The 56,819-nt window shown below is 72.9% G+C and carries 53 protein-coding genes and 1 pseudogene (2 of these 54 cut by a window edge); 23 read left to right on the forward strand and 31 right to left on the reverse strand.

Going from position 1 to position 56,819, the window contains the following annotated elements:
• The 11 genes from BIV28_RS02150 to BIV28_RS02200 form a co-directional block, all read right to left on the reverse strand.
• A protein-coding gene (locus tag BIV28_RS02150) for an AAA family ATPase (RefSeq protein ID WP_076258911.1) crosses the window boundary here: on the reverse strand, window positions 1-833 show its start. Its footprint begins 1,981 nt before the window's first position; 833 of the gene's 2,814 nt are visible here — the first part of the coding sequence; its start codon is at window positions 831-833; its stop codon lies off the left edge, out of view.
• Window positions 834-1,012: 179 nt separating this feature from the next.
• The gene (locus BIV28_RS02155; RefSeq protein WP_076258913.1) at window positions 1,013-1,270 is read right to left on the reverse strand and encodes a hypothetical protein; all 258 of its coding nucleotides are present in this window, start codon (window positions 1,268-1,270) and stop codon (window positions 1,013-1,015) included.
• Window positions 1,267-1,539, reverse strand: a complete 273-nt coding sequence (locus BIV28_RS02160; protein WP_207555710.1) for a hypothetical protein — start codon at window positions 1,537-1,539, stop codon at window positions 1,267-1,269. Before BIV28_RS02160 ends, BIV28_RS02155 begins: the two co-directional genes overlap by 4 nt.
• A 76-nt stretch (window positions 1,540-1,615) precedes the next feature.
• Window positions 1,616-2,032, reverse strand: a complete 417-nt coding sequence (locus tag BIV28_RS02165) for a hypothetical protein (RefSeq protein ID WP_207555711.1) — start codon at window positions 2,030-2,032, stop codon at window positions 1,616-1,618.
• A gap of 65 nt (window positions 2,033-2,097) precedes the next feature.
• The gene (locus BIV28_RS02170) at window positions 2,098-2,898 is read right to left on the reverse strand and encodes an SDR family NAD(P)-dependent oxidoreductase (protein ID WP_076258919.1); all 801 of its coding nucleotides are present in this window, start codon (window positions 2,896-2,898) and stop codon (window positions 2,098-2,100) included.
• Window positions 2,895-4,394 carry an aldehyde dehydrogenase family protein gene (locus BIV28_RS02175; protein ID WP_076258920.1) on the reverse strand — a complete coding sequence of 500 codons (1,500 nt, stop codon included), beginning with the start codon at window positions 4,392-4,394 and terminating at the stop codon, window positions 2,895-2,897. Before BIV28_RS02175 ends, BIV28_RS02170 begins: the two co-directional genes overlap by 4 nt.
• Window positions 4,391-5,218, reverse strand: a complete 828-nt coding sequence (locus tag BIV28_RS20480; RefSeq protein WP_076258922.1) for an ATP-binding cassette domain-containing protein — start codon at window positions 5,216-5,218, stop codon at window positions 4,391-4,393. Before BIV28_RS20480 ends, BIV28_RS02175 begins: the two co-directional genes overlap by 4 nt.
• Complete coding sequence (locus tag BIV28_RS20485; RefSeq protein WP_076258924.1) at window positions 5,215-6,210, reverse strand: oligopeptide/dipeptide ABC transporter ATP-binding protein; 996 nt, start codon at window positions 6,208-6,210, stop codon at window positions 5,215-5,217. Before BIV28_RS20485 ends, BIV28_RS20480 begins: the two co-directional genes overlap by 4 nt.
• Window positions 6,207-7,112 carry an ABC transporter permease gene (locus BIV28_RS02190; protein ID WP_083706960.1) on the reverse strand — a complete coding sequence of 302 codons (906 nt, stop codon included), beginning with the start codon at window positions 7,110-7,112 and terminating at the stop codon, window positions 6,207-6,209. The genes BIV28_RS20485 and BIV28_RS02190 overlap by 4 nt, the downstream gene beginning before the upstream one ends.
• On the reverse strand, window positions 7,109-8,059 hold the full coding sequence (locus BIV28_RS02195) for an ABC transporter permease (protein WP_076258926.1): 951 nt from the start codon (window positions 8,057-8,059) through the stop codon (window positions 7,109-7,111). Before BIV28_RS02195 ends, BIV28_RS02190 begins: the two co-directional genes overlap by 4 nt.
• Window positions 8,060-8,084: 25 nt before the next feature.
• A complete protein-coding gene (locus BIV28_RS02200) occupies window positions 8,085-9,617 on the reverse strand; it encodes an ABC transporter substrate-binding protein (protein ID WP_076258927.1) in 1,533 nt (510 codons plus the stop codon).
• 274 nt (window positions 9,618-9,891) lie between these two features.
• Here BIV28_RS02200 and BIV28_RS02205 point away from each other — a divergent pair, with 274 nt between their 5' ends.
• The 4 genes from BIV28_RS02205 to BIV28_RS02220 all read left to right on the forward strand — a co-directional run bounded on the left by BIV28_RS02205 (window position 9,892) and on the right by BIV28_RS02220 (window position 15,193).
• Entirely contained in the window at window positions 9,892-11,313 is a 1,422-nt protein-coding gene (locus BIV28_RS02205) for an amidase (RefSeq protein ID WP_083706961.1), read from the forward strand.
• Entirely contained in the window at window positions 11,306-12,076 is a 771-nt protein-coding gene (locus tag BIV28_RS02210; protein ID WP_076258931.1) for a FadR/GntR family transcriptional regulator, read from the forward strand. Before BIV28_RS02205 ends, BIV28_RS02210 begins: the two co-directional genes overlap by 8 nt.
• A gap of 100 nt (window positions 12,077-12,176) precedes the next feature.
• Window positions 12,177-14,582: a Tex family protein gene (locus tag BIV28_RS02215; RefSeq protein WP_076258932.1), complete on the forward strand. Its 2,406-nt coding sequence runs from the start codon at window positions 12,177-12,179 to the stop codon at window positions 14,580-14,582.
• Window positions 14,583-14,758: 176 nt separating this feature from the next.
• On the forward strand, window positions 14,759-15,193 hold the full coding sequence (locus tag BIV28_RS02220) for an SRPBCC domain-containing protein (protein WP_076258934.1): 435 nt from the start codon (window positions 14,759-14,761) through the stop codon (window positions 15,191-15,193).
• Between the two features lie 6 nt (window positions 15,194-15,199).
• Here BIV28_RS02220 and BIV28_RS02225 read toward each other — a convergent pair whose 3' ends face one another.
• Together BIV28_RS02225 and BIV28_RS02230 are read right to left on the reverse strand one after the other, a co-directional pair.
• Window positions 15,200-16,126 carry a universal stress protein gene (locus BIV28_RS02225; RefSeq protein ID WP_076258935.1) on the reverse strand — a complete coding sequence of 309 codons (927 nt, stop codon included), beginning with the start codon at window positions 16,124-16,126 and terminating at the stop codon, window positions 15,200-15,202.
• 140 nt (window positions 16,127-16,266) lie between these two features.
• Window positions 16,267-16,695, reverse strand: coding sequence for a ChaB family protein (locus tag BIV28_RS02230; RefSeq protein ID WP_076258937.1), 429 nt, complete (start codon window positions 16,693-16,695; stop codon window positions 16,267-16,269).
• Window positions 16,696-16,750: 55 nt separating this feature from the next.
• Between BIV28_RS02230 and BIV28_RS02235 the strand changes: the two genes are divergently transcribed.
• The gene (locus tag BIV28_RS02235) at window positions 16,751-16,963 is read left to right on the forward strand and encodes a hypothetical protein (RefSeq protein ID WP_076258939.1); all 213 of its coding nucleotides are present in this window, start codon (window positions 16,751-16,753) and stop codon (window positions 16,961-16,963) included.
• A 49-nt stretch (window positions 16,964-17,012) separates the two neighbouring features.
• On the opposite strand, the gene BIV28_RS02240 is transcribed toward BIV28_RS02235, so the two are convergent.
• Window positions 17,013-18,551, reverse strand: a complete 1,539-nt coding sequence (locus tag BIV28_RS02240; RefSeq protein ID WP_076258941.1) for a S8 family serine peptidase — start codon at window positions 18,549-18,551, stop codon at window positions 17,013-17,015.
• Window positions 18,552-18,808: 257 nt separating this feature from the next.
• On the opposite strand from BIV28_RS02240, the gene BIV28_RS02245 reads away from it, so the two are divergent.
• Together BIV28_RS02245 and BIV28_RS02250 are read left to right on the forward strand one after the other, a co-directional pair.
• Window positions 18,809-20,269, forward strand: coding sequence for an MFS transporter (locus BIV28_RS02245; protein WP_076258942.1), 1,461 nt, complete (start codon window positions 18,809-18,811; stop codon window positions 20,267-20,269).
• On the forward strand, window positions 20,266-20,841 hold the full coding sequence (locus BIV28_RS02250; protein WP_076258944.1) for a universal stress protein: 576 nt from the start codon (window positions 20,266-20,268) through the stop codon (window positions 20,839-20,841). Before BIV28_RS02245 ends, BIV28_RS02250 begins: the two co-directional genes overlap by 4 nt.
• Window positions 20,842-20,864: 23 nt before the next feature.
• On the opposite strand, the gene BIV28_RS02255 is transcribed toward BIV28_RS02250, so the two are convergent.
• Entirely contained in the window at window positions 20,865-21,809 is a 945-nt protein-coding gene (locus BIV28_RS02255) for a universal stress protein (protein ID WP_076258946.1), read from the reverse strand.
• 139 nt (window positions 21,810-21,948) lie between these two features.
• Between BIV28_RS02255 and BIV28_RS02260 the strand changes: the two genes are divergently transcribed.
• The 4 genes from BIV28_RS02260 to BIV28_RS02275 all read left to right on the forward strand — a co-directional run bounded on the left by BIV28_RS02260 (window position 21,949) and on the right by BIV28_RS02275 (window position 27,819).
• Window positions 21,949-24,618: an ATP-binding protein gene (locus BIV28_RS02260; protein WP_076258948.1), complete on the forward strand. Its 2,670-nt coding sequence runs from the start codon at window positions 21,949-21,951 to the stop codon at window positions 24,616-24,618.
• 98 nt (window positions 24,619-24,716) lie between these two features.
• Window positions 24,717-24,968 (forward strand): DUF4242 domain-containing protein, encoded by a 252-nt coding sequence (locus BIV28_RS02265; RefSeq protein ID WP_076258950.1) that lies wholly within the window; start codon window positions 24,717-24,719, stop codon window positions 24,966-24,968.
• 400 nt (window positions 24,969-25,368) lie between these two features.
• Window positions 25,369-26,139, forward strand: a complete 771-nt coding sequence (locus BIV28_RS02270) for a zinc metalloprotease (RefSeq protein WP_076258952.1) — start codon at window positions 25,369-25,371, stop codon at window positions 26,137-26,139.
• Window positions 26,140-26,292: 153 nt separating this feature from the next.
• Window positions 26,293-27,819 (forward strand): HNH endonuclease signature motif containing protein, encoded by a 1,527-nt coding sequence (locus BIV28_RS02275; protein ID WP_076258953.1) that lies wholly within the window; start codon window positions 26,293-26,295, stop codon window positions 27,817-27,819.
• Between the two features lie 12 nt (window positions 27,820-27,831).
• On the opposite strand, the gene BIV28_RS02280 is transcribed toward BIV28_RS02275, so the two are convergent.
• The 3 genes from BIV28_RS02280 to BIV28_RS02290 form a co-directional block, all read right to left on the reverse strand.
• Entirely contained in the window at window positions 27,832-28,260 is a 429-nt protein-coding gene (locus BIV28_RS02280; protein ID WP_076258955.1) for a hypothetical protein, read from the reverse strand.
• A gap of 99 nt (window positions 28,261-28,359) precedes the next feature.
• Window positions 28,360-30,060 (reverse strand): nuclease-related domain-containing DEAD/DEAH box helicase, encoded by a 1,701-nt coding sequence (locus tag BIV28_RS02285; RefSeq protein ID WP_242652726.1) that lies wholly within the window; start codon window positions 30,058-30,060, stop codon window positions 28,360-28,362.
• Window positions 30,061-30,093: 33 nt separating this feature from the next.
• Entirely contained in the window at window positions 30,094-31,104 is a 1,011-nt protein-coding gene (locus BIV28_RS02290; protein ID WP_076259401.1) for an aldo/keto reductase family protein, read from the reverse strand.
• Window positions 31,105-31,158: 54 nt separating this feature from the next.
• On the opposite strand from BIV28_RS02290, the pseudogene BIV28_RS20490 reads away from it, so the two are divergent.
• From BIV28_RS20490 to BIV28_RS02300, 3 genes and pseudogenes are all read left to right on the forward strand, one after another.
• Window positions 31,159-31,680, forward strand: a pseudogene (locus tag BIV28_RS20490) (DUF2231 domain-containing protein); the annotation flags it as partial.
• Window positions 31,681-31,775: 95 nt separating this feature from the next.
• On the forward strand, window positions 31,776-32,267 hold the full coding sequence (locus BIV28_RS02295; protein WP_076258957.1) for a hemerythrin domain-containing protein: 492 nt from the start codon (window positions 31,776-31,778) through the stop codon (window positions 32,265-32,267).
• Window positions 32,268-32,378: 111 nt separating this feature from the next.
• The gene (locus BIV28_RS02300; protein WP_242652727.1) at window positions 32,379-32,786 is read left to right on the forward strand and encodes an LbetaH domain-containing protein; all 408 of its coding nucleotides are present in this window, start codon (window positions 32,379-32,381) and stop codon (window positions 32,784-32,786) included.
• Window positions 32,787-32,819: 33 nt separating this feature from the next.
• Here BIV28_RS02300 and BIV28_RS02305 read toward each other — a convergent pair whose 3' ends face one another.
• Window positions 32,820-34,205, reverse strand: coding sequence for an NAD-dependent malic enzyme (locus BIV28_RS02305; RefSeq protein WP_076258959.1), 1,386 nt, complete (start codon window positions 34,203-34,205; stop codon window positions 32,820-32,822).
• A 174-nt stretch (window positions 34,206-34,379) separates the two neighbouring features.
• Here BIV28_RS02305 and BIV28_RS02310 point away from each other — a divergent pair, with 174 nt between their 5' ends.
• Window positions 34,380-35,342, forward strand: a complete 963-nt coding sequence (locus tag BIV28_RS02310; RefSeq protein ID WP_076258961.1) for a DUF1254 domain-containing protein — start codon at window positions 34,380-34,382, stop codon at window positions 35,340-35,342.
• 56 nt (window positions 35,343-35,398) lie between these two features.
• Here the strand turns inward: BIV28_RS02310 and BIV28_RS02315 are convergent, their stop codons facing one another.
• The 4 genes from BIV28_RS02315 to BIV28_RS19850 all read right to left on the reverse strand — a co-directional run bounded on the left by BIV28_RS02315 (window position 35,399) and on the right by BIV28_RS19850 (window position 41,259).
• Window positions 35,399-38,323: a vitamin B12-dependent ribonucleotide reductase gene (locus tag BIV28_RS02315; RefSeq protein ID WP_076258962.1), complete on the reverse strand. Its 2,925-nt coding sequence runs from the start codon at window positions 38,321-38,323 to the stop codon at window positions 35,399-35,401.
• 129 nt (window positions 38,324-38,452) lie between these two features.
• Window positions 38,453-38,950, reverse strand: coding sequence for a transcriptional regulator NrdR (nrdR, locus tag BIV28_RS02320; protein ID WP_076258963.1), 498 nt, complete (start codon window positions 38,948-38,950; stop codon window positions 38,453-38,455).
• Window positions 38,951-39,379: 429 nt separating this feature from the next.
• A complete protein-coding gene (locus tag BIV28_RS02325) occupies window positions 39,380-40,612 on the reverse strand; it encodes an MFS transporter (RefSeq protein WP_076258965.1) in 1,233 nt (410 codons plus the stop codon).
• Entirely contained in the window at window positions 40,609-41,259 is a 651-nt protein-coding gene (locus tag BIV28_RS19850; protein WP_207555712.1) for a winged helix-turn-helix domain-containing protein, read from the reverse strand. The genes BIV28_RS02325 and BIV28_RS19850 overlap by 4 nt, the downstream gene beginning before the upstream one ends.
• Window positions 41,260-41,278: 19 nt before the next feature.
• Here BIV28_RS19850 and BIV28_RS02335 point away from each other — a divergent pair, with 19 nt between their 5' ends.
• Window positions 41,279-42,667: a sensor histidine kinase gene (locus BIV28_RS02335; RefSeq protein WP_207555713.1), complete on the forward strand. Its 1,389-nt coding sequence runs from the start codon at window positions 41,279-41,281 to the stop codon at window positions 42,665-42,667.
• A gap of 20 nt (window positions 42,668-42,687) precedes the next feature.
• Here BIV28_RS02335 and BIV28_RS02340 read toward each other — a convergent pair whose 3' ends face one another.
• From BIV28_RS02340 to BIV28_RS02350, 3 genes are all read right to left on the reverse strand, one after another.
• A complete protein-coding gene (locus tag BIV28_RS02340; protein WP_076258969.1) occupies window positions 42,688-44,454 on the reverse strand; it encodes an alpha/beta hydrolase in 1,767 nt (588 codons plus the stop codon).
• Window positions 44,451-44,756 (reverse strand): hypothetical protein, encoded by a 306-nt coding sequence (locus tag BIV28_RS02345; RefSeq protein WP_076258970.1) that lies wholly within the window; start codon window positions 44,754-44,756, stop codon window positions 44,451-44,453. Before BIV28_RS02345 ends, BIV28_RS02340 begins: the two co-directional genes overlap by 4 nt.
• Window positions 44,757-45,032: 276 nt before the next feature.
• Entirely contained in the window at window positions 45,033-45,446 is a 414-nt protein-coding gene (locus BIV28_RS02350) for a LysM peptidoglycan-binding domain-containing protein (RefSeq protein ID WP_076258972.1), read from the reverse strand.
• A gap of 227 nt (window positions 45,447-45,673) precedes the next feature.
• On the opposite strand from BIV28_RS02350, the gene lexA reads away from it, so the two are divergent.
• Together lexA and BIV28_RS02360 are read left to right on the forward strand one after the other, a co-directional pair.
• Complete coding sequence (lexA, locus tag BIV28_RS02355; protein ID WP_076258974.1) at window positions 45,674-46,351, forward strand: transcriptional repressor LexA; 678 nt, start codon at window positions 45,674-45,676, stop codon at window positions 46,349-46,351.
• A 116-nt stretch (window positions 46,352-46,467) separates the two neighbouring features.
• Complete coding sequence (locus tag BIV28_RS02360; protein WP_076258975.1) at window positions 46,468-47,373, forward strand: hypothetical protein; 906 nt, start codon at window positions 46,468-46,470, stop codon at window positions 47,371-47,373.
• Here BIV28_RS02360 and BIV28_RS02365 read toward each other — a convergent pair whose 3' ends face one another.
• The 4 genes from BIV28_RS02365 to BIV28_RS02380 all read right to left on the reverse strand — a co-directional run bounded on the left by BIV28_RS02365 (window position 47,374) and on the right by BIV28_RS02380 (window position 51,074).
• Window positions 47,374-47,832, reverse strand: a complete 459-nt coding sequence (locus BIV28_RS02365; RefSeq protein WP_076258976.1) for a PKD domain-containing protein — start codon at window positions 47,830-47,832, stop codon at window positions 47,374-47,376.
• A gap of 485 nt (window positions 47,833-48,317) precedes the next feature.
• On the reverse strand, window positions 48,318-48,908 hold the full coding sequence (locus BIV28_RS19855) for a DUF6318 family protein (RefSeq protein WP_207555714.1): 591 nt from the start codon (window positions 48,906-48,908) through the stop codon (window positions 48,318-48,320).
• Window positions 48,909-49,057: 149 nt separating this feature from the next.
• Complete coding sequence (locus BIV28_RS02375) at window positions 49,058-50,122, reverse strand: phosphotransferase (RefSeq protein WP_076258978.1); 1,065 nt, start codon at window positions 50,120-50,122, stop codon at window positions 49,058-49,060.
• Between the two features lies 1 nt (window position 50,123).
• Window positions 50,124-51,074, reverse strand: coding sequence for a Sir2 family NAD-dependent protein deacetylase (locus BIV28_RS02380; RefSeq protein WP_242652728.1), 951 nt, complete (start codon window positions 51,072-51,074; stop codon window positions 50,124-50,126).
• A gap of 88 nt (window positions 51,075-51,162) precedes the next feature.
• On the opposite strand from BIV28_RS02380, the gene BIV28_RS02385 reads away from it, so the two are divergent.
• From BIV28_RS02385 to BIV28_RS02405, 5 genes are all read left to right on the forward strand, one after another.
• Window positions 51,163-52,113, forward strand: coding sequence for a LysR family transcriptional regulator (locus tag BIV28_RS02385; RefSeq protein ID WP_076258980.1), 951 nt, complete (start codon window positions 51,163-51,165; stop codon window positions 52,111-52,113).
• A 61-nt stretch (window positions 52,114-52,174) separates the two neighbouring features.
• Entirely contained in the window at window positions 52,175-53,698 is a 1,524-nt protein-coding gene (locus BIV28_RS02390) for a gamma-glutamyltransferase (protein WP_076258982.1), read from the forward strand.
• Between the two features lie 115 nt (window positions 53,699-53,813).
• Window positions 53,814-55,154: an SAM-dependent methyltransferase gene (locus BIV28_RS02395; RefSeq protein WP_083707002.1), complete on the forward strand. Its 1,341-nt coding sequence runs from the start codon at window positions 53,814-53,816 to the stop codon at window positions 55,152-55,154.
• A gap of 11 nt (window positions 55,155-55,165) precedes the next feature.
• Window positions 55,166-55,951, forward strand: a complete 786-nt coding sequence (locus BIV28_RS02400) for a DUF1295 domain-containing protein (RefSeq protein WP_242652729.1) — start codon at window positions 55,166-55,168, stop codon at window positions 55,949-55,951.
• Between the two features lie 3 nt (window positions 55,952-55,954).
• Window positions 55,955-56,389 (forward strand): cupin domain-containing protein, encoded by a 435-nt coding sequence (locus tag BIV28_RS02405; RefSeq protein ID WP_076258984.1) that lies wholly within the window; start codon window positions 55,955-55,957, stop codon window positions 56,387-56,389.
• A 5-nt stretch (window positions 56,390-56,394) separates the two neighbouring features.
• Here the strand turns inward: BIV28_RS02405 and BIV28_RS02410 are convergent, their stop codons facing one another.
• Window positions 56,395-56,819, reverse strand: partial view of a ComEC/Rec2 family competence protein gene (locus BIV28_RS02410; protein WP_083706965.1) — the 3' portion only. The gene runs 2,002 nt beyond the window's last position; the window shows 425 of its 2,427 coding nt (coding positions 2,003-2,427); its start codon lies beyond the right edge, outside the window; it ends in the stop codon at window positions 56,395-56,397.

Here is a 56,819-nt window from a genome sequence, read left to right on the forward strand (position 1 = left end):
AGGCGCTCGATGAGGCTGTCGGACACGTGGTCGGCCTCGCCGCGCAGCTGGCGGGCGAGGTCGGCGGCACGCTCCTCGTGCCGGCCGCTCGCGTAGCCCGTGGCGGGGCGGAACTCGGCGGCGAGCTCGGCCGCCTCGACGCAGACGTCGAGGATCTTCGGGGCGATGCCGACGAAGGCCTCGGTCTCCTTGAAGTACCAGAGGATGCGGGCCGCGTAGCGGGGGTCCTCCGGCCGCAGGGCGGCGCAGAGGTCGGCGTAGGCGACGTACCGCTCTGCGTGGCTCAGGCCGCGCTCGAGCCAGCCGAGGCGCTGCAGCATGTGGGGGGCGTTCTCCCACATGAGCGGCCAGGCACCGCCGTCGTCGGTGGACCAGAACAGCGACAGGACGTAGGCGGTCTGGGCCGGGCTCGGGGCGCGGTGCCCGCGGGATCCGCCGCGGGCCAGGAACGCCTCGATCGCCTGGAGCTTGTCGGCGGCGTCCTGCGGCGAGGCGGGGGTCTGCAGGGTCAGCTTGAGCAGCCCGACGACCTCGGCGTACTCCTCGTCGGCGCGCCGCGCGAGGGTGGCGAGCCAGGGGCCGCCAACCGGGCCGAAGCCGACGTACGGGCCGTCCTTGCGGGCCCACTGGTTCATCGCCTCCTTGAAGGCGACGAGGTCGCTGCTCGCGACGAGGTCGGCGAGGATCTCGCGGAGCTCGCCGTTGCGGGCCGCGCGCTCGGAGTCGAGCTCGGTGAAGAGGGCCTGGGCGTCCTTGTCGGCCTCTGCGGCACGCTCGATGAGCGTGTACTTGGCGCGCCATCGCTTGACGTCGACGGTGTCGGTGCGTGTCATCGGGCTCCCTTGCACGCCCACTTCTCGGGCGTCGTAGTGACTGCGCGTGTGGAGGTGCGCACAGGACCGCACGAAAGGTTACCTGTCGGTCGTCGCTGCTCCGAACTGGCGGCCTCCCCGAACGGGAGACCTTCGGATCCGGTGCCCTGCCACCCCGGATCCCACGGAACCGGTCGGTCTCAGGCGGGCGGCGCCGTCCCGGGGCCGCCGGCGGGCGTGGCGGCGTGCGGCAGGAGGGCGTCCTCGTCCTCGGCGTCGCTCATCCAGCGCGAGCCGGCCGAGCCCGAGCTCTCCCCCGACCTCGCGCCGGCGAAGTCGGACGGCTCGGTCGCGTCAGTGGCATCAGGAGCGATCTCACGCGTCACCCGGTGCACGGTGAGCAGCCAGGTGAGGCCTCCGCCCGCGACGAACGCGACGAGGAGCAGGGCCGCCTTCACGACCGCACCTGCCCGCCCGCGGGCCCGTGGTCGGCGAACGCCTCGTCGGCCGAGCGTGCGGGCACGCGGGCCGCTGACACGGCGAGCGCCACGAGGGAGCCGAGCACGAAGGTGACGACGCTCCACAGGAACGGGCTCCAGAACCCGCCGGCCGAGCGCCCGAGGAGGCCGAGCGCGACGGTGACGACGGCGAGCGCCGCCCACCACGAGGCGCCGACCTCCGTGCGGTAGCGCCGGGTCACCTGCTGGGCCGTCCGTCCTCCGCTCACACCCGTCCCGTACCCGCTGCCGGCTGCGGGGACACGGCGACGCGGCGACACGGCGACACGGCGACACGGCGACGCGTCAGGCGGCCGCGCACCCGCTCTCGGGCACCAGCGTGCGCACGTCGTCGTGGCCGGCGACGGCGACGGCGTGCAGCCGGACGCCGGTGTCGCGGCAGGCCGCCTCGAAGACGTCGCGACGCTCGAGGTCGCGCGGCGTCGGCTCGGGCGCGCCGGGGCGGGCGAGGACGACGGCGACGTCGTGCACCTCGTGGCGGGTGAGCTCGGCGAGGAAGCGCCGCAGCACGTCGGGGGTCTCGGTGCCCTCGGGCAGGCGCACCGGCTGGAGGAGTCGGCCGTTGGGGTGGCAGAGCAGGACGTACGTGGCGCCGTCGGACCTCGAGCGGTCGGTGGCGATGAGGTCGGCGACGCCCTCGAAGACGTCGGGGTGGGTGACCGGTCGCTGCGCCCAGTCCCTGGGCAGGTCCTCGAAGTGCATGACGACGAGCATCCCCGCGACCGGTGACAGTCGTCCCGCGTCGTCCACAGGCTCAGGTCGGCGGCTCAGGTCGGCGGTGTGTACCGGCCGTCGATGACGGTCCACCCGCCGTCGACGAACAGCTGGCTGCCGGTGACGAACGAGGACGCGTCGGAGGCGAGGTAGACGACGGCCCCGACGAGCTCGTCCGGGCGCGACCAGCGGCCGAGGGCGCTCTTGCCCGCGTACGCCTCGGACCACTCCGGCACGGCGCGGATCTGCGCCGTCAGGGGCGTGTCGACGATGCCCGGTGCGATGGCGTTGACGCGCACGCCCTGCAGGCCCAGCTCGACGGCGGCGGCCCGCAGCAGCTGGACGAGGCCCGCCTTCGTCGCGGCGTAGACCCCCTGCCCCGGCTCGACGGTGACGGCGCGGATCGAGCTGAACCCGACGATGCTGCCGCGGCCCCGCTCGGCCATCCCCCGGCCGAAGGCGCGGACGAGGTCGAAGGAGGCCCGGAGGTTGAGCCCGACGACGCGGTCGAACTCCTCGGGCGAGTAGTCGAGCACGCGCTTGCGCACGTTCGTGGCCGCGGTGAAGACCAGCACGTCGACCGCGCCGAGCTCGTCGGCGGCGCGGGCCACGGCGTCGGCGTCGGTGACGTCGAGGGCGTACGCCTCGAACCGGCCACCGGCAACGGCGCCGAGGCGGGCGGTCTCGCGCGCCGCGTCGAGGTCGCGGTCGGCGCAGACGACCTCGGCACCGTGGGCGGCGAGCGCGAGGGCGCTCTCGCGGCCGATGCCGCTGCCGGCCCCGACGACGACGGCGCGGCGGCCGTCGAGGCGGAAGAGGCGGGCGTAGTCGGGTCGCCGGCTCTGTGTGCTCATCGCGCTCCTCCGGTGGTGCGGGCCGCCGACGGGCGGATGATCGCCATCCGCGTCACGGTCAGCTCCTCGATGGCGAAGCGCGGCCCCTCGCGGCCGACGCCGCTGTCCTTGACGCCGCCGTAGGGCATGACGTCGGAGCGGAATCCCGGCACCTCGTTGACGACGACGCCGCCGGCCTCGATGCGGTCGATCGCGGCGAACGCCGTGCCGAGCGACTCGGTGAAGACGCTGGCGTGCAGGCCGTACCGCGAGCGGTTGACGGCCTCGAGGGCCGCGTCGAGGTCGGGCACGGTGCGCACGACGACGACCGGGCCGAAGACCTCCTCGTCCCAGGCGTTCTCGCCGTCGGGCACGTCGGCGAGCACGGTCGGCTGGAGCACCCCGTCGACGACGTCACCGCCGTGCACGAGGGTGCCGCCGGCCTCGACCGCCGCGACGACCCACGACCGGACGCGCTCGGTGGACGCCGCGTCGATGAGCGCCGAGACGCGCGTCGACGCCTCCCGCGGGTCGCCGACGGCGACGTCGCCGACGCGCCGGGCGAGCGCGTCGAGGAAGGCCTCGCGGGCGGGCTCGACGACGACGACGCGCTGGACGCTGATGCAGGCCTGCCCCGAGGCGTAGTACCCGCCGCGGACGACGGCGTCGGCGGCCGCCTCGACGTCGGCGTCGGCCGCGACGACGAGGGCGGCGTTGGAGCCGAGCTCGAGGAGCACCTTGGCGGGCGCGGCGTCCCTGGCGATGCGGTGCCCGACGGCGGCCGAGCCGGTGAACGACACGGCGGCCACGCGCGGGTCGGTCGTCAGGGCGACACCGACCTCGACGCCGCCGGTGACGAGCTGGACCGCCCCGCGCGGCGCCCCGGCCTCGGCGAGCGCCTCGCGGACGACGTGGACGAGCCAGAGCGTCGCGAAGGGCGTCTGCGGGGCCGGCTTGACGACGACCGGGCACCCGGCGGCGAGGGCCGGGGCGAGCTTGTGGGCGGCGAGCAGCAGCGGGTAGTTGTAGCCGGCGATGCCGACGACGACGCCGACGGGCTTGCGCACCCAGAACCCGACGAGGCCCTCGCCGCTCGGCAGCAGGTCGAGGGGCACCGTCTCACCGTGCAGCCGCGCGACCTCCTCGGCCGCGGTCAGGAGCGTCAGCAGGGTGCGGTCGACCTCGACCCGGCAGTCGACGAGCGGCTTGCCGGTCTCGAGGACGAGGAGCCGCTCGAGGTCGTCGCGCCGCTCGGTGAGCCGACGGTGGGCCGCGGTCAGGGCCGAGCGGCGGACGTGCGACGGGAGGTCGGCGACGGTGCCGCGCAGCTCGTGCGCCACCGAGATCGCCTGCTGGGCAAGCGCGCTCGTGCCGACCGGCGCGTGCGCGACGAGCTCGCCGGTGTAGGGGAAGTGGACCGGTGCGGTAGCCCCCGGGTCGACCCAGTCCTCGCCGACGGGGAGCCCGGCGGGGTGGTCGGGCGTGTACGTCGTCGAGTGGGTCGTCGTGCTCGTCACCGAGGGTCTCCCAGGAGGTCGGACGCGCCGGCGCCCTCGAGGGCGCGGCGCATGCTGGGCGCCGCCCGCAGGAGGCGCTGGGTGTAGGGGTGCTGCGGGTCCTCGAAGACCTGCGCGGTCGGCCCGGTCTCGACGATCTCGCCGGCGCTCATGACGGCGACGCGGTCGCAGAGGTGCCGCACGACGGACAGGTCGTGCGAGACGAAGACGAGGGTGAGACCCAGCTCGGACACGAGGTCGCCGATGAGGTTGAGCACCTGGGCCCGCACCGACACGTCGAGGGCGCTGACCGGCTCGTCGGCGAGCAGGATCGAGGGCTTCGGCGCGAGCGCCCGGGCGATCGAGATGCGCTGGCGCTGGCCGCCGGAGAACTGGTGGGGGTAGCGCTCGGCCGCCTCGGCGGGGAGGCCCACCGCGTCGAGCAGCTCGGCGACCCGCCCGTCGCGGCCCGGGAGCCCCTGCGCGTCGAGCGGTTCGGCGACGATGTCGCGCACCCGCATGCGTGGGTCGAGCGAGCCCATCGGGTCCTGGAAGACGAGCTGGAGCGCCGAGCGGAGGAAGGCGAGGTCGCGCTCGCGCCGGCCGGTGACCTCGAGGCCCTCCACGCGGATCTCCCCGCTCGTCGGCCGGTCGAGGGCGGCGAGGAGGCGCAGGAGCGTCGACTTGCCGCACCCGGACTCGCCGACGATCCCGAAGCGCTCGCCACGCTCGACCTCGAAGGAGACGCCCTTGAGGGCCTCGACGACCGGGCCGGGCCGCCGCAGTGAGGTGCGCGGGCGGCGGTACTCCCGGCGCAGGTCGGTGACGCTGATGGCGGCGGTCATCGCTGCTCCTCCCCCGCCCCGGCAGGGTGGTGGCAGGCGTAGCCGTCGCCCGGGTCGGGCCCGGTCCACGGCGGCGCCGTGGCGCACTCCGCGGTCGCGTGCGCGCACCGGTTGCGAAAGACGCAGCCGTCGGGGAAGGCGCCGGCGGCCGGCACCGAGCCGCGGATCGTCGGCAGCCGGCCCTCGGCGTCGACGGCGTCGAGGTCGGACGCGGCGAGCAGGCCCTCGGTGTAGCGGTGCCGCGGCCGGCGGAACACCTCCTGCACCGGACCGGCCTCGACGACGCGCCCGCCGTACATGACGAGGACGCGCTCGCACACCGTCGCGACGACCGCGAGGTCGTGGGTGATGAAGAGCATCGCGGCGTCGCGGGCCGCCACCCCGCGGACGATGAGGTCGAGCACGCGCGCCTGGACCGTGACGTCGAGCGCCGTCGTCGGCTCGTCGCAGACGAGCAGGGCGGGGTCGTTGGCCAGGGCGATGGCCACGACGACGCGCTGGCGCTGGCCGCCGGAGAGCTGGTGCGGGTAGGCGCGTGCGGCGTCGGCGGGGTCGGGCAGCCCGACCTGGTCGAGCAGCTCGACCACGCGCGCGCGCACGGCACGCCGGTCGGTACCGGCACCGCTGCGGTCGCGGTGCAGCGTGATCGCCTCGGCCAGCTGGTCCCCGACGCGCATCGTGGGGTTGAGCGCGGTCATCGGCTCCTGGAAGACCATCGCCACCTCGCCGCCGCGCACGCGTGACCACTGCCGCTCCGACGCCGACGCGAGGTCGGCGCCGACGCCGGCGAGGCGCACCGAGCCGTCGACGCGCGCGTCCTCCGGAAGCAGGCCGAGCAGGGTGAGGCTCGTCAGGGACTTGCCCGAGCCGGACTCGCCGATGAGCCCGACGCGCTCGCCCCGGTCGATGGTGAAGGTGAGGTCGTGGAGCAGGTGGTGGCGCCCGATCCGCACGTCGAGGCCCTCCACGTCGAGCACGCGGGTCTGGCTCATCGGCGGTCCTCCAGCCGGGGGTCGAAGTGGTCGCGCAGGCCGTCGCCGAGCAGGTTGAAGCCAAGCACCGCCACGGCGATGGCGATGCCGGGCACGAACGCGAGGCGCGGGGCGGCGTAGAGCAGCTCCTGGCTCTCCTGGAGCATCCGGCCCCACGACGGCGTCGGCGGTGGCGTGCCGTAGCCGAGGAACGACAGGGCGGCCTCGGCGAGCACGGCGATGGCGAAGGACACCGACGCCTGCACGATGACGAGCCCGCTGACGTTCGGGAGCACGTGGCGCAGCCCGATCGACCACGGCCGGCGGCCGGCCGCTCGCGCGGCGAGCACGTACTCGGTGCCGAGCACCTGCAGCGAGCCGCCGCGCACGAGCCGCACGAAGCTCGGCACCGACGCGATGCCGATGGCGACCATCGCCACGAGGGTGCTGCCGCCGTAGACGGCGCCGAACATGATGGCGAGCAGCAGCGCCGGGAAGGCGAGGAGCAGGTCCATCCCCCGCATCAGCGTCTCGCCGAGCCAGCGGGTGGCCATCGCGGCGACGAGGCCGAGGGGCACCCCGACGAGGCCGGCGACGCCGACGGCGACGACGCCGACGAAGAGCGTCGTGCGCGCCCCGACGAGCAACTGGCTCAGGACGTCGCGGCCGAGCTTGTCGGTGCCGAGCAGGTGCGCGGGATCACCGATGGGACGCAGCCGGGCCGACGCGTCGACGAACGTCGGGTCGTACGGCGTCCACACGAACGAGACGAGCGCCATGAGCACGACGGTCCCGACGAGGACGGCGCCCACGACGAGGGTGGCCCCCGGTCGGCGTCGGCGCGGGCCGGCCGCGACGATGCCGGGGTCGGGCGTGACGGTGTCGGGGGCGGCGGCGTCCGGTCGGACGGTGTCGGCGCTCATCGGGCAGCCACCTTGAGTCTCGGGTCGATGACGAGGTAGAGCAGGTCGACGACGAAGTTGACGAGCAGGACCGCGACGACGAGCAGCATGACGATGTCCTGCACGAAGACGAGGTCGCGGTTGGCCACCTGGTCGAGCAGGAGGCTGCCGAGCCCCGGGATGACGAAGACGCGCTCGACGACGACGGCGCCGATGAGCAGCGTGGCCAGCTGGAGGGCGAGGACCGTGACGACCGGGATCGCCGCGTTGCGCGACCCGTGCCGCCACAGCGCCCGCGTCGGGCCCAGGCCCTTGGCGCGGGCCGTGCGGATGTAGTCCTCGCGCCGCACGTCGAGCACGGCGCTGCGCACGTACCGCGTGAGCACCGCGCCCTGCACGAGCCCCAGCGAGAGCACCGGCAGCACGAGCTGGCGCAGGAACATCGACGGGTCCTCGTTCGGCGGCGTCCACCCGTTGGCCGGCAGCCACTGCAGCTTCACGGCGAAGACGGTGATGAGCACGATGCCCATGAGGAACGCCGGCACGGCGACCCCGACCTGCGAGAGCGCCGACAGCACGACGCCGCTGGGGCGTCGGTGCCGCACCGCCATGAGCGTGCCGAGCGGCAGCGCGACGACGAGGGCGACGACCATCGCGCAGACGACGAGCCACAGCGTCACCTGGAGCCGGTCGATTATCTGCGGCGCGATCTCGGCCCGGGACACGTAGCTCGTGCCGAGGTCGAACCGCACGAGCCCACCGACCCACGACAGGTACTGCGTCACGAGGGGCCGGTCGAGGCCGAACTGCTCGCGCAGCTGGGCCACGGCCTGCTCCGAGGCGTTGACGCCGAGGGCGACGCGCGCCGGGTCGCCCGGCAGCAGCACCATGAAGACGAAGACGACCACGGAGCTGACCACGAGGCTCGCGAGGAGGATCGCGGTGCGCCGGACGACCTGGAGCAGCATCGGGAAGGGTCCTCCGTCGGGTCCGTCAGGAGCGGGCGAGGTCGCGCAGCACGAACGCCTCGGTGATGGCGTTCTTCGGCAGCCCCGTGATGCCCTTCTCCGCGACCATGAGGTTGGGCAGCAGGAAGAGGAAGTCGGCGGCGGCGTCCTGCGACAGCTCGCGGGCCGCCTTCTTCATGAGCGTCACCTGCTCCTCGGGCGTGCCGGAGTCGGCGGCCGCGAGGTCGGACTGCAGCTGCTTGTTGTCGTAGCGCGTGTAGTACTTCGGGTCACCGAAGACGGCGGGCAGGTCGCGCGGCTCGACGTGCGCGACGATCGACATGTCGTAGTCGGCGTCGCTGAACACGGTGCCGAGCCAGACGGCCGGGAACTCGAGCTGGTCGAGGGTCACCTGGAAGCCGGCCTGCTCGAGCTGGCTCTTGACGACCTGGCCGCACGACACCGCGTAGGGCAGCGTCGGGATGCGCAGCCGGATCGGCGTCTTTCCCACGCCGGTCTCGGCGACGAGCGCCTTGGCCTTGGCCAGGTCGTGCGGGTAGAGGCCGGTGAGGTCCTCGTACCAGGGGTCGGTCGGGGGCACCATGCTGCCGATGAGGGTGCCGCGCCCGGCCCAGCAGGTGTCCATCAGGGCCTGGTGGTCGATGGCGTAGCGGGCCGCCTGGCGCACCTTGAGGTCGTCGAAGGGTGCCTTGCCGTTGTTGAACGACAGGACGACCTCGCCGTTCGTCGTGCCCTCGACGATCTCGTACTTCGGGTTGTTCTCGAACTGGGCCAGCGACTCGGGTGCCTGGACCGTGCCGACGACGTCGATCGTGCCGGTGAGCAGGGCGTTGTTGAGGGCCGTCGGGTCCTTGAAGTACTTGAGCGTGACGTCCTGGAAGTACGGCTTGGTGCCCCAGTACGCCGGGTTGGCCTTGAGCGTGATGGAGTCGCCGCGCTTCCACGTGCCGAACGTGTAGGGACCGGTGCCGACGGGCTTGTTGGCGAGGTCGCCGACGCCCTTCTCGGTCATCATCGCGCCGACCCGCGTCGACATCCGGTAGAGCCAGTTGTTGCTCGGCTTGCTCAGCGTCACCTGCAGCTGGGTGTCGCTGAGGGCCTTGGCGTCGGCGACGACGTCCATGGCCGACTTGAGCGAGATGGTCCAGTCGGTCTTGACGCGGTTGATCGAGAAGACGGCGTCCTTGGCGGTGAACTTCTCCCCGTCGGAGAAGGTCGCGTTGGGCACGAGGTCGAAGGTGTAGGTCTTCCGGTCGGCCGACACCTTCCACGAGCTGGCGAGCTCGGGCTTGAGGTCACCGTTCTGGTCGACCTTGACGAGGGTCTCGTAGACGTTGTCGAGCAGGGCCTGCGAGATGGCGGCCCCGTCCTTGGTCGTGAGGTCGAGGCTCGCCGGCTCGGCGACGAGGCCGACGGTGAGCTTCGTGCCGCCCGCACCCCCGGAGCCGCCCGCACCGCCGCTGGACCCGCCGGAGGCCCCGGAGCCGGCCGAGCAGGCGGCGGTGAGCGTGAGGAGCAGGACGCCGGCCGCAGCCGTGCCGATGCGGGAGTCCTTCATCGTGTCTCCATCTCGTGCAGGACCGCGGCGCCGAGCGTGGTGGTGCTCGCCGTGCCGCCGAGGTCGGGGGCGTGGTGGGTCGGGCGAGGGTCTCATTCCGTTCACTGGTCTGACCAGTGGACTTTTCCGCGCTGAGAGGTACCGTTGCCCTCATCGAGCCCGATGTCAAGGGTTCGTCCGTCCGGCCGACGCGTTCGCGCGCCCCTCGGCCAGCTGTCCGCACGGGAGGACCTCGATGACGAATCCGCTTGCCGCCCAATCCCGCCCGGCAGCAATGACGGCCACCGAGCTCATCGCGTCCTACCGGTCGGGCGACCTCTCCCCCGTCGACGTGCTGCGCGACGTCCGGCAGGTCGTCGAGGCTCGCGAGGCCGAGCTCAACGCCTTCGCGGTGCACGACCTCGACGCCGCCGAGCTGGCCGCGTCCGCGAGCGCGGCCCGCTGGCGTGCGGGTACCCCGGCGGGCCCGCTCGACGGCGTCCCGGTGACGATCAAGGAGAACCTCGCTCGCGCCGGCGTGCCGATGCAGGTGGGCAACGCCGGCGTCACGCCGGTGGTCCCGGAGCGCAGCTGCCCGGTCGTCGACCGCGTCGAGGAGGCCGGCGGGGTCGTCCTCGGCTCCACCGTCATGCCCGACTGGGGCATGCTCAGCTCGGGCGTCTCCAGCCTGCACGGGATCACCCGCTCCCCCTGGGACCCGTCGCTGACCACGGGCGGCTCGAGCTCGGGAGCCGGGGCCGCCGCCGCCGGCGGCTACGGGCCGCTCCACGTCGGCACCGACATCGGCGGCTCGATCCGCCTGCCCGGAACGTGGCTCGGGCTCGCCACGCTCAAGCCGAGCGCCGGTCGGGTCCCCCTCGACAACCCCTACCTCGGACGCGTGGCCGGCCCGATGGCGCGCTCGGTCGAGGACGTCGCCCTGCTCCTGTCGGTCATCGGCCGCCACGACCCCCGCGACTGGACCGCCCTGCCGCCCGCCGACCTCGACCTCGACATCTCGGCGACGCCGCTCGACGTCGCAGGCCTGCGCGTCGGGCTGCACCTCGACGCGGGCTGCGGGCTACCGCTCGACCCCGAGGTGCGCGCCTGCGTGGAGCGGGCGGCGAGGCTCTTCGCCGACGCCGGCGCCCGCGTCGAGCCGCTCGAGCCGTTCATGGCGCCGCGGCTGCTCGCCGACCTCGACCAGTTCTGGCGGGTGCGCTCCCTCGTCGACCACGAGTCCCTGGCCCCCGAGGCCCGCGAGCGCGTCCTGCCGTTCATCCGGCGCTGGGTCGGCGCCGTCGCCGACGTCGACGGGAAGGCCGTGCTGCGCGACTACTCGAGCATCATGGCGATCCAGCAGGCCACCGTCGCCGCCACCGAGCGCTTCGACCTCGTGCTCTCGCCGGTGGCCCCGATGGCCGCCTTCCCGGCCGAGTGGCCGATGCCGTGGGGCGAGGGCGACGAGGGCATGGCCCACATCGGGTTCACCGCCCCGTACAACCTGTCCGGCCAGCCGGCCGCGACCGTCAACTGCGGGTTCACCGCCGACGGGCGCACCGTCGGCCTGCACCTCGGTGGGCGCCGGTGGGACGACGTCGGCGTGCTCCGCGCGGCCGCCTGGTACGAACGGCACCGCGGCCCCGACGCCACGCCGTGCTGGCCGATCCCCGAGGCCGTGCAGGCCTCCTCCGGCACGGAGCGCCCCGGTGCCTGAGCCCGGCGCGTCGACCCGCGCCTTCGAGCAGGTCCGGCCCGTGCGCCTCTACGAGCGCATCGTCGAGCAGGTCGAGGAGGCCGTCGGCCGCGGCGAGCTGCGCCCCGGCCAGCGGCTGCCGAGCGAGCGCGAGCTCGTCCTCCAGTTCGGCACGAGCCGGGCCACGGTGCGCGAGGCGCTGCGGGTCCTCGAGAGCAACGGCGTCGTGCGGTCGCGGCCCGGCGACCCCAACGGCCCGGAGATCCTGCCCGTCACCTCCGGCCAGCTGACCAAGCAGATGCGCCGCCTGGCCCGGGCCGACGGCCTGACGCTGTCGCAGCTGCTCGTGTCGCGGATGATGCTCGACTCGACGGCCAACCGCCTCGCCGCGACGCTGCGCACCGAGGCCCAGCTCGCCGAGATGGAGACGGCGATCGCCCAGATGCGCGAGGCCGTCGAGGGCGGCTATGCCTCGTTCAGCGAGGCCGACTTCGCCTTCCACGAGGCCATCGCCCGGGCCAGCGGCAACACCTTGATCCAGGTCTGCAACGCCGTCGTGCGCGACACCGTCCTGTCGCTCATCTCCGACAAGATCGCCCACGCCCGCAACAGCAAGGCCCTCATGCGCCGCTCCCTCGGCCACCACGAGCAGGTGCTCGACGCCATCCGCTCCGGCGACGGCGCGGGCGCGGCCCACGCGTCGATGCACAGCCTCTACGAGTACTACGCCGGCTACGTGCCCGCGCCCGAGCGCGCGACGCTGCGGGCCCTGCTCGACGACTGACGGTTCGGGCGCGACCGCCCGGCGGGGCGGCGTCGGGGCGCGTCACCGGACCCGGCAGAATGCGTGGCTCCACGCGTCGTCGACCAGGAGTGTGTGACCGGTGAGTGTGCAGGTGAAGGTGGCCTCGATCGAGCAGCGGATCGCCGAGGAGCTCGGGGTCCGTGAGGGACAGGTGGCCGCGGCGGTGGGGCTGCTCGACGGCGGGTCGACCGTGCCGTTCGTGGCCCGCTACCGCAAGGAGGCCACCGACGGCCTCGACGACGCGCAGCTGCGCTCGCTCGAGGAGCGCTTGGCCTACCTGCGCGACCTCGAGGACCGGCGCGCCGCCGTGCTCGCCTCCATCGAGGAGCAGGGCAGGCTCGACGACGGGCTGAAGGCACGCATCCTCGCGGCCGAGACCAAGGCCCGCCTGGAGGACATCTACCTGCCCTTCAAGCCGAAGCGGCGCACCAAGGCGCAGATCGCCCGCGAGGCGGGCCTCGAGCCGCTCGCCGACCTGCTGCTCGGCTCCCCCGACACCGACCCCGCCTCCGCGGCAACGGGTTTCGTCGACAGCGACAAGGAGGTCGCCGACGCCGCAGCGGCCCTCGACGGTGCCCGCGCCATCCTCGTCGAGCGCTTCGCCGAGGACGCCGACCTCATCGGCGACCTGCGCCAGCGGGTGTGGGCCAAGGGCCACCTCGTCGCTCGCGTGCGCACGGGCAAGGAGGAGGACGGCTCGAAGTTCGCCGACTACTTCGAGTTCGACGAGCCCCTGCACAAGCTCCCCTCGCACCGCATCCTCGCGATGTTCCGCGGCGAGAAGGAGGACGTGCTCTCGATCGAGGTCAGCCCGACCGACCCCGCCGTCGAGGCCGAGCCCGGCCCGACGGAGTTCGAGCGCGCCATCGCCCACCGCTTCGACATCGCCGACCGCGGGCGCCCCGCCGACCGGTGGCTCGCCGACACGGTGCGCTGGGCCTGGCGCACCAAGATCGTCGTCCACCTCGGGGTCGACGCCCGGATGCAGCTGCGCCGGGCCGCGGAGGAGGAGGCCGTCCGCGTCTTCGCCGCCAACCTGCGCGACCTGCTGCTCGCCGCCCCTGCCGGCGCCCGCGCGACGATGGGCCTCGACCCGGGCTTCCGCACCGGCGTCAAGGTCGCCGTCGTCGCCGCCACGGGGCGCGTCGTGGCCACCGAGGTCATCCACCCGCACGTGCCGCAGAACCGCTGGGACCAGTCGGTCGAGACCCTCGCCCGGCTCGCCAAGGCGCACGGCGTCGAGCTCGTCGCCATCGGCAACGGCACGGCCTCCCGCGAGACCGACCGCCTCGCGGCCGACCTCGTCAAGCGCCACCCCGACCTGCGCCTCACGACCGCCGTGGTGTCCGAGGCCGGCGCGTCGGTGTACTCGGCGTCGGCGTTCGCCTCGGCCGAGCTGCCCGGCATGGACGTCTCGCTGCGCGGCGCCGTGTCGATCGCCCGCCGCCTGCAGGACCCGCTCGCCGAGCTCGTCAAGATCGACCCGAAGTCGATCGGCGTCGGCCAGTACCAGCACGACGTCTCGCAGGTGGCGCTGTCTCGCTCGCTCGACGCCGTCGTCGAGGACTGCGTCAACGCCGTCGGCGTCGACGTCAACACGGCGTCGGCTCCCCTGCTGACGCGCGTGTCCGGCATCACCGGCACGCTCGCCGAGGGCATCGTTGCCCACCGCGACGCCAACGGCCCGTTCCGCACGCGCCGCGCGCTCAAGGACGTCGCACGGCTCGGCCCCAAGGCCTTCGAGCAGGCGGCCGGGTTCCTCCGGATCCCCGGCGGCGAGGACCCGCTCGACGCCTCGGCCGTGCACCCCGAGGCCTACCCGGTCGTGCGCCGGATGCTCGAGGCGGCGGGCACCGAGCTGACCGCGCTCATCGGCAACTCGGCCGCCCTCAAGGCGATCCGCCCGCAGGACTTCGTCGACGACACCTTCGGCCTGCCGACCGTCACCGACATCATCGGCGAGCTCGACAAGCCCGGCCGCGACCCGCGTCCCTCGTTCAAGACGGCCACGTTCAAGGAGGGCGTCGAGGAGGTCAAGGACCTGCGGCCCGGCATGACCCTCGAGGGCGTCGTCACTAACGTCGCCGCCTTCGGTGCCTTCATCGACGTCGGCGTGCACCAGGACGGCCTGGCCCACGTGTCGGCGCTGTCGAAGCAGTTCGTCCGCGACCCGCGCGAGGTGGTCAAGCCGGGCGACGTCGTCATGGTCAAGGTGCTCGACGTCGACGTGCCCCGCAAGCGGATCTCGCTGACGCTGCGCCTCGACGACGAGCTCCCCCGCCCGGGCGAGAAGCCGTCAGGTGGTCAGCGCCAGGGCGGAGGTCAGCGCCAGGGCGGCGGGCCCCGTCAGGGTGGCGGGCCCCGTCAGGGTGGCGGCCAGCGCGACGGTCAGCGTCAGGGTGGCCAGCGGCCGGGCGGGCAGCGTGAGGCTCCCGCCGGCGGCTCCATGGCCGACGCGCTGCGGCGAGCCGGCTGGAACGGCTAGGACGCACCGAACGCACCGGGCTGTCAGCGCGTCGGGCAGCACCCGACGCGCCGACAGCCCTTGTCGTGGGCGCCGACCTCTGGTCGACTGGACCAACGATGGGTCCGGCCCATCAGGGGCCGGGTCTTGGAGCGCCGCGAGCCGTCGCCGGCTGCAGCGGCACAACGGAGGTGCCCATGAGCAGTGCAGCCCAGTCCGTCCCCGCGCCCGCCGAGGACGCAGAGCCCGACCAGTCCCTCGCCGGGGTCCACACGAGCGCGACGTTCGACCGCCCGGTCGACCAGGTGTGGCTCCACCTCGTCAGCGGCCGCGGCACCGAGGCGCTCCTCGGACCCGGCGTGACTCTCGGCAGCAAGGGCGAGTCGTGGCACAGCGAGGACGGCCCGCACGGCGTCGTCCGCAGCTGGCACCCGATGGAGCAGATCCGCGTGTCGTGGCACCCGCACGCCGACGGCCCCCTCAGCATCGTCGACCTCCAGCTGCGCCCCGAGGGCTCGGGCACCCGCCTCGACCTCTTTCACGAGGGCGAGGGCATCGCCGAGGACGGCGCCGGCGACAAGCAGCGCTGGGACGACGCGCTCGGCCGGTTCGGCTCCACGCTGCAGGGCTGAGCGCCCTCAGCGCACGACGAGCACGGGACACTCGGCGTCGTGCAGGAGCCGGTGGCTCACCGAGCCCAGGAGCATGCCGGTGAAGCCGCCGTGCCCGCGCGAGCCGACGACGACGAGCCCTGCGGTGCGGGCCAGCTCGGCGAGCGTCCGGCCGGGGTCGCCGTAGAGCACCGCGGTCGTCACCTCGAGACCCGGGTGGTCGGCGCGGGCCCGTTCGGCCGCGCGCGCCACGCTCTGCTCGGCGTGCTCGCGCAGCGCGTGGGTGTCCTCGGTGCTGGCGCGTGACGTCTCGGCGTAGGTCCACGCCTCCATCGCGGCGGAGTGGGCCACGCGCACGACGTGCAGCATGGCGTGCTCGCGCTCGGCCCACGCGGCCGCGGCGTCGAGGGCGCGCTGGGCGGCCTCGGAGTCGTCGATCCCGACGACGACGGGTCGGCCCGGGCCCGGGCGCGCCACGTGCAGCTCGTCGGTGTGCTCGTCGGCCTCGCCGTGCCCGCGGACCACGACGACCGGGCAGTGCGCGTGGGCCGTCGCCGCGTACGACGTCGAGCCGAGGATGCCCGAGCGCAGGCGTCCGCGCCCCCGGCTTCCGACGACGAGCAGGTCGGCGTCGTGCGAGGCGTCGACGAGCTGGCCGGCGGGGCTGCCGAGCCAGTACTGGGTGCTGATGAGGGACGCCTCGAGGCTCCTCGACGCGTGCTCGGCACCCTCGTCGACGAGCGACTTCGCGGCCTGCTCGAGCATCGGCTCGACGTGCGACAGGTCGACGGCCGGGAACGCCGGCACCATCGACAGGTTGACGCTGTGCACGATCGTCAGCCGCGTGCCGAGCTGGCGGGCCGTCTCAGCGGCCCACTCCAGGGCGAGCCGCGCGCTGGGCGAGCCGTCGTAGCCGACGACGACGCCCTGGACCTCGTTGACCTGGTCGTTCATGAGAGCACCCCTCCCTGGGCCTTGGCCGGGCGGGCCGCTCCGGCCACCTTCATCGTCTCTCGGCGCAGGGGTCCGCGGCGGCCGGTTGTGGCAGGGCGGACAGTGTGAGGTGCGGAACAGCGACGGGGCGTCGCCGCGCGTCAGGACGCGTCGTCGCGGGCGGCCGCGGTCGCGCGGTCGTTGGCCCGCTGGAGGGCCTCGGCCAGCTGTGCCTTGGTCATCGTCGAGCGACCCTCGACGCCGAGGCGTCGGGCCAGCGCGTAGAGGTGGGCCTTGGTCGCGTTGAGGTCGACGCCGCCGGCACTGTCGCCGTCGTCGCGGTGGGCGCGGGCGTCGGCGCCGCGTCGGGCGGCCTGGGGGTCGGACGGGCCCTTCTCGGGCTTCTCCTCCCAGTGGTCCCCGACCTTCTCGAAGGTGTGCTTGAGGGCCGCGAACGCGGTGCGGTGGGCGCGCTCGCCCTCGCCGTACTGCTCGACGGCGGACTCGTGGGTCGCCCGCCACGTGTCGCGGGCCTTCTTCGGTGAGCGCTGCAGCGTCGAGGGAAGGTCGTCGTCGGTGGCCACAGTCATGACGTACCCGCCCAGGGGCCTGCACAACGGCGCCGGCATCGGGTATCACGGAGGGATGAGCAGCCAACCGGAGCCGCGACCGGACGAGCTCGAGCCCGAGGAGTTCGAGCCGCAGGACCCCGAGCCCGAGGAGGACTACGCCCCCGCGCGAAGCCACGGCGACGACGCCACGGCGCGCGCCGCCGAGGCCGACCTGCTCGAGCAGGAGCAGGAGGTCGGGTTCGGCGAGGACGACACCCCGGACACCGCCGAGGAGGACCGCGCCTGACGCCGGACCCGACTCCCACCCCACCGGCCTCCGCCGCCGGGGCCGTCGGTCAGCCGACGGCCTTGACGGCGTCCACCTCCCCCGCGCCGTACCAGCTGTTGTGGCCCACGCCGCCCTGGCACGTCTGCAGCGCCCCGGAGTCCAGGCCCGGGAAGAAGTCGTAGGCCGACGTGTCGGCCGGGCACGCGATCGGGTTGACGGCGTTCTGCACGGCGGCCGAGAGCGCGCCGGTGCGCTTGCCCGTCACGCTGGCGACGAGCGCGGCGACGCCGGCGACGTGCGGGGACGCCATCGAGGTGCCCTGCTGGTAGCAGTAGGTCGCGCCGCTCGGGTCGACGAGGCGTCGGGCCGGGAGGCACGTGCTCGCGAGCAGCGATGCGGGCCACGTCGACAGGACTCGCCCGTTGGGAGACGCCGCCGTCCGCTGCAGGACGGAGTCGCCACCGGGCGCCGCGACATCGACGGTCGAGATGCCGAACGAGGAGTAGAACGACTTCTGGCGCAGGTTGCCCGTCGCGCTCACGCCGATGACGCCGGGCGCCTCGGTCGGGAAGACCGCGCAGGCGTTGGTCACGGTCCGGGTCACCGGGGTGGTGTCGTCCGGGCTGGTCTGGTCGAGGGTGGGGTGCGACAGGTCGTCGGCCTGGTTGCCCTCAGCGGCCACGACGAGCACGCCCCTGCCCTGCGCGTAGGCCAGGGCTCGGCGCTCGGCGGTCCAGATGGCCCGCTGCTCGACGTCGTTGCGGCAGTTGAAGAGCCACGGGTCGGCGAAGTAGCTGTTGTTCGTCACGGCGACGCCGTGGTCACCGGCCCACATGAACGCGCAGACGACGGCCTCCGGGAAGAAGAACCCGTTGGCGTCGCCCGCCTTGATGCCGGCGATCCGGACGCCCGGTGCGACACCGACGATGCCGATGCCGTTGGCCGCGGCGGCGATGGTGCCGGCGGTGTGCGTGCCGTGGCCGTTGTCGTCCATCGCGGCCACCTTGCCCGGGACCGGGGCCCCGCTGACGCAGTTGGCGCTGGCGCTGTCGTCGACGTTCGGCGCGAGGTCGGGGTGGGTGTAGTCCAGCCCGGTGTCGATGTCGCCGACGAGGACGGAGCGGTCACCGGTCGTCACGGCGTGCGCGGCCGGTGCGTTGATCTGGTCCATGTCCCACTGGAGGCCCGACAGGGTGTCGCCGGTGGGCGCGGCCGGGGCGGCGTCGGCGGTCGTCCCCGCGGTGTCGGCGCCGGACGCGTCGTCGATGCGCGTCGCGAACTTCGCTGTGGCGGAGACTCCCTCGACTCCTGGGGCCGCGCGCATGGTCTGCGCGAACGACGACGACGTCGACGAGGCGACGACGACCGAGATCGCCGACCACGACGACACGACCCGACCGCCCGCAGCGCCGATGGCACCGGCGGCGCCGGACACCGACGAGCCCGGCGACAGGACGACGAGGTAGGTGCTGGCCCCGGTCGCCGACGTGCCGGCGGCGGACGCGCCGGAGGCGACGACCGAGGAGAGGCCCGTGAGGGCGAGGGCTCCGGCCGCGACGGCGGCGGTGAGCAGTCGAGAACGTCCCCGAGAAGTGGTGGCGGACATGGGTCCTCACTTCCACGACGGTCACGCGCGGCGCGCTCCGTCGCCGGGCCGTCCCCGTCGGCGGCCCGCTGCCGACGCTAGACCCGCCCGCTCCGGGCCGTCCCAGGGTTCGGTGCAACCGGGGTCGGCTCGCGGCCAACGTCCCCATTTGCCCGTGCCCGTTCCTCGTCCCGACGGCGTGGGTACGTCGGGGAGCGGTGCAGACGTGGCGCCGCACGCCAGCACTCACGGGTTCAGCCACGAGCAAAGGAGACGTGATGAGTGAGGCCGTAGCGGCACGCAGCACGGAGGCGGTGCGCAGCCTGGTCCCGGCCCGGATGGACCGGTTGCCATGGACGAAGTTCCACTGGTCGGTGGTCATCGGCCTCGGGGTCTCCTGGATCCTCGACGGCCTGGAGATCCAGATCGTCTCCGAGTCGGGCTTCCAGAAGACCCTCGGCATGACGTCGGCCCAGGTGGGGCTCACCGGCACCGTCTACCTCGTCGGGCAGGTCGTCGGGGCGCTGACGTTCGGACGCCTGACCGACCGGCTCGGGCGGCGCAAGCTGTTCATCCTGACCCTCGTCATCTACCTCGTCGGCTCGGGCTTGGCGGGCCTGTCGCCGGACATGTGGTTCCTCTGGGTCTGCCGGTTCATCGCCGGCATGGGCATCGGCGGCGAGTACACCGCGATCAACTCGGCCATCGACGAGCTCATCCCGTCGCACTACCGCGGCCGCGTCGACATCGCCATCAACGGCACCTACTGGTTCGGCGCCTTCTTCGGCGCCCTCGCCAACCTCTACCTGCTCAACCCCGACAACGTCGCCGAGAACATCGGCTGGCGCCTCGCGTTCTTCATCGGCCCGATCCTCGGCCTGTCGATCATCTACCTGCGCCGCCACATCCCGGAGAGCCCACGCTGGCTGCTCACCCACGGCTACGCCGAGCAGGCCGAGAAGACCGTCGACGACATCGAGGAGCGGGTGCGCCGCGAGGGCGGCCAGATCTCCGAGGTCGACGAGAGCAAGGCGATCGTCGTCAAGGCCGAGGACCGGATGGGCCCGAAGGTGCTGTGGGACGTCTTCGTCCACCGCTACGGACGCCGCACCGTTCTGGGCCTGACGATGATGGTGACGCAGAGCTTCCTCTACAACGCGATCTTCTTCACCTACGCGCTGGTCCTGACGAACTTCTACGGCATCGACAAGGCCGGCACGTCGATCTACTTCCTGCCGTTCGCGCTCGGCAACCTGCTCGGGCCGCTGCTGCTCGGGCACCTGTTCGACACGATCGGGCGCCGCACGATGATCTTCACGACGTACTCGATCGCCGGCGTCGTGCTGCTCGTGTCCGCGTGGCTCTTCCACGCCAACGCGCTGACGGCCACGACGCACACGATCTTCTGGTGCGTGTCGTTCTTCTTCGCCTCGGCGGGCGCGTCCGCCGCCTACCTCACGGTGAGCGAGATCTTCCCGCTCGAGGTGCGCGGCCAGGCGATCTCGTACTTCTTCGTCGTCGCCCAGTGCGCGGGCGCCGTCGCGCCGGTGCTCTACGGCGCCCTCATCGGTGAGGGCAAGGACCGTGGCCCGCTCACGTGGGGCTACGTCGCGGGCGCCGTCATCATGATCATCGGTGGCATCGTCGCCAAGCTCATCGGCATCGACGCGGAGCGCAAGTCGCTCGAGGACGTCGCCGACCCGCTGAGCAAGGTCGACGAGTCCGAGGCCGCGGCGTGAACGTCTCGGACCTCGCCCGCCTGGGGCGTCCGTTCACGATCGTCGTCGGGGTGAGCCCGACGAGCGGGTCGCCGGGCGCGCTCCGGTGGGCCGTCGAGGAGGCCGCCGCCCGGCGCGGCCGCGTCGTCGCCGTGCGGGCCTGGCGCCCGCACGCCCCCGAGACCGCGACGGGTGGGCGGCTGCCGTCGGTCATCGCCGACGACAGCGCCCGCGACGACGAGGCCGCCCGGCTCGCGAACGACGTGTCGTCGGTGCTCGGGCGCGACCACGTCGTCGAGACGCGCGTCGTCGCCGGCAAGCGGCGGTCGGTGCTCGTCGAGGAGAGCCGCGAGGCCGACCTCGTCGTCATCGACGCCGGCACCTCCGCCGAGGTCGGGGCGCGCTGGCTCGGCAGCCGGCTCGTGCGCTCGGCGCTGTGCCCGGTCGTCGTCGTGCCGCCGTCCCTCAGCGGACGGGGGCCGAGCGCCTTCGGCACGGCAGCGGGGTCGTTCGCCCGATCGGTCGAGCGTGCGGCCGCCACGGCCGGTCGCCCTGGCTTCCAACGTCCCCCGGGCGGGCGCGACGGCGACTGACCACCGACGCTGCGCGACGCGCCCTACCGGATGACCATCACCGGGCAGGGCGCGTCGTGCACGACACGGTGGCTGACCGAGCCGAGGAGCATGCCGGCGAAGCCGCCGTGCCCGCGCGACCCGACGACGACCAGGCCGGCGCCGACGCGTCGGGCGTGCTCGGCGAGCGTCGACCCGGGAGGCCCGTCGGGGACGGTCTCGACGACGGTCAGGCCGGGATGGGCCGAGCGGACCCGGTCCGCGAGCGCCCGGGCGACCTCGGCCGTCGCGGCGCGCGTCTCCTCGGAGGCGTCCTGCACCCAGGACCCGGGCACGACGAGGCCGAACCCGGGCGCCGGGTCGGCCGCCCAGATCGCGGCGGACGGCAGGTCGTGGACGGCGACGACGTGCAGGTCGGCCTCGGCGGCGGCCGCGAGGGTCGCGGCCGCCTCGAGCGCCCGCGCCGCGGCGTCGGACGCGTCGACGCCGACGACGACGGGGTGCGCCGGTCCGGCGTGGACCGCCTCGTCACCACGCACCACGACGACCGGGCAGTGCGCGTGCGCCGTGACCGCGTAGGCCGTCGAGCCGAGCAGCCCGGCGCGGGCGTCGCCGCGGCCACGGGAGCCGGTGACGACGAGGTCGGCGTGCCGCGAGGCCTCGACGAGCTCGGCGGACGGGCTGCCGACGACCGAGACGGCGTGCACGCGGGAGCGGTCGAGCTCCTTGGCGGCGCGCTCGACCGCCTCGCCGACGAGGCCCGCGGTCATCTCCTCGTAGAGCTGCGCCGAGGGCCCGAGCTCGTACGCGCCGGCGGTCGCCGCGGCGCTGAGCCCGATCGCGTCGACGATCGTCAGGTCGCGGTCGTCGCGGCGGGCCGTCTCGACGGCCCACTCCAGGGCGAGGCGGGCGCCGGGCGACCCGTCGTAGCCGATGACCACGCCGGTCGTCGCGGACAGGTCCCGTTCACTGCGGTTGGTGCTGCTCATGGCCGGCCCTCCCACGGACGCGGCCGGGGGCCGTGCGCTCCCGGCCACCTCCATCGTCCTGCGCCCGACGGGCGGCGGCGGGCGGCTGTGAGCCCCGGAACAGTGCGGCGTCGGTCACCCGGCTCGTAGCATCGGGGGCATGACGCTCCTCGAGCGTGACGAGCAGCTGCGCGCGGTCGCGGGCTGGCTCGACGACGCGGCCGCCGGGCACGGCCGGCTCGTCTACGTGGCCGGCGAGGCGGGCATCGGCAAGTCGACCTTCGTGGGTCACGCCGTGGCCGAGTCGGCCGACCGGGCCCGCGCGCTCGTCGGGCAGTGCGACGGCGCCGCGACGCCCGCGCCCCTCGGCCCGCTCGCCGAGATGCTCCCGGGGCTGCCGCCGGGCACGTGGCCGGCGGACGCGTCGCGCCACGAGGTCTTCACCCGCCTCGTCGACGTGCTCCGCGCTCCCCCGCACGCCGAGCCGTACCTGCTCGTCGTCGAGGACGCCCACTGGGCCGACGAGGCGACGCTCGACCTCGTGCGCCACCTGGCACGCCGCGTGCACTCCTGCCGCGCGCTCGTGCTCGTGACGTACCGTCCCGAGGACGTCGGGACGGCGTCGGGGCTGCGGGTCGTCCTCGGCGACACCGCGTCGGCCGACGGCACGCGTCGGGTCGACCTGCCGCCCCTCACCGTCGAGGGCGTCGCCGCGCTCGCCGACGCGTACGCGCGCGAGCGCCCGAGCGGGACCCAGCTCGACGCGCGTCGGCTGCACGACGTGACGGGCGGCAACGCTTTCTTCGTCACCGAGGTGCTGTCCGGGAGCGCGGCGTCGCTGCCGCCGACGGTCCGTGACGCGGTGCTCGCGCGTGTGGCGCGCCTCGACGAGGGCGCCCAGCGCGCCCTGGAGGTCGTCGCCCTGGCCGGCGCGCGGGTCGGCACCGACCTCGTCGAGGAGCTGGTCCACGACGGGCTGACGGCCCTCGACGAGCCGTTGTCGCGCGGCCTGCTCGTCCTGTCGGGCACCGAGCTGACCTTCCGGCACGAGCTCGGGCGCCTCGCCGTCGCCGGCAGCGTCCCTGCGGGCCGGCGGATCCACGTGCACCGGCGGCTGCTCGAGGCGTTCCTGCGCCGGGGCGCGGAGCCCGAGGTGCTCGCCCACCATGCCGACGCGTGCGGCGACAGCGAGCGCGTCCTCGAGTTCGCGCCGGTCGCGGCGCAGCGCGCCGGCGCGCTCGGCGCCCACCGCGAGGCCGTCGAGCAGTACCGCCGCACGCTCGCCCACGCCGACGCCCTGCCGGCCGGACGCGTCACCGACGCCACGCGCGCGGACCTGCTGTGGGCGCTCGGGTACGAGCTCTACCTCACCGACCGCATCGAGGCGGCGATCGCGGCCGTCGACGCGGCACGGGCCATCTGGGACACCGACGGCGACGACGTGCGCGTCGGTGACGCGTGGCGCTGCCTGTCGCGGCTGTCGTGGTTCGCCGGCCGCAACGACGACGCCGAGTCGCAGGCCCGCACCGCGGTCGACGTGCTGGCCGGGCACCCCGGCGTCGAGCTGGCCCTCGCCTACAGCAACACGACGCAGCTGCGGATGCTCTCGAGCGACGTCGCCGGCACGCGCGAGTGGGGGGCGCGGACCCTCGAGCTCGTCGAACGGCTGCCCGAGGGCCCGAAGCGCACCGAGGTGCGGGTGCACGCGCTGAACAACCTCGGGACGATCGAGATCACGGTCGGCGCGGTCGAGGCCGGCACCCAGCTGCTCACCGCGAGCCTCGACGGCGCCCGGGCCGCCGACCTGCACGAGCACGCCGCGCGGGCCTACTGCAACCTGGCCTCCGGGGCGGTCGTGCAACGCCGCCACGACGAAGCACGACGGTGGCTCGAGGAGGGCATCGACTACTGCGCCGACCGCGACCTCGACTCGTGGACCCTCTACCTGCTCGGGTGGCGGGCGCGGTTCGGGCTCGACCGCGGCGAGCACGTGGCGGCCCGTCGCGACGCCGACGCCGTCGGCCGCGGCGACGTGGCAGCGGTCGGCGCGATCGAGCCGCTACTGACGCTGGCGCAGCTGCGGGCCCGGCGCGGCGAGGCCGGGTGGGAGCCCCTGCTCGAACGTGCGGCTGGTCTCGCCGAGGGGATGCGCGAGATCCAGCGCGTCGCGCCGGTCGTTGCGGCGCAGACCGAGTTCGCTTGGCTGGCAGGCGAACCCGAGCGAGCGCGTCAGGTGGCGCTGGCTGCCTGGCCGCTGGCGAGCGAGGCCGACTGCGCGTGGCACCGCGGCGCGGTCGCCCGCTGGCTCACCCCGGACGACGTCGCCGGTCTCGGCGGCGCCGGGCTCGGCGGCGGCCCCGACGGCGCCGGCCCGGAACCCGTTGCCGCACCGCCCTACGCGGCCGAGCACGAGGGGCGCTGGCGCGAGGCTGCTGAGCTCTGGGAGGCGCTGCACTCCCCCTTCGACCAGGGCCTGGCGCTGGCTCGGAGCGGCGACCTCGACCTCATGACGGCGGCGGTCGGCGTCTTCGAGGCGATCGGCGCCGATGCCGCGGCGTCGCGCGTCCGTACGGACCTGCGGGCCAGGGGCTGGCCCGCCCCGCGCGCGGCCCGCGAGAGCACGCGTCGTCACCCGGCCGGCCTCACCGCCCGCGAGAGCGAGGTGCTGGTCCTGCTCCACGAGGGCCTCACCGACGCCGCGATCGCCGAACGGCTCGTCATCTCGCGGCGCACCGCGGAGCACCACGTGGCCTCGATCCTGGCCAAGCTCGGCGTCGGCAGCCGGCGCGAGCTCGCCAACGTGGGTGGTGCCGTCACCGCGAATGGGTAGCCGTCACCCATGACCGGCGGGTGCGGCCCGGCGACGCTGGAGTCATCAGGAACTCCACGGCAGCCACCCACGGCGGCCACTCCACGAAAGGACGAGCGATGCCGCTCTTCATGGACATCCACACCCTCGGCGACGGCGTCACGATGTCGGACGTCGCGAAGGCTCACGAGGCCGACCTGGCCACGCAGGGCCCGCACGGCGTCAGCTACCTGCGCTACTGGGTCGACGAGGACCGCGGGCAGATCTTCTGCCTCGTCGAGGCACCGGACGCCGAGTCGGCGAACACCGTGCACCGCGAGGCACACGGTCTCGTCGCCGACTCGATCTACCAGGTGCAGGAAGGCGCCTGACGCGGGTCGGGTCATGGATCGCACGCCGGGTGCCGTCGACAGCAGGTCGACGTCACCCGGCGTCGTCGTGCCCCCGAGATCCGCCGTTCGCTCCCCTGCGTCGGTGCCGGTCCGTACTGTGCTCCTCGTGCACACAGGGGGATGGCGCGCGGTGATGGACCGCGCCTTGGGCGGACCACGTCGGCGACGGCGACGGATGGAGCGCCGCCTGCGAGCGCTCGACCGGCTCGATGCCCGATCAGGCAGTGACTCGGTCTCGTGGCCGGGCCATCTCGCGGCCTCTGCCCCGCCGCAGCCCGGGGTGTGGCGTGGCCCGACGTCGACGCCTCCGGGTCGAGGCCCTCGCCGCCGCAGCACTCGCATCGGACCGTGGTGGGAGCGCCACCCGACGCTCGGCGCGGTGGTCGTGGTCGTCATCATCGCGGCGGCACTGGCCGGGCCGCAGGGTTTCACCATGCTCTTCCCTGCCCGGGCCGAGCACCCCTTGGGAACGGGCGTCCCACAGGCCGGCGTCGAGGAGGAGGACTCGCGCATCCTTCCGGCGGTCGCCCAGGGCAAAGACCCCGGCGCGGGGTCCTATGCGTTCCTGAGCACGAGCCCGGGTTCCGAGGAGCCGGTCACCTACGATCCGTGTCGGCCGATCCACTACGTCATCCGGTCGCACGGTGAGAGTCCCTTGGCGGACCAGCTCGTCCACGACGCCGCCGCAGAGGTGTCGCAGGCGTCCGGCCTCCGGCTCGTGTACGACGGCACGTCCGGCGAGGCGCCGAGGGACGACCGGGCCGCGTTCCAGCCTGAGCTCTACGGTGACCGCTGGGCGCCGGTCCTCATCGCGTGGAGCGACCCGGTCGAGACGGCCCATCTCGCGGGGAGGACGGCGGGCGTCGGTGGGTCCGTCGCTTGGCCGGACAGTCACGGAAGGGCGACCTACGTGACCGGCATGGTCCGCCTGGACACCCCCTCGCTCCAGGAGCACCTGCAGGATCCGGGCGCCTCGGAACAGGTCCGGGCGATCATCGCGCACGAGCTGGCCCACGTGCTCGGCGCTGCCCATGTGACCGACCGCCACCAGCTGATGTACCCGGAGAACCTGGGCCAGACCCGGCTGGGGGCCGGCGACAGGTACGCCCTGGCGCGCCTGGGTCAGGGCGAGTGCGCACCCGGCCTCTGAGTCGGACGCTGCCTGTCTCGTGTCAACGAGAACGCTTGTGGGACAGGGCCGTACGGCGAACCAGCCCTTGACATCATGTTCGAACTGGTGTTCGATTGGGAGATGGAGGCAGGGGCGGGAGATGTACGCGACGCGGTCGCCGATCTGGCGTCTGTGAGCGTGCAACACCTGTCGGCCAACCGCTCCCCCGCCCCCTCGCGCCAGCGCTCCCTGTCCGTGCTCGAGCGGTCGATCCGGCGCGACATCGCCAGGCACGTGCTGGCTGGGGGCCTCCCCGACCTCGTCGCGGAGCTCGTCGAGGCCGCGAGCGACGACCTGACCTCGTGGTCCCCCACAGACATCGAGGCGCAGGCCGACGCCGAGCTGCGCGTCGTCGAAGCGGTCGAGTACGGCAAGGCGGTACTCGACGCCGTCGGCCTCGAGGCACTGGCCAGGCTCCGGTCCTCGATCGAATCGGGCGAGCTCGCCCGCGTCGACGACCTCGGCGCCAAGCCGCCCGCCGGGTGGCTCGACGCCGACCGGTTGACGGTGCTCGAGGTGACCACCGCCACCGGGCTCGGACCGCAGGAGGTGCACGACCGGCTCGCCCTGGCCACCGACCGCGCCGAGGGTTCGGCCGAGCTGCGCCGGCGGCTGCGCTCGGGCACGGTCAGCCTGCACCGGGCGCGCGTCCTGCACGACGACGTCCGGCACCTCGACGGTCTCACGGCCGTCGAGGTCATCGAGTCGGTGCTCCGCCACAAGGACGGCGCCCCACCCTCACCGACGCTCTTCCGGCAGCGCCTCACCCGCGCCTGCCTGGCCGCCGACCATGAGGCCGCGCTGAGGCGTCGACGGTCGCGGCGACGCCGTGGAGCGTTCGCCAGGATCGACGCCGACGGGCTCGGCGTCCTGACCGTCACGAACGACGCCGACAAGATCGTCGCCGCCATGGAGCGGGCCGACGCCCTGGCGCGCGCGGCGCGGCTGGCGGGTGACACTCGCGCGCTCGACGTCCTGCGCGCGGACGCCGTCACCGACCTGCTGGTCTTCGGAACCGTCCCTTCTGCCCGAACGACATCCGCTCCCTCCGCCGCTGGCGCCGGCACCCGTCCTGCGTCCGACGGGGACGCGTGGACCGCCCTCCTCGGCCGGCGCCCAGCCGCGTCCGTCAGCGTTGTCGTCCCGCTCCCGGTGGCGCTCGGCACAGCCGATGTGCCGTGCGAGGTCCCCGGTTACGGCTGGGTCGACGCCGAGCAGGCCCGACGCCTCCTGGTCGGCCCAGACTCCCGGTGGCGGATCATCGCCGTGGACGCAGCCACCGGCATCGCCACCGGAGTCAGCACCAACGCCTATCGGCCCACGGCCGCGATCCGCGCCGTCGTCGAGGCCGTCGACGGCACCTGCCGCGGACCCGGCTGCACCGTCCCCGCCGCACGCTGCGACCTCGACCACGACATCCCGTGGCCGCACGGACCCACCGACAGGACGAACCTCACGAGCAAGCACCGGGAGCACCACAACGCCCGCACCCACGGCCACTGGGACGCACGGCGCGACGAGGACGCTCGGGTGCACTGGCGCACGGCTGCCGGTCGGCGCTACGTGACCGGACCCAAGGACTGGCTCGAGGACCTCCGACCCACGCAGGCGAGACCACCGCAACGGCGGCCGGAGCTCGACGCACCTCCCCCGTTCTGAGCGTTGGGCTGCTCAGGAGGCGTCACGCAGCGGGTCAGGCATCCTCAGCACGCCCTCCGCGGTCGCGACGTGGAAACCGAGCAGCGTCAGGCCGGCCGACCGGCACGTCCGGATCGCCGCCTCGTGCCACGCACGGTCGGCGTCGGTGGCCCGAGTCCCGTGGGCGCGACCGCGCCCGATGAGCACCGAGCCGCCGGACTCGTGCAGCAGCGGGGCCACGGCGTGCAGGAGGTTCACCAGCCCGCCGGGGTCCGCATCCTCGGGCACCTCTCCGACGAGGACGGGCTGGACGCCGCGGTGCTCGCTGTCGCAGACCATGAGGGCCAGGCAGCCGCCGGCGCGGTCGGCCTCGCCGATGATGAGGTCGATGACGTCACCGGCGACGACGGGGTCGGTGAGCGGGATCTCGTTGGCCCGCTCAGGAAGGTCTTCGAAGGTCATGCCCGCCATCGTCGGCTGATGCGCGCCCCCTCCGCCCGAGTTGTCCCCAGGCAGGGGCTCCTCACCTCGGCCGCGTCAGGGGAAGGCTCAGCGGAGGCGTCAGATGCCGAGGCGGGCGGCCACCTGGTCGCCTCCGATCTCGCGAATGAACTCCGGGTCCCCCACCACGACGAGCTGGTCGGTGGCCCGCGACATCCCGACGTAGAGCATCTCCCGGGCACGCTCGGTGTTCTTGGCGTTGACGCACAGCACGACCGCGCGGCGCTCCAGCCCCTTGCACCCGAGCACGTGCCCGTAGAAGACGTCGTCGTTGTCCCAGAAGGACTTCCAGTACCCGACGTGACCCCGCGCCTCCTGGCGCTCCACCTGGGCGGGGTGGCGCGACCCCATCGTCAGCAGGGCAACGTGCTGCGGCTCCCAGCCCGTCTCGAGGAGGACGTCGACCTGGTCGTCCGCGGTCCCCAGGGCCTCCTCGCGGGGGCAGGGCACGAACGCCACGTCCGCGCCCTCCCCACCACGCAGCTGCATCCGCATCGGCGCGAGCGGGCCGAAGGCGCGGGCGATCTGCTGGGTGTTGCGCAGGTTGTGGTCGAGGACGAGAGGCACGAGCGGCACCGGCGGCTGCCCGAAGCGCGCGAAGATGCGCTGGTTCTCGTCGGAGTAGACGTAGAGGCCGCCCTCGTCCTCGTCGCGCAGCGCCTTCATGAGCGGGAACCACCAGTGGTCGGCGAAGTCCTGCGCCTCGTCGACGATGACGGCGTCGAACTTCTTCCCCTCCGGCAACGAGGCCGCGATCTGCGTCATCCGGCTCGCGAGGTCACGCTCCCAGAACTCGGCGTCGTTGCGGTCGTGGGCTGCGGTGTCGATCCCCCACTCGTTGGCGAGGTCCTCGAAGGAGCCGACGAAGGCCGGCCGGTGCCGCCGCGGAACGCCCTCGAGCTGCCGACGGAAGTACTGGGACAGGCCGATGGAGTAGCAGACGAGGGCCACGCGTTGCGGACGCCGGTCGCCCTGGCCACGAGTCAGGTCCTTGGCCTGGGTCAGCGCGAGGATGGTCTTGCCGCTGCCGGCGCCCCCGCGGATCTCCAGGCGGTTGATGAGGCGGGTGGCCTTCAGCAGCGTGGCCTGCTCCTGCGTGAGCCGGTCCGCGACAGCCTCGCGGTCGTCGGCCTCGGCCGTGACCGCGTGGGTGGGGAAGTCGCGGCCGGACACGATGTCGACGATGAGCTCGATGTCGTCGTCGGCGGGGCGCCGGCAGGTCGTCTCCTGGCGCTCGATGACGTCGAGCAGGCGGTCGGCGAGGTCGTCGAGGTCCGCCTTGCCGCAGATGGTCCAGCGCGGGCAGTCGGGAGTCGAGAAGTCGGGGGCGACCTCGGTGAACGGCAGGACGACCGCGTGTCCCCAGCGGATGCGCCGGCGGGACGAGTCGCGCCAGCGGGCGTCCCGCTCGACGTACTCCCGCAGGGCGTACTTGCCCTCGCGGGCCTGGCGGACCGGGTGGATGACGTTGTCGGGGCGGCGGCCCTGCCGCCAGCGGCCGTCCTCGTCGACCCACACCGAGCCGCCCTTGACCTCCACGACGACGACACCCTCGCCGGGCATGAGGACCACGAGGTCGAGCTCGTGGTCCTTCTCCTCCGTCGTCAGTCGCTGGTTGGCCAGCACGACCCAGTCGGGCCGCTTCTGCCGCTGCAGCAGGTCCCACACCAGCCGCTCGGACTCGTGCGCGAACCGCGGCGTCTCCCCCACCCCCGTGACCATGAGCAGAAGGTAGCGGCGGGCACCGACGAACACGCCCACCCCGGCAGGGTGGGCGTGTTGTCGGCGGACGCGTCAGGCGACGCGGGTCTTCGGCGCGTTCTCGGCCGTGCGGGCCGGGTCGCGCTCGACGATGTCCCCGAGGGCGTCGTCGATGCGCGCCATGAGCTCGGGCTCGAGGGTCACGCCGGCGGCCTTGACGTTCTCGGCCACCTGCTCGGGGCGCGAGGCACCGACGAGGGCGGCCGCGACGTTCTGGTTCTGCAGCACCCACGCGACGGCCAGCTGGGCCATCGTCAGCCCCGCCTCGTCGGCGACCGGCTGCAGCTTCTGCACGCGCGTCAGGACGTCGTCGTTCATGAACCGCTTGATCATGTCGGCGCCGCCCTTCTCGTCGGCCGCGCGCGAGCCGGCCGGAGGCTGCTGGCCCGGCTGGTACTTGCCGGTGAGCACGCCCTGCGCGATGGGGCTCCACACGATCTGGCTGACGCCGAGCTCCTCGCACGTCGGCACGACCTCGCCCTCGATGACGCGCCACAGCATCGAGTACTGCGGCTGGCTCGAGATCAGCTGCACGCCAAGGTCTTTCGCCAGGGCGTGGCCGGCGCGGATCTGGTCGGCGGTCCACTCGCTGACGCCGATGTAGAGCGCCTTGCCCTGGCGGACGACGTCGGCGAACGCCTGCATCGTCTCCTCGAGCGGCGTCTCGGTGTCGTAGCGGTGGGCCTGGTAGAGGTCGACGTAGTCGGTCTGCAGGCGCTGCAGCGAGCCGTTGATCGACTCCATGATGTGCTTGCGCGACAGTCCCGTGTCGTTCTTGCCGCCCGGACCGGTGGGCCAGTAGACCTTCGTGAAGATCTCGAGGCTCTCGCGCCGCTCGCCCTTGAGGGCCTCGCCGAGCACGCTCTCGGCCTTGGTGTTCGCGTAGACGTCCGCCGTGTCGAAGGTGCTGATGCCGGCATCGAGCGCGGCCCGGACGCACTGCGTCGCGACGTCGTTCTCGACCTGTGAGCCGTGCGTCAGCCAGTTGCCGTAGGTGATCTCGGAGATCTTGAGTCCGCTGTTGCCGAGGTAACGGAAGTTCATGCTGCCCACCGTATGCCCGCGCGTCGACGCGTCCACGGTGGGTAGGGGCCCTCCATGGCACGACACTCCAAGACGCGGCTCCCCCTGCCGGCCCGTGTGGCCGTCGCCCTCGAGGACGACGAGCGGCTTGACCGCGCCACCACGGCCGCCGCTCAACTGACGGCACCACTGGGGCGCGGCGCAGCGGCGTCCGTCCTGAGTGGTCGCTGGCTCGGGCACGCGCTCCACCCCGTGCTCACCGACGTCCCGATCGGGCTCTTCACCGCTGCCGGCGTGCTCGACGCGCTCGGCGGCGTCGAGTCCCGACCCGCCGCCCGGCGGCTCGTCGGCCTGGGCCTGGTCGCGGCCGCTCCCACGGCCGCCTCCGGCTGGACCGAGTGGCATGCCGCCGGCCAGCGCGACCGACGCGTCGGCGTCGTGCACGCCGCGCTCAACGCGGCCTCGCTGGCGGCCTACGCGGGCTCGTGGCTCACGCGTCGACGCGGTCAGCACCTCCCGGGCGTCACGCTCGGCGTCGTCGGGGCCGGCCTCGCCGGCGCGGCCGCCTACCTCGGTGGTCACCTCGCGACCGCGCGCGGCGTCGCCACCCGCCATCCCGCCCTGACCGAGAGGAACGAGCCCATGACCGCACCCGCAGCATCGCCCGGAACGGAGCCACGACGGGCCGCGACGTGCTCGCGGCCATCACGGCCCAGCACGCCGAGATCACGCGCCTCGTCGCGTCGGTGCACGCCGCCGACGGGGCCGGCCGGCCGGACGCGCTCCACCAGCTGCTCGCCTACCTGGCTGGGCACGAGGCCGTCGAAGAGGTCCTGCTCCACCCCTCGGCACAGAGCACGGCGGAACCGGAGGTCGGCGCCGAACGCGTCGCGGAGGAGGAGGGCATCGGCCAGCAGGTCCAGCGACTCGAGGACGCCGGCATCGACTCCCCGGTGTTCCTGACCCAGTTCGGCCTCATGGAGGAGGCCATCTCCCAGCACGCCAAGGCCGAGGAGGAACGCGAGCTCCCCCTCCTGCTCGAGGACATCGACTCCGCGAGGGCCGCGCTCGTGCTGCATGCCCTGCACGAGCAGGCGAGCGCGTCGGCACGCCGGACCGGCTCGTTCGCCGAGATGCTCGAGACCGCCACCCACGACGTACGCGGCCTGGCGGCGCGGCACTGACCTTTCGCCCCGGACGATCCGGAATCTTCATGTTGGCTCGAACGTTGCTCAGGTGACGATTCCGGGCATGACAGTGCAGGAACCGGACCCAGTCCCGAGGAGAGGTGGAACGTGAGGCGCAGGAAGTACGAGGAGTTCGAGGCCGACAACGGCACGATGCTGCACTACGCGCGCCACGAGAACGGTGGCGGCTACGTGGAGCGCCACGCGAGCGTCGACCCCGCGGCCTACGTCGGCGACACCACGTACGTCGACCGTGGCGCGACGATCGGCCCCGGCGCCCACATCCACAGCGGCGCCTGGATCGACGCCGGCGCGACCGTGCACGCCGACGCCGTCATCGGCTCGGGCGTCCACGTCGGTCGTGGCGCGGTCATCGGCCGCGGCGCCCGCATCGGTGCCCGGTCGAAGGTCGGTGCGAGCGCGCACGTCTGGGACGGCGTCCGCGTCGACGTGGACGAGACCATCCCCGCGGGCGCTGTCGTGCGCCGCTCGAGCACCGGACGCCACGCAGCCTGACGCCACGCAGCCTGAAACGACGCGTCGGGCGCCCTAGGCGGACTCCGCCACGCGTCTGACGGCTGCGGCGACCGCCGGGGCGACCGTGGCGTCGAAGACGCTCGGGATGATGAAGCTGGCGTTGAGCTCGCCCGGCTCGACCGTGTCCGCGATCGCGCGGGCCGCGGCCACCATCATGGCGTCGCTGATGTCGGACACCCCGGCGTCGAGGAGTCCCCGGAAGAACCCGGGGAAGACGAGGACGTTGTTGATCTGGTTGGGGTGGTCGGACCGGCCGGTCGCGACGACGGCGGCGTGCTCGCTCGCGGCGATGGGGTCGACCTCCGGCACCGGGTTGGCCAGGGCGAAGACGATCGCGTCGCCGGCCATCGTCGCGACGTCCTCCCCGGTCAGCAGGTCGGGCGCCGAGACCCCGATGAAGACGTCCGCCCCGACGAGGACCTCCGTGAGGCTGCCGCTGACCCGACGCGGGTTGGTGTGGTCGGCGATCCACTGGCGGAACGGCTCCATGCCCTCGCCACCGTTGTGCACCGCACCGGTCCGGCCGCACGCGACGATGTCGCGTGCGCCCTGGGTGAGCAGCAGCCGGATGATCGCGTGCCCGGCAGCCCCCACGCCCGACACGACGATGCGGACGTCCTCGATCGGTTTGCCGACGACGCGGAGCGCGTTCGTCAGGGCGGCGAGCACGACGATGGCGGTGCCGTGCTGGTCGTCGTGGAAGACCGGGACGTCGAGCAGGTCGCGCAGGCGGGCCTCGATCTCGAAGCACCGCGGGGCAGAGATGTCCTCGAGGTTGATGCCCCCGTACACCGGGGCGATGGCGCGGACGATCTCGACGATGGCGTCGGAGTCCTGGGTGTCGAGGCACACGGGCCACGCGTCGACGCCGCCGAACTGCTTGAAGAGCGCCGCCTTGCCCTCCATGACCGGCAGCGCCGCGAGCGGGCCGATGTTGCCGAGGCCGAGGACCGCCGACCCGTCGGTGACGACGGCGACGGTGTTGCGCTTGATCGTCAGGCGGCGGGCGTCCTCCGGGTGCTCGACGATGGCGCGGCAGATGCGGGCCACGCCCGGGGTGTAGGCCCGGGACAGGTCGTCGCGGTGCTTGAGCGGCACCTTGGGGTTGACCTCGATCTTGCCGCCGAGGTGGAGCAGGAACGTCTGGTCGCTGACCTTGTGGACGACCGCGCCGGGGATGGCCGCGATGGCGTCGGTGATGAGGTGGCCGTGGGCCTCGTCCCTCGTGTCGCAGGTGACGTCGACGACGAGACGGTCGGTCCGGCTCTCGGCGACGTCGAGCGCCGTGAGAGCGCCGCCCGTCGAGGAGACAGCTGTGGTGAGGGCCGCGGTCGCGTTCGCCGAGGCGGGGACCTCGACCCGGACGGTGATCGAGTACCCAGGGCTCGGGATGGCCATGACAGTCCTCTCGCAGGGCGACGGTGGCGACAGTGGCGACGAGCCCATCCTCCACCCGTGCACGTCCCGCGTCGGGGACCGAAGGTCACTCCGGGTGGGCGAGGCGCGTGGGCGGCTCTCGCACGTAGGTTCGGCCGCGTAAGTGCCTCAGGAGTCGTAGCGGGAAGGCCGAACATGGGCGCCGTGGTCAGCACCGACAACTTCGTCCGCGCCGAGACGGCGCGGATGCTGCACGACCTGCAGCAGAGCGCCGGAGGCGTCAACGTCTTCCGCCACAACCGGCTGCCGGCGCCGATCGACGAGCAGACCGTCATCCGGCTCAACCGCGACACCCTCTACAGCTTCGCCGTCGTCGACCTGACCCGTGGCGCGACGCTGTCGCTCCCCGACGTGGGCGGCCGCTACCTCTCGGCCATGGTGGTCGACGAGGACCACTACGTCGTGCAGGTGCTGCACGAGCCCGGGCAGCACCGGCTCACCGTCGAGGACCCCGGCTCGGGCCACGCCCTGTTGGCCGTGCGCACCCTCGTCGACCCCGACGACCCCGACGACCTGGCTGCGGTCGCCTCGATCCAGGACGCCATCACCGTCGTCGCCGACTCGGCCGAGCCCTACGTCATGCCCGACCACGACCAGCCCTCCCTCGACGAGACGCGTCAGGCGCTGCTCGCGCTCGCGCGCAACCTGCGGGGCTCCGAGCGGATGTTCGGCTCCCCAGACGAGGTCGACCCGGTGCGCCACCTCATCGGCACCGCGGCCGGCTGGGGCGGCCTGCCCACCCGCGAGGCCGTCTACCTCGGGGTGGACCCGCGCGTCCCACCCGGCAGCTACACCCTGACGATGCGCGACGTGCCCGCCGACGCCTTCTGGTCGGTCAGCGTCTACAACGCGGCCGGCTACTTCGAGCCGAACGTCTCCGGCCGCTACTCGCTCAACAGCGTCACCGCAGCCCACGAGGACGCAGGAGCTGCTGCGGACGGCGTCACGGTCCGCTTCGTGCCCGACGACTCGGTGACCGGACCGAACACCCTGCCGATCCCCGGCGAGGGCTGGAACTACCTCGTCCGCCTGTACCGACCTCGGGCCGAGGTCATCGACGGCTCGTGGACCCTGCCGAGGCTCGAGCCTGCCGGCTGAGCACGTGCGGAGGGCCCGGACGGCGGTTGCCGTCCGGGCCCTCACGCTGGTGCTGGTCAGCTGCAGCCGCTGGTGCTGCCGCACCCCTCGCAGACGTAGCAGGAGCCGGCGGGACGCATCTTCGTGCCGCAGGTCATGCAGATCGGGGCGTCGGCGGTGATGCCACCGAACTTCTCGAGCAGCTCGGCCGAGCTGTGCACGTCGCCGGAGGCCTCGCGGGCCGACGCGGCACCGGCGCCGAACTTGACCTCGACCTCACCGGCCTTCTCCGCCTTGGGCTCGGACTTCGGCTCCTTCTTGGCGACGGGCGTCGTCTGCTGGAGCGTCTCGAGCTCCTCGGCCAGCTCGTCCTCGTCCTCGTCGTCGCTGGCCTCGATCGCCTCGTACGAGCCGGTCTCGACCTGGCGCGCGCGCTCCTCGGCGGTGTGGATGCCCATGAACGAGCGGGTGTCGAAGTCGAGGTAGTCGAGCGCGAGCCGACGGAAGACGTAGTCCATGAGCGACTGGGCCATGCGCACGTCGGGGTCGTCGGTCATGCCGGCCGGCTCGAACCGGAGGTTCGTGAACTTCTCCACGTACGTCTCGAGCGGCACGCCGTACTGCAGGCCGACCGAGACGGCGATCGAGAAGGCATCCATGACGCCGGCCAGGGTCGAGCCCTGCTTGCCGAACTTGAGGAAGATCTCGCCGAGCTCACCGTTCTCGTACGTGCCGGCGGTGAGGTAGCCCTCGGCGCCACCGACCGCGAACGACGTGGTCTGCGACGTGCGGCGCTTGGGCAGACGACGACGGACCGGGCGGTACTCGATGATCTTCTCGACCTTGGGCTCGGCGGCCGCGGCCGGCTCGTCCTTGGCCTTGTCCTTGGCGGTCGAGCCACCGTCGGACAGCGGCTGGCCGACCTTGCAGTTGTCGCGGTAGACCGCGAGCGCCTTGATGCCGAGCTTCCAGCCCTGCATGTAGACGTCCTCGATCTCCTCGACCGTGGCCGTCTCGGGCAGGTTGACCGTCTTGGAGATGGCGCCGGACAGGAACGGCTGCGCCGCCGCCATCATCCGCACGTGGCCCATCGGGGAGATGGCGCGCTGGCCCATCGCGGTGTCGAAGACCTCGTAGTGCTCCGGCTTGAGGCCGGGAGCGTCGACGACGTGGCCCTTGTCGGCGATGTACTCGACGATGGCCTCGATCGACTCCTGCTGGTAGCCGAGCTTCTTCAGGGCCCGCGGGATCGTCAGGTTGACGATCTGCATCGAGCCGCCACCGACGAGCTTCTTGAACTTGACGAGCGAGAAGTCCGGCTCGATGCCGGTGGTGTCGCAGTCCATCATGAAGCCGATGGTGCCGGTGGGGGCGAGCACCGACGCCTGGGCGTTGCGGTAGCCGTGCTTCTCACCGAGCTTGATGACGTCGTCCCAGGCCTTCGTGGCGACCTTGTGGATGCCCGAGTCCATGGCGTCGAGCGTCTTGATGTCGTCGTTGGCGGCCTGGTGCTTGCGCATGACGCGCTTGTGGGCGTCGGCGTTGCGGGCGTAGCCGGCGTAGGCGCCGACGACCGAGGCCATCTCGGCGGAGCGCTTGTAGGCGGCACCGGTGAGCAGCGAGGTGATCGAGGCGGCGAGTGCGCGCCCACCCTCGGAGTCGTAGCCGTGGCCGGTGGCCATGAGCAGTGCACCGAGGTTGGCGTAGCCGATGCCGAGCTGGCGGTAGTTGCGCGTCGTCTCGCCGATCGGGTCGGTCGGGAAGTCCGCGAAGCAGATCGAGATGTCCATCGCCGTGATGACGAGCTCGACGACCTTCTGGAAGGTGACGGCGTCGAAGGTGTCGTCGTCCTTGAGGAACTTCAGCAGGTTGAGCGAGGCGAGGTTGCACGAGCTGTTGTCGAGCGACATGTACTCCGAGCACGGGTTGGACGCGGTGATGCGGCCGGTCTCGGGGTTGGTGTGCCAGGCGTTGATCGTGTCGTCGTACTGGATGCCCGGGTCGGCGCACTCCCACGCGGCCTTGGCGATCTTGGCGAAGAGGTCACGGGCGTCGACGGTGTCGATGACCGAGCCGTCGGAGCGCGAGCGCAGGCCGAAGTCGGTGCCGTTCTCGACGGCCTTCATGAACTCGTCGTTGACGCGGACCGAGTTGTTCGCGTTCTGGTACTGGACGGAGACGATGTCCTTGCCGCCGAGGTCCATGTCGAAGCCGGCGTCGCGCAGGGCGCGGATCTTGTCCTCCTCGCGCGCCTTCGTCTCGACGAACTCCTCGATGTCGGGGTGGTCGACGTCGAGGACGACCATCTTGGCGGCACGACGCGTGGCGCCGCCCGACTTGATGGTGCCCGCGGACGCGTCGGCGCCGCGCATGAAGGAGACCGGGCCGGAGGCCGTGCCGCCGGAGGAGAGCAGTTCCTTGGAGGAGCGGAGGCGGGAGAGGTTGAGGCCGGCGCCGGAGCCGCCCTGGAAGATCTTCCCCTCCTCCTTGTACCAGTTGAGGATGGAGTCCATCGAGTCGTCGACGGCGAGGATGAAGCAGGCCGAGACCTGCTGCGGCGACTTGGTGCCGACGTTGAACCACACCGGCGAGTTGAACGAGAAGACCTGGTGCAGCAGCGCCCACGTCAGCTCGTGCTCGAAGACCTCGGCGTCGTCGGGCGAGGCGAAGTAGCCGTTGCTCTTGCCGGCGGCGACGTAGGTGAGCACGACGCGGTCGATGAGCTGCTTGAGCGAGACCTCGCGGGCCGGCGTGCCGACCGCGCCGCGGAAGTACTTGGTCGTGACGATGGTGCTCGCGTTGATCGACCAGAAGTCGGGGAACTCGACCCCGCGCTGCTCGAAGATCGTCTCGCCCGTCTTCCAGTTCTGCTGGACGACGTCGCGCTTCTCCCACGTCACCTCGTCGTACGGGTGGACGCCGGGCGTGGTGTAGATGCGCTCGATCTTGACGCCCTTGGCGCCGGCCTTCGAGCGAGATGTGCGGTTACCGATCTCCGTCATTTCCTGCGGCCTCCCTGACCGTGTGCGGGCCCGCCCCGGGCCCGAGTGCTCGTCGTGTCGTTCGATGCCAGTGTCTCGCCGGGGTCTGACAGTCCCCTTGTCGTGATGGGCGATTCGTGTGGAGGGTGGTTACCGCTGCGCGCCGATCTCGGGGTGGGCGTCTGGGCCCGTCCCGAGCGCGTCACGTTCGGCTCGGAGGAGCGCGATGGCCCCTTCGAAGTCCTCGAGGCTCTCCCAGGCCTGGTAGACGCTGGCGAACCTGAGGAAGGCGACCTCGTCGAGCTCTCGGAGCGGCTCGAGGACGGCCATGCCGACCTCGTGCGCCTCGATCTCGGCGTTTCCCTGCGAACGGATGGCTTCCTCGACCTTCTGGGCGAGCAGCGCGAGGTCGTCCTCGGTGACCGGTCGGCCCTGGCAGGCCTTGCGGACGCCGGAGAGGACCTTGACCCTGCTGAACGGCTCGGTGACGCCGGACCGCTTGATCACGTTGAGGCTCGAGGTCTCGAGCGTCGTGAAGCGGCGGTTGCACTCGGGGCACTGGCGGCGGCGGCGGATGGCCGCGCCGTCGTCGGTGGTGCGCGAGTCGATGACCCGCGAGTCGGTGTGCCGACAGAACGGACAGTGCACGACGGGTCACCTCCTTCTCCGTAAGCCCAGTCGTAGGAACGCTCTCGGTCGTCTCCCTATGCCGTCCACGAGCCTCTCCGAGGCCCGGGTCGGTGTTCGTGGGACCGGCCGGGCTGGGGATGGATCTGTGGACGGACTGGGGACGACCTGTCCATAACCCCCGTTTGGTTGGGGACTACATGTGGACGTCTTACATCCGTGTAACTACTAGATGTAGGGGTAACTGTAGGCAGGTCGTGACCCGCGTCGCAAGCACTTCGGAAAAACCGGGCGCGGCGTGTCCCTGACCTGCACAAACGCCCCACGCGTCCCATCCGTCACGGCGTGTCGCGAGACGGTCGACCCCAACATCTAGGGGTCGACCAACGTACCGACTCCCCCATGTGGCGGATGCGGAGGGGGTGGCGCGTCAGCTCACCTCAGCCAACCTCAGCGCACCTCGGCGATCCCGGGACGCGTCGCGAACCACACGCAGAGCACCGCCATGCCGACGCCGCAGGCCGTGGCGGCGGTCAGCACCGACGTCGCGGCGGCCAGCGCGCCGAAGGCGGGGATCGCGACGGGCACCAGGGCGAGGTCACCGAGCCCGGAGAGCGACGACACGCGTCCGAGGTGGCTCGTGGCGACTGTCCGCTGGTAGGCGCCCGACAGCCAGACCGACGCGGCGCCGGCGCACAGGCCGATGCCGAGCATCGCCCCGAGCAGGACCGGTCGGGCGTCGACCCCCGCGCCCGCGATGAGCACACCCTGCGCGACGAGGATGCGGAACCCGGCCCGGGCCGGGCGCTGCGGCCGGACCCGGATGCCGGCGAGGCTGCCGAGGATGGCGCCCGCGGCGAAGGCGGCCTCGGCATAACCGAGCCACGAGGCCCCCCAGCCGGACCCGGTCACCCGCAGGGCGACGCCGAGGGCGATGACCGGGGAGACGAAGACGTTGAGGGCGGCGAGACCGAGCACGAGCAGCCGGGCGCGGTCGTCCCGACGCAGGTAGGCGACGCCGTCGCGGACGCTGGCCAGCCACGGCACCCCCACCGACCGCGGCAGGGCGAACCTCGGGCGGACGACGAGGCCGAGGGTGAGCGCGATCGCGACGAAGGTCACCGCGTCGAGCACCATGGCGCCGGCCGGCCCGGTCCAGGCGACGACCGCGCCGCCGGCAGGAGCACCCAGCAGCCGCGCCGTGCGGTTGCCGATCTGGTTCCAGCCGCTGACGGTGGCGAGGTCCTCGCTCGCCACGAGCTGGCGGGCCATCGTCGCACCCGACGGCATCGTCAGGCCGGCGACGGCCCCGAGCGTGACGCCGAGGGCGATGAGCAGGCCGGCCCCGCGGACGCCCGAGGCCCAGGCCGCGGCCCCGGCGAGGAGCACCACGCCCTGGGCCAGTCGCCCGACGACGAGGACCCGACGCGTGTCGTACCGGTCGGCGAGCACGCCGCCCGCGACGACGAGCGCGGCCTGCGGGATCATCTCCGCGCCGAGGACGACGCCGGCCATGGCGGGCGAGAGCGTGTGGGCGGCGGTCCACGCGAGCGCGACCGTCCAGAGAGCATCGCCGAACCACGACAGGAACATCGCGGCGACCCAGGCGCGCACCATCCCGTCGCGACGCAGCGGCGGGGGCGGGGCGCCGACGAGAGCCGGCGCGGTCGCGACGGCGCTCACGGCTTCACCGGGGCGCTCGGGAAGACGCGCGTGCCGACGCGGACGGGGTAGCGCTCGGCGTCCGGGTGGGCTCGCGCGTCCGCGCGGCAGTCCTCGCTCCAGGCCAGCACGACCTCGGTGAGTCGCGCACCGAGGTCGTGCATCTGCTCGAGGGTCGCCCGCTCCAGCGTGTCGGTCGCGGTGGCGGCCCGGCGGAGCTCCTCCGGCGCGTCCTGGGACGTGGCGAGCCACTGCTGGACGGCACGCACGTGGTGGCGGAAGTTCTCGGCCTCCGCCGTGGCGGCGATGCGACGCGCCACGGTGCCCGGGACGAAGTCGGACGCGTCCCACGACAGCCGGCGGGGACGGCTGCGCCACCAGCTCTCCCGCGTGTCGCGGGCCAGCTCGGGGGCCGGCTCGACGAAGCCGTGCCGGTGCAGCACCCCGACGTGGTGGCTGACGGAGCCGACGGCGAGACCGGTGCGGCGGGCGAGCTGCCCGACGGTCGCGGGGCCCTCGACGGAGAGCAGCTCGCAGATCCACCGACGCGTCGGGTGGTGGAAGGCAGAGAGCACCTCGAGGAGGGCGTCGCCGGACTCGGCGCCGACAGCGTCGGCATCGGTCGGGGTCGTGGTCTCGTGGCGCTCGGCCGCGGTGCGTCGGGGCATGCCGCCCACGATCGCGTGCGTGGCGCAGACATACAAGGGCTCTTGTATAACTCGCCCGATCGTCACGGGCGACGCCGGCCGCGGCGACACGCCCACCCTCGACGTGCGCCACGGCCGTGCCATGTCGCAAGATCAACTCGTGACAAAGCGGACACTTGACGAGCCGATGACGACAGCGCGGACGGAGGAGGCGCCCGGACAGCGGCGCGACGCCCTCCTGAGCCGCTACGGCGTGCTCGACGGCACGGTGGCCAACCGTGACCTCCAGGCTCTCGTGGGCATGGCGGCACAGATCTGCGTCGTGCCGAACGCCGCGATCAACCTCATCACCTCGACGCAGCAGCGGCAGGTGGCCACGGCCGGGTTCGAGCCGTCGATCTGCCTGCGCGAGGACTCGATGTGCGCCGTCGTGCTCGAACGGCCCGAGCCGGTCGTCGTGCCCAACGCGGCGATGGACGCCCGCTTCCGCGACAACCCGTTCGTCACGGGAACCCTCGGCCACGTCCGGTTCTACGCATCCGCTCCGCTGACGACGCCCGAGGGCGTCATCATCGGCCGGCTCTGCGTCTTCGACACCCAGCCGCGGACCCTCACCCCCGAGCAGGAGCACGCGCTCACGGTGCTCGCCGACCGGATCGTCGACGTTCTCGAGCTGCGGCTGCGCAGTCGCGAGCTCGAGGAGTCGCTCTCCGAGCTCACCGCGGCACGGGACGAGCTGCGACGCTCGAACGAGCTGCTGTCGGACTTCGCCGGCCAGGTGAGCCACGACCTGCGCAGTCCTCTCTCGGCCATCATGGCCAGCGCCGAGATGCTCGGGCAGCGCGAGTCCGTCGTCGAGGACCCCTTGGCCACCCGGCTGGTCGGCACGACCTTCCGGGCCTCGACGCGGATGGCGGGACTCATCGAGGAGATCCTCACGCACGCGCGGGTCGGGGCTCGGCTCGAGCGCACCGAGACCGAGCTCGACGACGTGCTGGCCGACGTCCTCACCGACCTCGGACCGAGCATCGAGCACACGCGCGCGACCGTCACGGCCGAGCAGCTGCCGACCCTGTGGGCCGACGGGGCCCAGCTGTACTCGGTGCTGCTCAACCTCGTGTCGAACGCGCTCAAGTACACCCGACCGGACAGCGATCCCGTCGTCACCGTCGCCGCCCGCCAGCACGACGACGTGTGGCGGATCACCGTGCAGGACAACGGGTCCGGCATCGAGGAGGCCGACCGCGAGAGCATCTTCCAGCTCTTCAAGCGGGTGGCCACCGACGTCGACGGCAGCGGGATCGGGCTGGCCACGTGCAAGCGGATCGTCGAGGTGCACGGGGGCGCCATCGGTGTCGACCCGGCCCCTGACGGCGGGTCACGCTTCTGGTTCGAGCTGCCGTCCGCCGCGCCGGACGAGGGCTCCTGATCCGACGGAGCGGGGTGCGCTCACCTCGAGGCGACCGAAGCCGCGACCGACGCAGCGAGCCGGGCCGCCGTCGCGGCCGGCGGAGGCGGCAGCGTGGGCACCGTGATGCACGAGCGCTCGACCGGCGCCTGCTGGACGACGAGGTCCCGCCGACCGACCGCGACCGCCACGAGGTTGTCGGCGCTGACGGTCCCGGCGCGCAGGTAGTCGGAGTGGCCCGTCGAGGTCCGAGCAGGGTCCTCGGCACCGGATCCGATGCCGTGCCAGAGGTTGCAGCCGGCAGCGGGGTCCTTGAGAGCGGTCGTCGACAGCGACGTCCCGCCGGCGACCGTGTCGGGGTTCGCGCCGAGCGGCCGCCACCCGGGATGGGCGACGAGGTCGTGCCCGGCCGCGAGCACGTTGAACGACCCCGCCTTGAGACCGATCCGTTCGATGCGGTCGAAGGGCACGCCGGGAGACCCGAACACGGCGACGTCATCGACCGGGCTGTCCTGCAGCAGAGCGTTGCCCGCCAGGACGGATCCGTAGGAGTGCGCCCAGAGGGTCTGGTGGACGGGTCGGTCGCGCGCCGCTCCCAGACCCGTGAGGAAGGCGGCGAGCTCGTCGGCGTTGTCGCGGGCGATCTTCGGGTTGAGCACGCTGCGGTCGATGCTCGTCACGATCTCGTCCGGCTGGGGGGCCTCGTACCCCATCCACGTCACGATGGCGGTGTCGGCTCCCCCTCCCTCCCGAATCGCCTGCTGGCGCAGTGGACTGAACAGGTTGTCGTAGCGTCCGAGGTCATCTCGGGGCGTCGTCGAGAGGCCACCGACGTACGTCACCACGTGATCTGCGGTCTCGACGTCGCCCTGGGCGACGACGACCTTGACCTCGCGACCGGTGGCGTCGAGGAAGAGGAGCCGACGCTGCACACCGTCCTGACGTCCGAGGAGCGCACGGACGGCGCGCAGGTCGTCGACCCGGGCGCGTGCTCGCGCGACCGGATCCACCCCGAACGGGATCGCGGGGTGCTCCTGCTCGGCGGCCAGGGCGGACGCAGCCGCCCGCGCTGCCTCGGCGAGAAGGACGAGGTTGGCCTCGTGGCGCGCTGCGGCCGGGACGCCGTCGCGCGGACCGACCCACTGGGGGTGGTCGCGGATCACGGACCGACGCTCAGCGTCGGTGAGGCAGCGCCACCACGCCGCGGACGCGTAGGCGCCGCTGGCGTCGTTCAGCACGACGGGCGGTGCGGGCACGGCAGCCGCTCCCCGGGCGGCCAGGACCGGCCCGGCCGACGGGCCGCCGCGGGCCAGGACGAGCAGGTCGCGAGCCAGGCCGGTGTCGACGTCGGTCGCGAGACGGACCGCCTGGCGCAGGTAGGTGTGCACCTCGTCGCGCAAGAGCTCGTCACGACGGGCCCCGTGCGCCTCGAGCACCGAGTCGAGCCCGGCGGCGCGGACGGGGAGGAAGAGCGTGCCTTCGTGGTCGACGAACGCCCCGTCGGCCGCGGCACGCGCATCGGCCCGCGCCAGCAGGTCCTGCGCGGCGCGCAGCCGGACGGCAGCCTGCATCACAGAGGTCGACGATGCCGCGAGGCACGCCGCCAGCCGGCCCAGACCCGCCACGAGCGCTGCCGCCCGGACCGCGGCCGCCACCGACGCCGGGCCCGACCAGCTGCGAGCCCGGTGCCGCAGCAACCGGGTGATGACCGCCTCGACGTCGAGCCGGCAGGCGTCGAGCCGTCGTGCAGCGCCGACGAGGACCTCCGGCCGGCTCGACCGGACCTGACCGACGCCGAGCGCCGTCACGGGGTACCGCCGCCCGCCGACATGGACAGCGACGTCGCGGCCCTGCGCTCGACCTCCGCGTACAGCCCTGACGCGGCCTCCAGCGCCGAACCGAGACCGAGCAGCTCGAGCCGAGCGTCGCGGAACCGGTCGCGCCAGGCCCCGACGAGACGGGCCGTCGCCCCAGCGACCGCCCCTCCTGAGAGCCCGGCGGGCAGCTCCGCCACCGCCAGGTCGGCACGCACCGACGCGAGCCGCGCCAGCGCCGCCTCCAGGTCGGCTGCGGCGTCGCCGAGCTCCACGGGGTCCACCTCGTAGCGCATCGCCTCTCCTTCCCGAGAACCCCACCGTAGGAAAGACATTCGGGTGTCGGGATGTCTCATCCACAGGCGACGCGACTCCCCGGCGGGGCCGACACACTCGTCCACAAGGACGCGCTTTCGCAGCCCCGGAGACAGCAGGACGCCGCACCCTCGGGAGGGTGCGGCGTCCGGGCGGACCGGCGGGGTCGAAGCGCCGGGCACGCCAGCCGCTGGAGGTGGAGCCAACGCGGCTGTCGGGATCCGCACGACACGAACGCGCGCGGAGGTCGGGTCAGGTCAGGGAGCCGGGATGACGAGGCGCTGGCCCGCGTGGATCATCGAGGTGGAGAGGGAGTTGGCCAGCTGCAGCTCGACGACCCCCTCCGACACGGGCAGGTCGGGCAGCTCACGGGCGGCGATGCCCGACAGGGTCTGGCCCGACTCGACGGTGATGGAGCGCGGCGCGTCGGCCGCCGAGGCGAGCTGTCCGGCGAGGCCGAGGCCGAGCGCGACCAGCACCGCCGTGACGAAGAGGGTCACGACGAGGCGTCCGAACCGGGTCAGGCGCAGCGGCGGCTGAGCGGCACGGGCCGCGCGGACGGCGTCGCGACCGGTGGGAACGAGAACGAGCTGCGGCCGAGGGCGCGGGACGGAGTCCCCCGACTCCAGCTCACGCTGCTGACGAACGGCCTCGAGTGCGACGACGCTCATGCTGACCTCCCCTTACTGCTGGCTTGCGAACATGTGTTCTATCGAACGTCTGTACGAGTTGTAGCACGTATGTTCGAGGAAGTCGAGACACGCATCGAACACCTGTTTGGCAACTGTGTTCGAACCCCGTACTCTTTCCTCACACCACCAACCACACCAGTCACCACTGACACTGGGTCCGCAGCGGCCCGGATCACGGGCTCTGGGCCGGCGACGAAGGGGACACCATGGGCGTGACCGAGCTTCCCGACCGCGACAAGGGCGACGGCCTGACGCTGCGGCAGCGACGCGTGCTCGAGGTGATCCGCAACTCCGTCGACCGGCGTGGCTACCCGCCGAGCATGCGCGAGATCGGCGAGGCGGTGGGGCTCGCCAGCCCGTCCAGCGTCAGCCACCAGCTCGCCGCGCTCGAGCGCAAGGGCTTCCTGCGCCGCGACCCCAACCGTCCGCGCGCCCTCGAGGTCGTCTCCCCCGACGCCGGTGGCGCCGAGCGCCACGACGCCGAGACCGACGCCGGCGACACGCGTCCGGAGGCCTCGTACGTCCCCGTCCTGGGCAAGATCGCCGCCGGTGTCCCGATCACCGCCGAGGAGGTCGTCGAGGACGTCTTCCCCCTCCCCCGTCAGATCGTCGGCGAGGGCCAGCTGTTCCTGCTCAAGGTCCAGGGCGACTCGATGGTCGACGCCGCGATCTGCGACGGCGACTGGGTCGTCGTGCGCCAGCAGCCGAACGCCGAGAACGGCGACATCGTGGCCGCGATGCTCGACAACGAGGCCACGGTCAAGACCTTCAAGCGCAAGGACGGCCACGTGTGGCTGCTGCCGCACAACGCCGCCTACGACCCGATCGACGGCGACGACGCGACCATCCTCGGCAAGGTCACGGCGGTCCTGCGCCGCGTCTGAAGCTCGCCACCCACGCCTTGCCTGGCGACGCGCCGCGGACCATCCGCGGCGCGTCGCGGCGTATTCGGGGGCCGGGTTCGCCACTCTGAGAGACACACTCGCTCCAGGAGGACGCCATGACCGACCGTCCGGACCGCGACGTCGTCTTCACCTACCGCTACCTCCGCGGCGGGATGGTGGCGATGCTGCTCATGCTGCTGCTCTCGGTCGTGCTCCAGTGGTGGTGGGGCACGAACGGGACGTGCTGGCTCGGCTCGATCAGCGCCTACTACTTCACGCCGGCACGGACGGTCTTCGTCGGCAGCCTGTGCGCGCTCGGAGCCGCGCTCGTCGCGTACAAGGGGCACTCGCCCGCCGAGGACGTCCTGCTCAACTTCTCGGGCTTCATGGCGTTCGTCGTGGCGATGGTGCCGACCGTCCCGGACGAGCGGTGCAGCGTGAGCGGGACGACCAACCCGTTCGCCCTCTCGACGTCGGCGATCTCGGACGCCGTCGACAACAACGTGTGGTCGCTGATCGTCGTCGGTTTCCTCGCGCTCGTCGTGACCGTGTGGCTGCGGCGCGACGAGCTGCTCGACCCGGCGCGACGGCCTCCGCTGCGCACGATGCTCGTGACCGTGGCGTGCAGCGGCGTCATCCTCTTCGAGCTCGTGCTCTTCCTCGTGCTGCCCGACCGGTTCGTCGCACTGAGCCACGGCCTCGCGGCCGCGACGATGGTGGCTGGTGTCATCGCCGTTATGGTGCTCAGCGCCTTCCGGGTGCAGGACCGGCACACCTCGACCGAGGAGGCCCGCACGTACAAGCGCTGGTACCTCGCCATCGCCGCGACGCTCGCGGTGCTGCTCACCGTCACGGTCGTGGCGCACCTGACGGTGCACGGGTTCGACCACGTGATCCTCATCGGCGAGGTCATCATCATCGTGCTCTTCTGCACCTACTGGGTCGTGCAGACCAAGGAGCTGTGGGACGTGCGTGGAACGGCCGAGGTGGAGGCCCGGAAGGTCGGCGCCGTCGCGGGATGATCAGCGATTGCGGACGAGGACGCCGCGGGCCTCCTTGACCGTGATCGGCGTGCCCGGCTGCGGCACGGTCACCGTGTCCGGGATCGCGATCCAGGCACCACCGTTGATCCGGAAGTCGGCACCGAAGGTGACGTCGACCCGCGAGGTGTACGTGCCCGGCTTGCGGTAGGTGTGCACGATGTCGCCGTCCGGGTAGACCCCGCCCGGTGAGGTCGTCGGGCCCTCGCTCGTGCCGTCGCCGAAGCGGTAGACGTAGCTGACGAGCTTGGGCCGGATCTCGACGCGGTAGCCGAACATCGTGGCCGGGTCGACCAGGTCGATCTCGCCCGGCTCGAAACCCGCACTGGCCCAGTCCACCTTGTAGAACGTCTTGAGGTTGACGAGCGTCGTGTTCCCCTTCGGCTGCGTCGAGATCGCACCCTTCGCCCAGTCGGTTCTGTGGAAGGCGGCCGCAATCATCTCGAGGGTAGGAACCGGCTTGGCTCCGGGGACGAGGTTGGGCAAGCAGGAAGACCCGACAAACACCCAGCCGTTAGCGTCTACCTTCACCTCAGGATTTGGCCAGTCCTTCTTGGGCGCAGGCTTCCCATCCGCGTCCACCCAGAAGCGCCAAATGTCGACGAGCGGCCCTCGACCCTCTGCAGGCGTATTCGTTGCGCACGAAGCGACTGCGGCCGCATAGCAAGTTGCGCCCGAGTCCCTCCCACCTACGTCGCATCCAGCAATTGACGACCGATATTTCCAGTGCGGCTTTCGCTGGACGAAGGCCGCTTCATATTCAGCTTTGAGGCGATCCATGTCCCGACGAAGAAGAAGTTTTACTTGGGCGCTGTTTGAATCGGTCGAACCGCCCCAGTCACCTCCGCAGCAGTTCGGATCGCCTTCGCCCCCCGTTGTCGGGGCGAGCGAGACTACGACTGCCATGAGAGCCGCCAGTGGACCGCTCACTTTGTCTGCACTCCGCCGATGTCGCTGACCATCCAGCCCCGATCAGTCCACGCGAGTTGGAAGATATTGCGGAACACCTTCTCGGTCTTTTGGCCCCTGACTTTCCCATCCGTACCAACGATGACGCCAGGTCGTTGATGGATCGTCGCGTCAACGCGCGCTTCGACAGAGGAGGCACTGAGAGTGGTAGCGCGCTGAACTTCGATTGCATCTTCTCGCCATCGCGCACTCGCCTTCTTCAGATCCCGAGCCGTTTGCGCCAAGTTGTCGCAGGAAGGCACGCTGGGCACACACAACGCTTCGATCGGTGATGGGTCGGGAATACGCCAGGACCTATTCACTTGCGCGACGAAGTACTTGGCGAAGGCTTCGGCGCCGGCTTTGTCCTTGGTCTTGGCGGCATCGGGCAGGCCGGCCGGGAAGGCCGGGCCGGCGTTCGTCGTGGCGGTAGCAGGCGGCGTCGACGTCGTCGTGCTCGTCGTCGTGGACGGCACTTGAGCGCTCGTCTGCGCGGGCGCCGGGTCGCTCCCGGTGCAGGCGGCGAGCGAAGCCACGGCCAGCGCCAGCCCCGCGGCGGCGTACGTCATCCTCTGGTGTCTCAGCACGACTGTCGGTCCCCTGTTCGGCGAATCTGTGCCCTGCCCACCGGGCGCAAACGGGCGAAAACGTCATCGAACGCTCCCACAGATCCTGCCCCAAGCGCACCTCGGGCCTCTGCGCCCGTCCACAACCGACGTCAGGACACCGGCGGCTCGTCCCCCACCGCCGCCAGCCACCAGGCCGCTGCGTCACCGTGCTCGGCCAGCTCGGACGGCGTCATCGTCGCCGTCACGCGCAGCCACGACTCCACGCGCCCCAGCCGCCCGAGCCGCAGCGCCGCCGGCAGCGCAGCCCGCATCACCGCGGCCGGCGCCACGTCGCTCCACACCTCGAGCCCCGCGTCGGCGACCCGACGCAGCCGCGGGTCGTCGGGCAAGGCTTCCAGCCGGTGCGCGAGCACGTTGAGCGGCACGAACATCGCCGTGAGCGGGTGGGCGAGGACGGCGTCGCCGAAGTCGAAGAAGCGCATCCCCGACGCCGTCGCGAAGACGTTGTTCGCGTGCAGGTCGTTGTGCACGAGCGCGAGCGGCAGCCCGAGCGCGTCGAGGCCCTCTCCCCACTCGGCCACGCGCGGTGCCCGCGACAGGACGCGCAGCGAGGCCTCGGCGTCGAGGCGTCGCGGGTCGGCGTCGGGCAGCGCGGACAGCTGCGAGGCCCGTGCCACCACGTAGTCCGCGGCGTCGAGCGGGTGCAGCGGCGCCAGACCGGCCCCGACCAGCTCCAAGGTGCACCCGGCGAGCTCGCGCTGCAGGTGCATGGCCTCGGCGACCACCCGACACCACGTGTCGGTGTCGTGGGGGTCGACGGACGCACCGAGCACCTCACCCTGGTCGGGCACGAGGTGCAGGCCACGCGCCGGGTCGACCGCCGCGAGGGGCACGACCCGGTCCGGGGCACAGCGAGCGAGCACTTCGAGGAGCGCCGCCTCGAAGGCCTGGTGCGGGCAGTTCTGCTTCGCCCAGAAGACGTCTCCCCCGGTCGTGCTGGCCCGCCACACCGTCGACCACGGCCGCTGGTGCACCGGCTCGAGCCCGGCGAGCGCACCGGCACCGAGACCCGCCACGGCGTCGGCGACCCACCCGCGCAGCTCGGCAGCGAACGCGTCCGAGGTCCACCGCGTCGACGGTCCCTCACCAGCGGGCGGGAGCGCCGTCCACCAACGCTCGCCCGACGCGTCGGCCGCGCCGTCGGTCGATACCACCTCAGTGGCCCAGGGCCGCACGCAGCCGCGGCAGCATCTCGCCGAGCGGGGCGTGCAGGCGGATCGTGGCCTCGGCGTCGCCGCGAGTCGCCGACCGGGTGACGATCGCGACGGGGACGCCGCGCTGGTGGGCCCGTCGGACGAACCGGTAGCCGCTCATGACGGCGAGTGACGACCCCAGCACGAGCACCGCACCCGCCGACTCGACGAGCCCGAAGCACCTCTCCACCAACGGTTTCGGCACGGACTCACCGAAGAAAACGACGTCCGGCTTCACCGTGTCGTGGTCGCAGACCAGGCACCGAGGGGCGTGGAAGGAGGCCACGAGCTCGTCGGCGAGGACGATGTCGCCGTCGGGCCGCACCTGCTCGCCCCACTGCGACCCCACGGCGGCCGCCGCCTCCGAGAAGCGGTCCATGAAGCCGGGGTTGGCCTCGGTCATCCGCTCGTGCAGACCGACGCGGGAGGTGAACTCGCCGCACGTCAGGCACACGGCGCGGTCAAGGGAGCCGTGCAGCTCGACGACGTCGCGCGCCCCCGCCGCCTGGTGCAGGCCGTCGACGTTCTGCGTGATGACGGGGCCGACGTAACCGGCGTGCTGCAGCTCGGCGACGACCCGGTGGCCCTCGTTCGGCGACGCCGCGTTGAACCGCAGCCAGCCGATGTAGCTGCGCGCCCAGTACCGACGCCGCGCCTCGCTCGAGCCGGCGAACTCCCCGTACGTCATCGGCTCGACCCGCCGCGTGCCGTCGGGTCCGCGGTAGTCGGGGATGCCGCTGTCGGTCGACAGCCCCGCCCCGCTGAGCACGACGACGTCGCCGGCGCTGACGAGGTCGACGAGGTCGTCGAACGTGCCGAGGTCGCTCACCTCGAGCGGCAGTCGCCGCGAGGTGGCCAGACGCGTCAGCACCCCGCCGTCGCGAGCGGGCTCGGACTCCTGGGGCACGTGCACCGGGACAGCGTACGCGGGGCGCCCCGCCGTCCCATGCCCATCGTGCCGTGGATCGCTGTTTTCCATAATCGTCGGTTATGATACGCGCATGATCGATGCTGCGGGACTTCGGGTCATGAAGGCCATCGCCGACGAGGGGAGCTTCACCAGCGCCGCCAACGCGCTCGGCTTCACCCAGCCGGCCATCTCCCAGATGGTGCGCCGCCTCGAGCAGCGCACCGGCACCGTCCTCGTCGAGCGCTACGGCCGCCAGGTCCGCCTCACCGAGGCCGGGCAGGTGCTGGCCCGGCACGCCGTCGGCGTTCTCGCCGCCCTCGACGCCGCCGAGGAGGAGATCACCGCCATCGCCGGCCTGCGTGCCGGACGCGTCCGCCTCCAGGCCTTCCCCAGCTCGTCGGCCACGCTCGTGCCCAAGACGCTCGCCATCCTCAAGGCCAAGCACCCCGACATCACCGTCACCTTCAGCGAGGCCGAGCCGCCCGAGTCGCTCGCCGCGCTGCGCAACGGCGACTGCGACGTCGCCGTGGCCTTCGCCTACGAGGGCGCCGACCTCGGCGAGCTCGAGGAGGACCTCTCGCTGCTCGTGACCCGCCGCCTCATGGACGACGAGGTCCGTCTCGTCGTCCCCGGCGGCCACGCCCACGCGGGCGACGCGTCGGCCTCCCTCGTCGACTTCTCCGGCGACGACTGGATCGCCGGGTGCCCGCGCTGCCGCGGACACCTGCTCTCCCTCGCCGACCACGCCGGCTTCCGCCCGAACGTCGCCTTCGAGACCGAGGACTACGTCGCCCAGCTCGGCCTCGTCACCGCGGGCCTCGGCGTCGCCCTGGTGCCCGACCTCATCCTCAACGCGGCCAAGCACGACGAGGTCGCGACGCTGCCCCTCTCCCCCGCCTCGCGACGGCAGATCCTCGCCGTCACGACGCCGGACCTGCAGCGGGTGCCCGCCGTCGCGGCCGCCCTCGACGCCCTGTGCGAGGCCGCCGGCGCCGACCCCAGCCTCTCCACCGCCGAGCTCGTGGGCGCCTCGCGCGGCTGACGCCCCTCCCCACCGGCGTCGTCGCCCCGCGTCGAGGGCCGATCGTCGGCACAATGGCGTCATGACCCGGGTCGCGCTCGCCGCCACCGGTCCCGCCGCGCTCCGTGCCGGCCTCGAGGTGGCCGCCGACGGTGGCACCGCGGTCGACGCCGCCCTCGCCGCCGCGCTGTCGGCGATGAGCACCGAGCCCGGCATCGTCAGCCTCATGGGCGGCGCGTTCGTCAACGTGTGGCCCGTCGGCGAGGACCCGGTCGTCGTCGACGGCAACGTCGAGATGCCCGGTCGAGGGCTCGACGCGTCCGCCTTCGGCCGGGGCATCCGCACCGTCCACACCGACTACGGCGGCGGCGTGTCGATGGGCGCCGGCCACGGCTCGGTCGCCAACTCCGGTGCCGTGCCGGCCCTCGCGCTCGCCAGCGAGCGCTGGGGGGCCCTGCCGTGGCGTCGCCTCGTCGAGCCGTCGGTCCGCGCGTGCCGTGAGGGCTACCGCATCGGGGCGTCCGCCGCGCTCTACCTCGGCCTCGTCCGCGACGCCCTCTTCGGGCAGGACGCCGAGGCCCACGCCCTCGTCACCGGCGCCGACGGCGGGGCGCTCCAGCCCGGGGAGACCTCCACCAACCCCGACCTCGCCGAGATCCTCGAGCTGCTTGCGGCGCAAGGCGCCCCGCTCTTCTCCACCGGTGCGGTCGGACGCGTGCTCGTCGAGGAGATGGCCGCCCACGGCGGGCTCGTCACCGAGGCCGACCTCGTCGCCTACCGGGCCGTCCCCCGCCGGCCGACGCTGCGACGCGTCGGCGACTGGAGCGTCGCGCTCAACCCGCCGCCGTCGGTCGGCGGCCCGATGCTCGCCGTCATGCTCGGCGAGCTCGCCCACCACGAGGCGTGGACCTGGACCGAGGTCATCGAGATCCAGCGTCGGGTGCTCGCCTACCGTGTCGGCGTCCACGACCACTCGCAGGACCTCGAGGGCGACGGGCACGCGCTCCTCGCGGCCGTCGAGCGGTACGGGCTGGCGGGCCTGCCGACGTCCGCCTCCACGGCGCACGTCTCGGCCGTCGACGAGTACGGAAACGCCTGTGCCGTCACGATGTCCGCCGGTTACGGCGCCGGGATGGTCGTGCCCGGCACCGGCATCCTGCTCAACAACGCCCTCGGCGAGCCCGAGCTCAACCGGCTGGGCCTGCACGCCGTCGCACCGGGCACGAGGCTGGCCTCGAACATGGCGCCGACGACGGCGCGGGGGGCGACCGGTGGCGCTCTCGCCGTCGGCTCCCCCGGAGCTGACCGCATCACCACGGCCCTGATGCAGGTGCTCGGACAGGCACTGCTGCACCACGAGCCCCTCCAGTCGGCCATCGACGACCCGCGCCTGCACGTCCGCTTCACCGACGACGGCAGCCCGCGCGTCGAGCACGAGCCCTCCGCGGCCATCGCCGCCGCGGTGCGGGAGTCCGGGCTGCCGTCGCACGTCTACCCGGGGGTGCACATGTACTTCGGCGGAGTCGGCGCCGCCCTGCTCGGTCCGGACGGGCTCGTCGCGGCGGGTGACGCGCGACGGGAGGCCGCCGTGGGGGTATCCCCTTGAGGCGGCTCCCATCCGGACGGACACCGGCGCCGAACCGCACCCGACACCCGTGAACCGTGACCGGACGACCGCCGACGGCGGCCCACCGGACCGCCCCCGACGAGAGGCCGACCCGATGACGACGACCGACGACCGCCCCACCGCGACCCCAACGGCCCCCGCGTCGGCCCCCGCGTCGGCGCCCGTGCCGTCGGGGGTGGCGTCCCGCCTCGCCGAGGTCGTCGCCCCGCTCTTCGGCGGCACGCTGCCGGTGCGGCTGCGCGCCTGGGACGGCAGCCTCGCCGGCCCCGCCGACGCACCGACCGTCGTCCTGCGCGACCCCGCGGCCCTGCGCCGCCTCGTGCGCCACCCCGGCGAGCTCGGACTCGCACAGGCGTACGTCACCGGCGAGCTCGACGTCGAGGGCGACCTGCTCGACGGCTTCCGGCGCGTCTGGGCCCTGGCCCGCGAGCGCGGCGCCGGCGCCCTGAGCCCCGCGACGCTCGCCGCCGTGGCGCCGCGTGCCGTCCGCACGGCGCTCGAGCTCGGCGTCGTCGGGCTGCCCCCGGAGCCTCCGGTGTCGCAGGCCCGCCTCCGCGGACGCCTGCACACCAAGGCCCGCGACCGCAGCGCCATCGAGCACCACTACAACCTGAGCAACGAGTTCTACTCCCTCATCCTCGACCCGCACATGGCCTACTCGTGCGGCTACTGGACGAGCACCGACCCGGGCTACACCGTCGAGGACGCCCAGCGCGACAAGCTCGACCTCGTGTGCCGCAAGCTCGGCATCGAGCCCGGCGGCCGGCACCTCGACATCGGCTGCGGCTGGGGCTCGCTGTCGCTGCACGCTGCCGAGCACTACGGCGCTCGGGTCGTCGGCGTGACGATCTCCAGCGAGCAGAAGGCGTTCATCGACGCCCGGATCCGGGAGCGCGGCCTCGCCGACCGCGTCGAGATCCGGCTGCAGGACTACCGCGAGGTGCCCGACGGGCCGTTCGACACGGTGTCCTCCATCGAGATGGGCGAGCACGTCGGCAAGGAGAACTACCCGACGTTCACGGCGCAGATCCACCGGTTGCTGCGGCCCGGCGGGCGCGCGCTCATCCAGCAGATGTCGCGCACCACCCGGCCCGGCGGCGGCCCCTTCATCGAGGCCTTCATCGCGCCCGACATGCACATGCGTCCCGTCGGCGAGACCGTCGACCTCTTCGAGCGGGCGGGCCTCGAGGTGCGCGACGTCCATGCCCTGCGCGAGCACTACGTGTGGACCGTCAACGCCTGGTACGACACGTTCGAGGCCAACTGGGACCGCGTCGTCGAGATGGTCGGCGAGGAGGTCGGACGCGTGTGGCGGCTCTACCTCGTCGGCGGCGCCCTCGCCTTCGAGGAGGGTCGGATGGGCGTCGACCAGATCCTCGCGGTGAAGCCGGCCCGCGACGGCCGCAGCGGCATGCCGCCGGTCCGGGCCTGGTGACCTCGGTGGTCGTGCGCACCCTCCTGCTCACCGCCCTGACCGTCGCCGTCGTCCTCGGCGTCACCTTCGCGGTGGCGCTGCGCGCCGGCAAGCAGGCCGTCATCGACGTGACCTGGGGGCTGGGCTTCGTCGCGATCGCGATCACGGCATTCGTGTCGACCCTCGGTCACGGTGACCCGGTGCGACGCTGGCTGGCGCTCCTCCTCACCGCCGCGTGGGGCCTGCGGCTGGCCGGGCACATCTTCGCCCGGTCGCGCGGCAAGGGCGAGGACCCCCGGTACGAGGCGCTCCTCGCCCGCGCACCCGGCAACCCGAACACCTATGCGCTCCAGCGGATCTACCTGCCGCAGGGCATCATCATGTGGTTCGTCTCGCTGCCCGTGCAGGTCGCCATGTTCGTCGAGGGCGGCATCGGCTGGGTGCTTTGGCTCGGCGTCGCGGTGTGGGCGGTCGGCCTCTTCTTCGAGACCGTGGGAGACCTGCAGCTCACCCGCTTCCGCGACGAGCCGTCCAACAAGGGCAAGGTGCTCGACACCGGGCTGTGGCACTACACCCGCCACCCCAACTACTTCGGCGACGCGTGCGTGTGGACGGGGCTGTTCCTCGTCGCCGCGAGCGCCTGGCCCGGCGTGCTCACCGTGCTCTCGCCCGCCGTCATGGTCTGGAACCTCTACGCGGGGACGGGAAAGAAGCTGCTGGAGAAGGACATCGGCGAGCGCCGCCCGCAGTACGCCGACTACGTCCGACGCACGAGCGGCTTCTTCCCGTGGCCGCCGAAGAAGAGGGCGGTGGGCTGAGCCGTGCGCCCCGACCTCGCCGCCGCCCTCGACCTCAGCCCCCACCCCGAGGGCGGGTGGTACCGGCAGACCTGGGCCTCGCCCGAGGTGGTGACGCTCGCCGACGGCCGGGTGCGCCCGACGGCGACGCTCATCCACTTCCTCCTGCCTACGGGCGAGTCCTCGGCGTGGCACCGGGTGGCCTCGGACGAGGTCTGGCTCGCGCACACCGGCGCCGTCGTCCTCGAGCTCGGCGGGACCGGCGCGGAGCCGGCCGCGACGGGATCCGTCGTCGTGGGCACCGACGTCGACACCGGGCAGGTGGCGCAGGCGGTCGTGCCGGCGGGCGTCTGGCAGCGGACACGTCCCGGCTCGCAGGACGCCCTCGTCAGTTGTCTCGTCTCCCCCGGCTTCGACTTCGCCGACTTCGAGCTCGCGGACCGGGCGCCCACCGACTGACCCGGTCAGCGGTGCACGGCCCGGACGTCGCCGGCGCCGTCGGTGACGATGGCGACGTCGCCCTCGAGGTCGGTGCGGTGGACCTCGAAACCGCGCGCGTCGAGGGCCCGGAGCGTCGCCGGCGCCGGGTGGCCGTAGTCGTTGCCGGCGCCGACGCTGATCAGGGCGAGGCGCCCGGCCACGGCGTCGAGGAGCCGGTCGTCGCGGTTGGAGGACCCGTGGTGGGCCACCTTGAGCACGTCGACGCGACCCCACCGGGCCGGGTCGAGGGCGGCCTCGCGGACGACCGCGGCCGCCGCCTCGCGCTCGACGTCGCCCGCGAGCAGGACGGTGACGCCGCGCACGTGCAGCGTCAGCACGACTGACGCGTTGTTCGGCACCGACCCGGCGTCGATGCGGCGACCCGGCCACCACACCTCGGCCGTGACCG

The organism is Intrasporangium flavum, assembly GCF_001956915.1.
Lineage (GTDB): Bacteria > Actinomycetota > Actinomycetes > Actinomycetales > Dermatophilaceae > Monashia > Monashia flava.

Bases quoted from the DNA above. Each gene is read 5' to 3' on its own strand.
- BIV28_RS02245 (WP_076258942.1), top strand. From the start codon at position 18,809: ATGAGTGAGGCCGTAGCGGCACGCAGCACGGAGGCGGTGCGCAGCCTG.
- BIV28_RS20485 (WP_076258924.1), bottom strand. From the start codon at position 6,210: ATGAGCCAGACCCGCGTGCTCGACGTGGAGGGCCTCGACGTGCGGATC.
- BIV28_RS02165 (WP_207555711.1), bottom strand. From the start codon at position 2,032: ATGCACTTCGAGGACCTGCCCAGGGACTGGGCGCAGCGACCGGTCACC.
- BIV28_RS02305 (WP_076258959.1), bottom strand. From the start codon at position 34,205: ATGGCCATCCCGAGCCCTGGGTACTCGATCACCGTCCGGGTCGAGGTC.
- BIV28_RS02385 (WP_076258980.1), top strand. From the start codon at position 51,163: ATGATCGATGCTGCGGGACTTCGGGTCATGAAGGCCATCGCCGACGAG.
- BIV28_RS02255 (WP_076258946.1), bottom strand. From the start codon at position 21,809: ATGAGCAGCACCAACCGCAGTGAACGGGACCTGTCCGCGACGACCGGC.
- BIV28_RS02350 (WP_076258972.1), bottom strand. From the start codon at position 45,446: ATGAGCGTCGTCGCACTCGAGGCCGTTCGTCAGCAGCGTGAGCTGGAG.
- BIV28_RS02225 (WP_076258935.1), bottom strand. From the start codon at position 16,126: ATGAACGACCAGGTCAACGAGGTCCAGGGCGTCGTCGTCGGCTACGAC.
- BIV28_RS02345 (WP_076258970.1), bottom strand. From the start codon at position 44,756: ATGCGCTACGAGGTGGACCCCGTGGAGCTCGGCGACGCCGCAGCCGAC.
- BIV28_RS02290 (WP_076259401.1), bottom strand. From the start codon at position 31,104: ATGAACTTCCGTTACCTCGGCAACAGCGGACTCAAGATCTCCGAGATC.
- BIV28_RS02365 (WP_076258976.1), bottom strand. From the start codon at position 47,832: ATGATTGCGGCCGCCTTCCACAGAACCGACTGGGCGAAGGGTGCGATC.
- BIV28_RS02190 (WP_083706960.1), bottom strand. From the start codon at position 7,112: ATGAGCGCCGACACCGTCCGACCGGACGCCGCCGCCCCCGACACCGTC.
- BIV28_RS02265 (WP_076258950.1), top strand. From the start codon at position 24,717: ATGCCGCTCTTCATGGACATCCACACCCTCGGCGACGGCGTCACGATG.
- BIV28_RS20480 (WP_076258922.1), bottom strand. From the start codon at position 5,218: ATGACCGCCGCCATCAGCGTCACCGACCTGCGCCGGGAGTACCGCCGC.
- BIV28_RS02195 (WP_076258926.1), bottom strand. From the start codon at position 8,059: ATGCTGCTCCAGGTCGTCCGGCGCACCGCGATCCTCCTCGCGAGCCTC.
- BIV28_RS02230 (WP_076258937.1), bottom strand. From the start codon at position 16,695: ATGACTGTGGCCACCGACGACGACCTTCCCTCGACGCTGCAGCGCTCA.
- BIV28_RS02310 (WP_076258961.1), top strand. From the start codon at position 34,380: ATGGGCGCCGTGGTCAGCACCGACAACTTCGTCCGCGCCGAGACGGCG.
- BIV28_RS02220 (WP_076258934.1), top strand. From the start codon at position 14,759: ATGAGCAGTGCAGCCCAGTCCGTCCCCGCGCCCGCCGAGGACGCAGAG.
- BIV28_RS02205 (WP_083706961.1), top strand. From the start codon at position 9,892: ATGACGGCCACCGAGCTCATCGCGTCCTACCGGTCGGGCGACCTCTCC.
- BIV28_RS02235 (WP_076258939.1), top strand. From the start codon at position 16,751: ATGAGCAGCCAACCGGAGCCGCGACCGGACGAGCTCGAGCCCGAGGAG.
- lexA (WP_076258974.1), top strand. From the start codon at position 45,674: ATGGGCGTGACCGAGCTTCCCGACCGCGACAAGGGCGACGGCCTGACG.
- BIV28_RS02315 (WP_076258962.1), bottom strand. From the start codon at position 38,323: ATGACGGAGATCGGTAACCGCACATCTCGCTCGAAGGCCGGCGCCAAG.
- BIV28_RS02390 (WP_076258982.1), top strand. From the start codon at position 52,175: ATGACCCGGGTCGCGCTCGCCGCCACCGGTCCCGCCGCGCTCCGTGCC.
- BIV28_RS02280 (WP_076258955.1), bottom strand. From the start codon at position 28,260: ATGACCTTCGAAGACCTTCCTGAGCGGGCCAACGAGATCCCGCTCACC.
- BIV28_RS02170 (WP_076258919.1), bottom strand. From the start codon at position 2,898: ATGAGCACACAGAGCCGGCGACCCGACTACGCCCGCCTCTTCCGCCTC.
- BIV28_RS02395 (WP_083707002.1), top strand. From the start codon at position 53,814: ATGACGACGACCGACGACCGCCCCACCGCGACCCCAACGGCCCCCGCG.
- BIV28_RS02260 (WP_076258948.1), top strand. From the start codon at position 21,949: ATGACGCTCCTCGAGCGTGACGAGCAGCTGCGCGCGGTCGCGGGCTGG.
- BIV28_RS19850 (WP_207555712.1), bottom strand. From the start codon at position 41,259: ATGCCCCGACGCACCGCGGCCGAGCGCCACGAGACCACGACCCCGACC.
- BIV28_RS02200 (WP_076258927.1), bottom strand. From the start codon at position 9,617: ATGAAGGACTCCCGCATCGGCACGGCTGCGGCCGGCGTCCTGCTCCTC.
- BIV28_RS02360 (WP_076258975.1), top strand. From the start codon at position 46,468: ATGACCGACCGTCCGGACCGCGACGTCGTCTTCACCTACCGCTACCTC.
- BIV28_RS02240 (WP_076258941.1), bottom strand. From the start codon at position 18,551: ATGTCCGCCACCACTTCTCGGGGACGTTCTCGACTGCTCACCGCCGCC.
- BIV28_RS19855 (WP_207555714.1), bottom strand. From the start codon at position 48,908: ATGACGTACGCCGCCGCGGGGCTGGCGCTGGCCGTGGCTTCGCTCGCC.